Raw genomic sequence first — 57,671 nt, 5'->3', positions numbered from 1 at the left:
CTCCTCCATCTTTTGCTGCCAACGTGCTGCCCCATATCTGCGGCCCTGTAACAGCTTGTTCAACAGGTTTCCCTTCAACAGCGGCAGATGCTCTTTAAGCGTATGCTGAATACGCTGATGGGAGAGAATTTCCTGCCATTCGGACTGGATTTGATTCATTACACGCTGCACGGTCTCCTGAACCTGTTCTTCAGATACAGGTTTCAACAAATAATCAACCGTACCATGCTGAATTGCCTCTTGTGCATAGCTAAAATCCGCGTAGCCGGAAAGCAGGATACACTTGGTCTTTTTCCACTTCTCGCGAACTACTGCGATCAATTCCAAACCCGTCATTCCCGGCATTTGGATATCTGTGATCAGAATATCAACGGTTGTTGTACTCAAAATTGTCAATGCCTCATCAGCAGAATATGCTCTGTGAACGGTCTCAATGCCCATGGATGTCCAATCCATCGTGGTTGATAACCGTTCCACCACATGCATTTCATCATCTACGATCAATAGCTGGTACATCAATGGGCTCCTTCCATTTTAAGATAGATTTAAAGCCCCTATTATCATCGACTGTCATTAATTCCAGCCCGGAATCAGGTCCGAAATAATGCCGCAGCCGCTGGTGCACATTCCACACTCCGCAGCCCATTTGCTCACTCATGGGCTCGTCTAACGTTTGCCGAAGCTCATTCATCTGAGCCTCTGTTACCCCAACCCCATTATCTTCTATGACAATGCGATGTTCAGTGCCGTCTGACTCTCCACTAATCCGAATCAAGCCTTTGCCTGCTTTTCGTTCAAGCCCGTGAATAACGGCGTTTTCCACCAACGGCTGCAGAAGCAGTCTGGGGATGGTCATAGAGAGTATGGCTTCAGGTACTTCTATCTCGTAACAGACCCGTTCCATCCGTAAATTTTGTATGGTTAAATAATTAGTAATAAGCTGCAGCTCCTCACGAATGGTTACCAGCTGTTTCTCTACACGGGTCGTGTAACGATAATAATCTCCCAGATTATTAGCCATAGCTACAACAGACTGCTTATCCTCGAGCATGGCCATGTTGCTTATAAAGTATAAGCAGTTATATAAGAAATGAGGGTTTATTTGCGCTTGCAGCTGTTTCAACGTTGCCTCTCGTGAGCGGAGCTGTTCCGCATACACTTTCTCTATTAATTCCTGAATTTCTTCAGCCATCTCGTTGAAGCGGCGGATTAAGAAGTCGAACTCGTTATTCGGCTGATAGTCAATTCGGGCGGAATATATTCCGCTCTTAAGCAGCAGTACCCCCTGCAGCAGCTTAGCAATCGGCTTCTGTACATGACGGTACAGTAAATAGGCCGCTACCATACCGGCAACGAGCAGCAAACTAATGACTACATAAAAGAAATTGCGGCTTTTGGTGATTGGAAGCAGTGTTTGCTCTAGGGGCACATAGTCAACCAAATACCAGCCAAGAGTATTCGATTTAACGAAGTTTATCAAATATTTATTGGAATCCAGTTCTAGAATACGGTTACCAGACTGCGCTTCAATCGTTTGCTTATCCAATTGTTGTGCAACTGTTGCTGCAAGATGTGATGTCACGCTATGATTATAAATACCCGCCATGCCTGGTACATACAAAAAAGGGTCCCCATTGCCTCCCGCTTTAAAATGATCCAGCATCAGCCGGAGATTTTCTGCGGAAAACCGGACCTCATATAAAGCATGGGCTTGCTCTAATCTTGGTGTTGAAGCAGGCTCGCTAATTTGACGGACGAACGAGTCGAATAACGGCTTGCCACGGCCTTGATCATAAGTCCAATCAGACTTGATCGGCTGTTTCATATAATCATCATTGTAAGTTACGAAAATGTTGGATGACAGTACCTGCTTCTCTTCCGCTAAATAAATATTCAATTCATTCGTCCATTCACTGGATGCGCTTTGATATCCGAGTTTCTCAATAACTCTTGATTGTAAAAGGAGTTTATCTAATTGAGTATTGTATTTCTTACCCACATACTCGCGTATGAATGGATCGTGGCCGACAATAACAGGAAACATAGCTAATTGATCGACGGCCGCATCCACTTGTGAAATAAAAAATTGCTGACGATTCAGCAAATTCCCTTGTATCTCGCTTCGCAGCACATTAATACTGACTTGATGAGAATACATGTACACACAGGCAATAGGGAGTAGGAGAAGAAAGATGATCAGCACCATTTTACGAAACGTGTTCCTTTTAGCTGCCACCATAACCGCACCACTCCATTCCTGCTGTAAACGCACAGCCTGCCCTTGCATTATTACCCTTTCACTGCTCCAGCTGCCAATCCGCTTACGATATAACGTTGTGCCAGCAAAGCTATTATAAGTACCGGCAGTGTTATTATGCAAGCCGCGGCCATTAACGCGCCCCAATTGATTTCTGAATACGACATAAAATTAAATACCGCAATTGGTAAAGTTTTGGTCTTGTCTCCCGCCAGAATGATCGAGAACATAAAGTTGTTCCAAGAGAAAATAAACGACAGCAGCGACGACGTGATGATTCCAGGTCCGGAAATCGGCAAAATAATGCGGATAAAAACCTGTGAACGCGTGCAACCGTCAATTAAGCCAGCTTCTTCTATTTCTGTAGGCAATCCTTCAAAGAATGAAATCATGATCCAGATTATAAAAGGCAGCCCCACGAGCATATGGCTCAGAATTAGCGCCAGATAGGTGTCAACGAGCTTTAGATTGGAAAATAAAATGAACCATGGAATCAAGAAGGTTATCCCCGGTACAATTCTCGCAACCAGAATAACTAAACCGAGACCCTGAAGCCTGTACCTTGCAATTGCATAAGCAGCAGGCAAACCCAACAGCAGAGAACCTACTGTAGAACCGACCGCGACGATAAAGCTGTTCACAATAAAACGCATAAACTCATATTGACCAAAGACGTTTACATAGTTTTTCATCGTTGGTGTAAAGAACAGGAACTGTCCTCTTGACATGATCTGCGCCTGTGTTTTGAAGGAAGCTAGAAGCATCCATATGAATGGAAACGCAAATACCAGAATGACGAGCAGTGTCAAAACTGGGAAAACCCACCTAACCGCACTTTTCTTTTTCATAAGGCTACTGTACCTCCATGCGTTTGCGTACATAAATCAGAGCGAGCGTGAGACCCATAACTATAGCAAAGAAAATCACGAGCAATGAAGATGCCATACCGAGTTTGAAATACTGGAAGCCTAGCACATACCCGTACAAATTCAAGGTCTCAGAAGCTAAATTCGGTCCGCCCTGAGTTGTTGCGTAGATGATATCAAATGTTTTTAATACGTCAATCAAACGAAGCATTACGGCTACAATGATCGTTGGTCTTAACAAAGGCAATGTGATGTTAGTGAATTTCTGCCAGGCTGATGCTCCATCCACATCCGCCGCTTCATAAGGATCGCTCGGCAAAGTCGATAAGCCCGCCATAACGATTAAAGCAATCATTGGCGTCCATTCCCAGACGTCAACGATAATTAAAGACGGAATAACTTGATTAGGCGATGCAAGCCATAATAAGGGTTCGAGACCCATGGTCTTCAACAACGTATTAGCTATACCAATAGTCGGTTCATAGATTAGCATCCATACAAGTCCCATTGCTACAGGTGTCGCCACCATGGGAAGCAGGAAGATCGTTTTCACAATGTTTTTTCCACGAAACTCACGATACAACAGCATAGCTATTGCAATAGCAAGTATTGTCTCCAATACGAGAGCAACAATGGTAAAATAAAATGTATTGAACACTGAGTCCCAGAAGCGCCCTTCACTTAATAAAGCTGTGTAGTTGCTCCATCCTACCCATTTCGGAGGCGTCGTTGCTGACATGCTCCATTCATAAAAGCTAATTCTAAATGTATAGATGATGGGAAATACCATCATGATCAAGACAAATAACAGCGCCGGCATCGTATAGATCCATTTGATGTTGCGGTCAAACCAGCTATGATTCATTTCCTTGGCCTACCTTTCTCTTTTGCAAATCAGTCACTAGATTGAAAAAGGATCGGCTTGAGCACCGATCCTTCTCTTCACCCTTACTTACCTTTTTCTTTATCCATGATCACTTGAAGCTCTGAATTCGCCTTATCAGCAGCTGCTTTAATATCGCCTCCGGTCATGCCTTGCAAGACGATAGCTCCTACCGCATCACGTGCTTCACCTACACCGATCAATACCGGACGGTCATGATCCACTCCGCCTTTGGATGATTCTTTAATTACTTGTACCATTTCTGCCGGGAAACCAGATGTTCCTTCAGCATTATCCCACACGGAAGCGCGCGCACCAGGATTACCAAGCTTTTGAGTCTTCAGAACAACGTCTTTACTTGTTGCCCATTTAATGAATTCCCAAGATGCATCTTTGTTGGCTGTTTTGGAGTTCATAGCAAGGCCCCATGAAGTGATGTTGTACGGCTTCGACCCTGCTTTCCCAGCTGGGAATAAAGCAAAGCCTACATTATCAGCAACTGTCGATTTTTCCTTGTCGGTTACGTTCTTATAAAGTGAATTGGCATCCGTTAGAAACGCTACCTTGCCTTGAGCAAATATACCGAAAGCTTGCGGCCACGACATATTCAATACTCCCGGTGGAGCATAATCTTTAAGTAAAGAGCTGTATGTTGTGAAAGCTTTGATAGCTTCTGGCGTATTAACCGTCGCTTTGTCTCCACTAGTAAAGTCGCCGCCTTCAGAGAACAAGAACGAGGATACTTGTGTTACTAGCGGTGAACGCTGTCCACGAGCAACAAATCCGTACATTTCATTTTTGGGATCATGCAGCTTTTTAACAGCTGCTGTTAGCTCGTCCAATGTTTTAGGTACTGCAATCCCAGCTTTTTGCAATAAATCCTTGCGATAATACAAGATCTCTTGCTCCGTAATAATTGGGATTCCAGCAAGTTTGCCGTCTACTGTTGTGGAACCGATTGCTGATTTAGAGAAGTCATTGAAATCATAGCTTGCATCCTTTTGAGGATACTCATCCAGCGGTGCTACCCAGCCGTTCTTGAAGAAGAGCTTGCCTTCTTGGAGCGGACGATACATAAATACATCCGGTGTCGCTGAGCTTGAAGTGAACTGAACCGTTAGCTTTTGCGTCAGCTGATCCTCGAAGAAGCTTTGCATTTCTACCTTCATACCAGTCTTGGCTTCAAACTCAGGAATCAAAGGTTTGATTGCTTCTCCCCAAGGATGATTGGCCGTTACTACTGTTAATTTCTTACCATCGAAGGGTTTGGCTGCCGCGCCTCCTGCTGCATTACCAGGTTCTGGAGCCTTGGGTGTTGCACTGCTTCCGCAGCCAGCCAGCATACTTGTTGCAAGAACGGTTGCTACTCCAGCAGTCAACCAGCGTTTTTTGTTTAGTATCATTTGTAAGACCCTCCTATTTAGTTGCTTGCGATCGTCTTCTCGATCTGTATGTATAGCTTAATCGATTTTAAAGTCCCCCGAAATAACGCAAATTAAACATGTATAACGAGAACACAATGGATTTATTTTTAAAATATTCTGAGAGTTTATGTAAAAGTTGCGCTAACGTTTATCGAATTTCTTCATAGGGGGTTGCTTATGATTAAATGGTCAAAAATATCGTCCATCCTGGGGATAACCGCAGGCATTATTTCAATGATACTTTGGTGCATATTCAGTTTTGTTAACCCTTATTCCAATCGCTTTGAACCGGATGCGGCCCTTATAACATTCATAATGTTGTGTCTCCCAGCTTGTTTAGCGATCCTTTCTGCGATTCTCCAGCAGAGAGCATTAATGATAGTTTCGTTTATCTGGTCAATACCAGTAAGTCTGTATTTTACCCTTACACCCGGAATATTTGCTCTTTTTGGCGTAAACTCTCTTGCGTATTTAATCACTTTTCTTCTAATGCGAGCTAACAAATAGCTTACTTGCTTCATTCATCACATCACCACAGTTTACAAAAAAGAGAATGATTTGTTATAATTGGGAAATATTCAAACGCAATGATGAGAAGAGTAGGGAAAAACGTTCTTGCACAGAGAGCTCCGGTAGCTGAAAAGGAGCAAAGAGTTTCCTCCCGAACCAAGTCTCTGAGCAGCATGCAGGAACCTCCTTGGGGATTGCGTGACGGGAGCTCCCGTTACAGAGCTAGAGTATAAGCATTGCCTGCAATGCCGTACTTGAAGAGGTTAATATGGCGACATATTAATGAATCTGGGGTGGTACCGCGAAAATTTCGTCCCCAAGACTTGAGGTCTTGGAGGTGAGGTTTTTTTTGTGCTGATTTACCACTTATCACGTTCATTAGGAGGAGTCGACATTGGATTATGAGAAGGAGCATCCAACCGAAAACTTTTTATGTAGGCTTATCTGTGAGGAGCTTGAGGCTAGACCTTTCGGCAGGGACATGTGCACGCGATTTCCACCCGAGCCCAATGGCTATCTTCATATAGGGAGCGCCTACGCCATACACACGAATTATACAATTGCTCAAAGGTTTAATGGCACATTTCATTTACGCTTTGACGATACGAATCCCCTTAAGGAGGATATCGAGTATGTAAATGCGATTATTGAAGATATCAAGTGGCTCGGGTATGATCCGGGAAAACATATCTACTACGGCTCGGATTACTCTGAAGAAATATATAACGCAGCCGTCAAATTGATCAAGCATGGAAAAGCCTATGTGTGTGATTTGGCACCAGAGGAAATAACCGAGCATCGAGGGACTTTGGCTGAACCGGGCAGAAACAGCCCTTATAGAAACCGATCTGTCGAGGAAAATCTGGAGCTTTTTGCAAAAATGAAAAATGGCGTCTATCCTGCCCTCTCAAAGGTTGTTCGCGCCAAAATCGATATGAGCTCGCCCAATTTAAACCTGCGTGATCCTGTCATTTATCGAATTATCCACGCTGAGCATTATAGAACGGGAAATGACTGGTGCGTCTATCCCCTGTACGACTTTGCTCATCCTATTCAAGATGCGATAGAGGACATCACCTATTCTTTATGTTCAATTGAATTCAAAGACCACCGCCCCTTATACGACTGGGTATTAAAGGAGCTTGGGTTCTCTGAGCCGCCGCGGCAAAGAGAGTTTGGTCGGTTGAGCTTAACAGGAGTTGTTACAAGCAAACGGTTTTTGAGACAGCTGGCAGAAGGGGGTTACGTAGACGGCTGGGATGACCCCAGGCTTCCTACACTCAGTGGCTTAAGAAGAAGAGGCTTCACGCCAGAAAGCATACGACGCTTTATCGAGGAGATTGGCAGTATCCGAACCCAAAGCACGGTAGATATCTCGTTACTGGACCATTCCCTTAGACAGGATCTAAAAGCAACAACAATTTGCGTCATGGCTGTTCTACATCCCTTGAAGGTTATCATTACCAACTACCCGGATGTTGACTTTGAGGCGCTAGAGATTGAAAACAACAGCGAAAACGAGGCGTTAGGGAAAAGAAAAGTTAATTTCTCCAAAACTATTTATATCGAGCGGGACGATTTTATGGAATTGCCTACTAAAGGCTTTCACCGACTGAGCCTGAATGCCGAGGTAAGGCTGAAGGGTGCGTATTTCATCAAGTGCGAGGAAGTGATCAAAGACCCGGAAACAGGTGAAATTACGGAGCTTCGCTGCACGTATGATGTGCTCACAAAGAGCGGTAGCGGATTTACGGGTCGTAAAGTGAAAGGGACGATTCATTGGGTCTCTGCGGAACACGCGGTAAAAGCTGACGTTCATCTATATGAGAAGCTGCTGCTGGAGGAGGAGGATATTCCGATTCCGAAGGACGACATCCAGAATTGGACGGATAGGATCAACCCGAAATCGATGGTTATCGTAAAGGACGTTTTGTTGGAGCCTTTTGTCGAAGATTCGCGTATGGCGCAAAAATTCCAATTTTTCCGCCATGGCTACTTTTGCGTAGATACGAAGTTCACTACCGATGATAGGCTCGTTTTTAATCGCATCGTGCCGTTGAAAGATACTTGGAACAAAAAATGAGCCCCTGCTCTATGCAGAACCTATAATTATAGTTTCACTTCAAAATAAAGAAGCTCTCCAGTCTTGGAGAACTCGTTTTATTTTTATCCATACGTTTGCGGGTGGTGTCAGCTAAGCTGGAACTACCCTTTTTTACCAATCGGAACTACCGTTAGTGATATATTCATCTTATAGTCCATGCTCATCTCTCCTCTATATACAATGAAAGACAGCCGAGGCTGCCCTTCATTTCACCGAACTTATTAAACTTTACGAATCATAAAAGAAGAAGCAAAAGCCAACAAGCAGCCGATAAAACCATACAGAAATAAATGTTCAAAGCCTGCATAGAAGCTGCTTGTTTTAGCTAGAATGGCTCCCATAACCGTGACCCCAATAGCCGTTCCAATGTTTGAAGAAAACAACTGAATCGAAGTCGCAACCCCTTTTTGATGAGGCTCGACAAGCTGCTGGGAACCAATTGTAGAAACCGTAAAGATTAAACCGAAGGCTAGACCTTGTATTACCATCGCCAGGAATGCAAACCAGAAGCCTGAACCCTGTTTTAACATAAGCAGAAACAATCCTGACGCCACTAAGAGGATATTCCCTGAAATAATTAATTTCGAATAGCCATAACACATAATCCATTTGCCTGCCGGCACCGATACGGCCATCCACCCGAATGACATTCCAAGCAACGCAACCCCGCTAATAAACAAGGAATACCCTTCCTCTTGTAAAAACAACGGTAAAAAACTGGATGTTCCAAACAAGGAGACACAAGCCAGGAAAGTATTCACCTTCATCCACGCAAATGGCTTATTGCGGAATAAAGTTAGCGGGACAATCGGTGATACATGGTTTTTCTCATATAAGTAAAACCCGAACATTACGGCGACTCCGGCTATACCATAGGAATAAGTGTATTGCTCGACTATCGTTGTAAGCAGCAATAAGCTGACCCCTACCGCGAAAATTAAAGCTCCGAAAACATCCACCTTGGATTTCTTTGGTTCATACACCTCTTTATAAGCAGATAATAAAACGAATGAAACTAGACATATCGGAATGTTAATAAAAAAGATCCAACGCCAATTCGCATACTCAACGAAAAAAGCGCCCAGCATAGGTGCCAATATGGCCGATAATCCCCACATAGCTGTAAAAAGCGCTTGAATCTTGCCTCTCTTCTCCACTGCAAACAAATCACCTGCAATAATGGAAGGGAATGGCATCATCACTCCTGCCCCAATACCTTGAACTGCACGATAAATAACTAACTGCACCATGGAATTAGCGAAGCCGCACAAGATTGACCCAAGTAAAAACAAAATGATTCCCGCACCGAAAATAGTCTTTCTGCCATACAAGTCCGATATTCTACCTGCCACAGGTGCAATGACCGTGGACATGATCATGTATGAGGCGAAGCTCCACGCATACAAGTTAAAATTGCCTAACTCCTTGGCGATAACTGGCATCGTTGTATTAGCTATTGTTGTATCCATCGATGCCACCAGCATAGCCAGTACTATACTGATCATTACCGGCAGCTTACTTTTGGCCGCCACGCGAACTGCTGTTGATGCTTCAACTGCCATTGTAAAATCCTCACCCCTTCTTTGCCATTTCGATTCCTGACATTTACACGCAATAGATCCAGATTATCATAAATCCAGCAAAATGTGCACAAAAAAAAACGTCTGCCCTAAGAAGGAAACAAACGCTTTTAGTACCTTTGGAGTACTATTATTTAGATAACCGCACTTAACCCGCCGTATTTGGAGATCGCCATTAGCAGCTCATTATGGATGGGCAATATAAACTGGGCTGCCCCCATAGTGAATATTCCGCTGCGGTTATGAAGGACAGCGCTACGAACATAGATACGGTAATGTGGACTTCCGGAGGACATTTTAATGACTTCTTCGCCGGAAGAGCGGCGGTTGTGAAAGGTGATCGCTTTAATACTACTGTTGTCAGACGGGACAATACTAATGATATCCTCCAGCTTGATATGATAATTGGCATGGGGCTTTTGATAAATTAATTCCTTAGTAGATACGGTGATACCGAAGTCTCCCTTCTTATGAGAAAGCTTCAGCTCTCCTTGAAACGTCTTAATAGCAATAAAATTTTCATTCATGTTCTATTACCTCCTGAGAGTTTCGTTGTAGCGAAACTAACCTCGTAAGCATTGAATAAGCTTTCCATAGAAGGCTGGCTTCGTAAGCATAAAGCTTGCAGGATGGGGGGTGCTTGTTCAAGAGCATACCATAAACCCTACCTATCCGCCACATTTCCATTCTTCCATTCTAGAGTTCCCACAGCGATTATGCTACAATACTGGAATTGAAGCTTAATAGCAGCTTTCAGCAGGAGGTCCTAATAACAATTATGCTTATTATCGGTATAGCAGGAGGAACCGGATCCGGTAAAACAACCGTAGCTCGGTCCATCATTGAAAAGCTTGGAAATGAACAAATAACTTTTATTTCACAGGACAATTATTATAAAGACCATGCCGATATGGAGTTTAACCAACGTGAGAAGATCAATTATGATCACCCTTTAGCCTTTGACAATGATTTGCTGCTGCAGCAATTAAATGAATTAAAGCAGATGACCACTACTCTATCTCCTACATACGATTTCTCTACTCATTCACGTTCTACCCGTACCCTAGAGCTTCTTCCTAATCCAATCATAATTTTGGAAGGTCTGCACGTTTTATCTGATGAGCCAATTCGAAATATGTTGGATATTAAGGTGTTTGTTGACACGGACCCCGATGTACGAATTTTACGCCGCGTGCTGCGTGACATTCAAGAAAGAGGCCGTTCGGTTCAATCGGTATATGAGCAATATATGTCAACTGTAAAACCGATGCACGAAGCCTTTATTGAGCCTTCCAAAAAATATGCCGACATCATCATCCCCGAAGGCGGACATAATGAAGTCGGCATTAACCTGCTCACGATTCTGACAGAGAAGCATTTACTCGAATCGAACGACTTGCTTCATCCCAGTACAACGACATCCGCGGATCGTTCTTAAGCTTAACGTTACACATTTTGAGTTGATTTTCCGTAAGCTCCAGAAGCTCCCATTGCTTAATGTCTTCAATGGATTGGGACTCTAGAAACGGAAGCATACCTTCTGACGCATCATCCTCGTAATCCCAATATTTAGTACCATAATAAGCGAGCTTATATCCATTAACCATTGTGCAGGTATAAAGCTGGTTCGACTCCTTATTCTTTAATACGAAAGGCAATTGCTTTTCCTCCACTTCCTATAAAAAGGTGAAAAGGTACCATCTCCATCGGAGATGGTACCTTTGTTTCTATTGTAATCAATGATGCTGCTATGCATTTGACCAAATTTTATAGAAACTCATTAACGTGCTTGGCTTTCAGCATGTTCCAGCGGCGTTCTACTTCCGTTTCGAACATTTTGTAAGTCTCCTCATGTTCCGGTTTGGTCATATGCTTAGTTTTGCCCATCGTTACAAGCCAATCGGAGAGAGGAACCTTCTTGCTCTTTTCTTCCGGATTGTACGTTATGTTCGTTACTCCGTGCTCGACTTCATACAGCGGGAAGAAACAGGAGTCGACTGCTGCCCCTACGATATTGGAGCCCTGCTCATCCTCAGATAACCAGTTCAATGGACATGCGATGAGAATTTTCCCAAACACAAGGCCTTCGTTCTGAGCATAATATTGGGCTTTGGCAGCCTTACGAACCAGATCCTGCGGGAACGCTTCAGAGCCTGTAAATACGTAAGGAATATGAGTAGCAGCCATAATTTGCGCTGTGTCCTTATGATGGAACACTTTCCCCCCTTGCTTAGAGCCAACATTAGAGGTAGACGTTCTATGTCCCATCGGAGTTGAGTAAGATAACTGGGCGCCAGTGTTCATGTAACCCTCATTATCGTATTCCAAAATAATCATTTTATGATTACGAAGTGCCGCACCGATCGCCGGCCCCATACCGATATCCATTCCACCGTCACCTGTAATCATGACGAATGTAAAGTCATCCTTAAGATTCAAGGAATCCAGCTCGCCTCTGCGCTTACGCTCCCAGAACATTTCTACAACGCCTGATAATGTTGCTGCACCGTTCTGGAACAGATTGTGGATGTAAGTTGCTTTATGAGCCGAATATGGATAGCCGGTAGTTACAACCATCGCACATCCCGTATGGAACAAGGCAACGATATCGCCTTCAATTCCTTTGAAGAACAGCTCCAGTCCAGAGAAAATACCGCAGCCTGGACATGCTCCGTGTCCCGGTGCAATCCTCTTAGGCTTTTTCGTTAAAGCCCGCAGCGGCGGAACGCGAACGTTCAGCTTACCTGTTTCTTCATCCTTCTTAACGGTGATCAAACCTGTATTCAAATCTTCATATTTCATCGGATTCAGTACACGCTTAGGCTTCTTCTCTGGATCGCCAGGCGTGTGTCCGTAATAATCAAAGGGTACTTCTACTTTTCCCTTTTCAACGGCATCAATTGCAAATTGGAACATCTGGTGACCGTCTTCATTGTAGAAGTCTTTACCGCCAAGTCCATAAATACGACTTATTACCATCGTAGTATGGTTGCCTAATGTGAATAAAGCGGCCTTGATCTCATTAACCATATTACCGCCGTGCCCACCGTAAGAGTCTGCACGATCACAAACCGTAACTGCTTTAATGTTTTTCAAAGCTTCAGCAATCGCTTTTTGTGGGAAAGGACGAATCATATTCGGTGCAATCGACCCTGCTTTGATCCCCTTCTCCCGAAGCTGATCAACAACGTCCTTAATAATCTCTGAAGCAGAGTTCATCAAGAATACAGCAACCTCAGCGTCTTCCATTCTGTATTGATCCAGAATTGGGTAATCGCGGCCAGTTAATTCCGCATACTCCTTACGAATCCGATCGTATACATGCTCTGCATTGTACATCGCCATAGATTGTTGATAACAATTGTTGATGTAATCAGGCTCGTTCATGTAAGGACCCACAGTGATCGGATTGTTTCGATCTAACGTATCGGGGAAGCCCATTGGCGGCTGTGCGCCAACAAAGGCCTGCACATCCTCTCGCTTTGCAAACGTTTGCACTCGACGCTTCTGATGTGACGTGAAGTAACCATCTGAAGCAACCAGTACAGGCAGTCTAACCTCAGGATCTTCAGCCAGCTTAAGCGCCAAAATATTCATATCATACACGGCTTGTGGATCACGGCACATTAAAATCGGCCAACCGGTATTCAAAGCATAGTACAAGTCGGAATGATCACCGTGAATGTCTAAGGGTCCTGATACTGAGCGGCATACCAGATTCATTACCATAGGAAAACGGGTACCGGATTGTACAGGCATTTGCTCCAACATGTACAAGTAACCATTTGCACTAGTTGCATTGAAAACTCGTCCGCCTGCTGTCGAGGCTCCATAACATACGCCTGCAGAGCCATGCTCTCCGTCTGCTGGAATCAACTTGATGTCATGCTGTCCATTAGCTTTCATCAAATCGAGGAATTGTGCGACCTCTGTCGATGGCGAAATCGGGAAATACCCCATTATATGATAATTAATTTGGTGCGCTGCATATGCAGCCATCTCATTACCGGATTCATAAACAATACGTTGCTCCACCGTACCTTGTGAAATCTCTTTATTAATCTCGATTGCCAACTGGAATTCCACCTTTCAGTTTGCTTTTCTTGAGAATTCTGGGCTTCCTACTTTGCGGCTAAGTCGAATCTGTGCGGCACGCGATGTTCATCTGCGTAACCATCTGGTTCTCTTAAACTAGAGAGTGCTTCCGTTGGGCAGGCCTGCACGCACTTGAGACAGCCTTTACAATATTGATAATCGATTCCTTGCAGAAACATTTGCGGACGGCCTTTCTTGTCTGCTTGCTCGTCCCATACGAAGCAGAAGTCAGGACAGACGTTATCACAGGCTGCGCAATGGATACATTTGTCATCCTCGAATTTAGGCATCATCCCTGCTCTTGAGATGCTCAAATCCTTCAGAATACTGTTTCCAGGGTTAACGATTACACCACCCATAGGTTGAGTTGCAAACCCAAGCACGGGCGTATCTTGACGAACGAAGGCTGGCATTTCTTGACCTTCCGGAAGTACAAAGGTTTGAAAGTTAACTTCGTTGTAACCCCTTTCAAAGGTGTTTAATGCAGGCTGTACAGCTTGAGGATACTTTTTCTCCAACGATTTACGAATAACATTCTTCATAATCTCAGGGTCTAGGAATGGACAGAGACGGAACAGAGCGCCCAACATAGCCATGTTAACACGGTTCTTCTCTTCCAGTGAGATTCCAATAGCATCGATAACGGCGATCGTTCCGCCCTTCATCTTAAGCTTCTCCTTCAATTCCTCTGGAGATTTAGTGGAATTGACCAGCACCAGACTATCCTCATAAATTCCACTGACCACATTGACGGTTTTGGATAAAGACTCGTGAAATATACCAACGACATGTGGTCTTTCAACAGGCGATGTATCGCGAATGTTTGTGTTAATATCACAAAAACGGATATGAGCCTTAACGGCTGAGCCCTTCTTCTCGGAACCATATGACGAAAAGCTGACTCCATTTAACCCGGCACCTACAACGCCGGCCTCTGCCAGCATTTTACCGGCTAGATTGGCTCCAAGACCCCCTATGGATTCCAGTCGAATTTCAAAAAAACCGAGCTCATTCTTTTTCGGTAATGTAACCATTGCACAACTCCTTTCGAGAATAGACTGCTGCGAGTAATTGGCGTTCATTTGAAGAAGCCGGTCGTCCTTATGCGGACAACCTAAGCTCAAACAAATAAGAAATTCACCAAATGTATTATTATATTCTGAATTGAGCGACAAATTCCTCTATAGTAAAAATATTTTTTTCTTAAGGAATCCGGAAAAATCCATTTCCAGGTGAAGGTACTATCGGCTCACGATCCGCCAACAACCCATCGCTTTGACCATTTAATGCGATATCTACAAGCCATTGAGTGAAGTTCGCCACTTTCATCGATTGCATTTCTTCTAGTGAGAAGAAGCCCGCTTCATCGACTTCGTAGCCGTCAGGTGTTGGCTCCCCACCCACATATTGCATTTCAAATGCAATGTAAACATTGTGAATAGCGCGGGGTTGATCACGAACAGCCACGATTCCCTTAACTGTGGCATGTACCCCAGCCTCTTCAAGAACTTCACGGACAATGGTCTCTTCTATCGGCTCCAATTGCTCAATATACCCGCCTGGATTAGTCCAATTCCCCTTACCCGGCTCTTGCGCACGTCTCACTAGCAGAACCTTATCATCTTTAACAACAAGAGCACCTACACCGATACTGTAATTGCCCCAATGAACCGAAGTACAATTTGTGCATGCGCGCCGTTCGACGCCGTCCATACTGCGTGTTTCCATCGAATGACCGCAGGACGAACAAAAGTTTACCGACATCTGTCCATTCATCCCTCTCAAGTATTTTATGTTAGCAACTAACAAGTGCTATTTCCAATGATATCCTGTTTGAATCGATCTTTCTAGTACTTTCTTTATCTGTCGAACCAAAAAAAATGCTCCCGGCCATAGAAGGCTAGAAGCATAGCTACATTTTTCTATATACACGCTCTGGACGACCGACATCTCCATAAGACAAATCAGCGTGAAGCTTGCCTTGCGACACTAGATGCTCCAAGTAACGTCTCGCCGTTGAACGACTTACTCCAATCAGCCCAGCAGCCTGCTCTGCGGTTAAGGGGTTTATAATGTTATTCATTGCTTGTATTACTTTATCAAGTGTCAGTTTATCAATCCCTTTGGGCAAATAAGGGTTCGTGGCTTCCTTCTTGCTTGTTCCTTGAAGAAGCAGATCAACCTCGTCCTGATTAACTTGACCTTGTCCCGTATGCAGCCTCTCCAGTGTCCTATGGTATTCCTGGAAACGAAGCAACGTCTCTTGCAAACGATTAAATAACAGCGGCTTCATAATAAAATCGAACACACCCCCGCGAATTGCAGCCCTTACAGCGTCCACTTCCTTCGCGGCAGTAATCATAATCACATCAGGCTGACGATCAAGCTGCCTTATAAGCTGGAGCAGCTCCAGACCATTAGCATCGGGAAAATAAATATCAAGCAGCACCAAATCCGATTCAAGCACTTCGAGAAGTGTTATCGCCTGGGGCCTATCTGTTGCTATTCCAACAACCGTGAAACCTGGAACCTTTTCAACAAATCGGCGGTTTATTTCAGCGATTCGTTCATCATCCTCTATAATTAACACTCGGATCAGCGTATTCATCTCTTTGGTCATCTCATGCATCCTCTTTCGGATCTTTAGACATTTTTGGTAACACCACCGTAAAAACAGTTCCGCCATGTTCACTTGGATGATGAGTTATATAGCCTCCAAGCTTATCAACGGCATGTCGGACAAGTGCCAATCCGATCCCGCGCCGCTCGCCTTTTTTACTTGAGTATCCTTTTTCATAAATACGGGATGCCACCTCTTCGGAAATTCCGCAGCCATTATCCTCACACTCTATAATCAAATCATTCCCTGCGTCAGTTAAAAACAGCTTAACCTTCTTCTCCACAGCTTGCTCGCATTCAATTACGGCTTCCATCGCGTTATCAGTCAAATTCCCGATAATAGTTACAAGCATATCACGATTTAAAGTAGCCGGAACATCTTGAAACGTACTTTCACTGTCGATTTCCAAAATTACCTTTAACTCCTGTGCTCGGTTGTATTTCCCTATTAATAATCCCCCGATAACGGGATCAGGAATTTCACGCATAATGAATTGGATTAAATTTTGATGCACATCCGATTCACGTGTAATCATTTCAATTGCTTCTTGGTATGATTCCAATTGAATTAACCCTGAAATTACATAGAGCTTATTAGAATATTCATGTGTTTGAGCTCGCAGCCCTTCGGCAAACCTTGTGACCTGGGACAACTCTTCTGCAAGCCGGTACAGCTCTGATTTACTTCTAAAGCTGGAAACAGCTCCTATAACCTGTTTATGCTCATCCATAATTGGGACTCGGTTAGCAATAACTTCATGCTCTCCAAAGATCATCTCATGATCAAATTGGGAATTCCCTGTTAGTATCACCTCATGAAGACGAGTCGTCGGCACAACTTCATCAATTAAGCGGCCCGTAATATCTGTATCTTCAGGCAATCCCAGCATGCGCAGGGTTTGCTTATTGGCCATTGTAATAGAACCTTGACTGTTAATTGCGAGAATGCCCTCACGGATCGATTCAAGTATAGCTTGTTTTTCCATATACAGCATCCCGATTTGTTCAGGCTCCAATCCATGAATGGAACGGCGAACGCCTCTTGAAATCATAATTGCACCGCCGCTGCCAATAATTAATGCAGCTATGGAGATCAGCATGACCTCCTCTTCATAATTATCATCCAGCTTCTCAATCTCGTTCATTAAGTATCCAACGGACACGATACCTATTACCTCGTCATTATTCCCCCGAATAGGCGCTTTTCCACGGAGTGACAAACCTAAGGAGCCAATCGCCTCGGATACGATCGATTGTCCCTCTAGCACCGGGCCATTATCGCCCCCTACCATTTCCTTTCCAATTCGGTCCGTTATAGGGTGGGAATATCGAATTCCTTCACGATTGCCAACGACAATATATTCTGCACCAGTTTTCACCCTTACGGTTTCTGCCAAAGGCTGAATGACTTTGGAAGGATCAGAATCCAAGAATGCTTTACTTACCTCAGGCATAGCGGCAAAAGCTTCCGCAACGGCTAAAGCTCGTATACCGGTCTGCTCCTCCAGCGCATTCACGAGCATATATTGAAACACAGCCCACAGTAAGGAGATCACTAGAAACAGCAAAGAACAGATGATCAGAATTAATTTCGTTTGCAAACGCACCGAATATCCCCCCACTTAGATGTTGGTAACATTGTAGCAGAACCCCTAGAACAAGAAAACACCCGTCCCCCCTAGAACATAACGGAGACGGGATTGGAAGAAATAATCAGGCTTCCTCATTAATCAATACTTTTTTCCCTTTCATTTTCAGTATTAATGGAATAGCCAGCCACAGAAGTCCAATAATCAAGAAAATTACGGATATCGGCTTTTGCAGGAAAATCATAAAATCGCCGTTAGATATAGTAAGCGCTCTTCTCATGTTGTTCTCCATCATCGGACCTAGAATAAGTCCCAGAACTAAAGGAGCTAACGGAAAATCGTTTTTAGACAGGAAATAGCCTACAACTCCGCATCCCATAATCATCATCAGATCGAAGGTAGAGTACTGAACCGCATAAACGCCGAATACTGAGAAAACAATAATTAATGGCAGTAAATATTTAGCTGGTGTCTCAATTACTTTCGCAAATACTCTAACCATAGGCATGTTCAGGACAAGCAGCATCAGGTTTCCAACAAACATACTGGCGATTACCCCCCATGCTAATTGCGGGTGATCCTGAAATAACAATGGACCTGGTTGAATATTGTACATAATGAAAGCACCCATCATAATGGCTGTTGTTCCTGATGACGGAATACCGAGTGTCAGAAGCGGGATCATCGCTGAGCCTGCCGCCGCGTTATTTGCTGATTCCGGAGCAGCTACGCCCTCAATAGCTCCTTTACCAAACTTTCCAGGGTTTTTGCTGATTTTTTTCTCAACAATATAGGAGAAGAAGGATGCCAATATAGCACCTGCACCCGGCAAAAGACCGATACAGAACCCGAGCAAGGAGCCTCTTGTTATCGGACCAGCACTATCCTTCAAGTCCTGCTTTGTTGGCATGACCCGGGTAATTTTAGCAACTTCCTCGCCATTTTCATCTTTTTCTAAAATCGTTTTGAACACTTCGCCCAGAGCAAACATCCCAACGGCTACAGTTAAAAATTCCAACCCTTGAAATAATTCTGGAATATCATAAGTAAAACGTGCTGCGCCCGAAACATTATCAATCCCGATCGTTGCCAGCAACAGCCCGAATGCCGTCATCATCAGTGCTTTGGTCATTGACTTGCCAGCCAAACCGCTAATAGCTAACAATCCTAGCAGCATCAAGGAGAAATATTCGGCTGGCCCAAACTTGATTGCAATGGCTGATAAAGGATTAGCAAGAAAAATAAGCCCGATCATAGCCACAATCCCTGCTACGAATGACCCGATTGCAGAGATTGCCAGTGCAGCGCCTGCTCTGCCCTGCTTAGCCATTTGATAACCGTCTAGTGTTGTCACGACTGAAGAGGATTCCCCAGGAGTATTTAAAAGGATCGAAGTCGTTGATCCCCCGTACATCGCACCGTAATAGACACCGGCCAATAAAATAATCGAACTGGTGGCCGATTCCTCCGGACTTAAGCCAGACGTCATCGTTGCAGTGATTGGGATCAGAAGTGCTACCCCACTCATTGGACCGATACCAGGCAGAACCCCTACAACGGTTCCGATTAGAACGCCGAAAAAGACGAACAACAAGTTGTGCCATTGCATCGCTGTGCCTAATCCATGTAACAAATAATCAATAGTACTCATGTTTAACCCCCTACTCTAAGCCTAACCAAGATGGAAATCCTGGGAGCGTACCGTCCATAACATGGACAAAAAGATAGTAAACCCCAAACGAAAATGCTGCTGAAATGATGAGTGAGGACCAAATCTTCCCTCTTTGCATAGTCTGAAAACCAATCATTAGAAATAAAAAGGTAGCAATAACGAATCCAATATCCTCGAGAAAATATGCGTATAATACTGCCGCGGAGAAGATGATGCCAAATCTTTTATAATCCAGCTTTTCTTTTTCCCTTCCGGTATTCTTGTACCGAAATGTCTCATAAATGAGGCGAATGCTCATTAGCGCCAGGAAAATTCCCAGACCTAACGGGAATATATTCGAACCGACATTGCTTCCATAGGAGCTTGCCGTAATCTTTTGGCTTTCAACTACGAACAAGGCTCCAACTGCAAGAAAAACAATTCCGGCATAACGGTCAAAGGTTCTGTTCACAATAATCCTCCCCTACTTAATAAAACGAGGGAGAAGCTTGTTCTCCCTTGTTTTTCATGATGCCAGCACAGTGGGCGGGCCTTCTGTTGTCTTACTTTTGCATACCTAGTGCCGTAAGCATATCTTTAATCAAAACTTCTTGCTGACCAAGGAAAGTATTGAAATCATTCGAATTTTTAAAGTCACTTTCCCAATTATTCGCCTGAAGTTCTTTTTTCCACACATCATTTTCGTTAAGCTTTTTCAAGGTATCATCCCAATATTTCTTGGCATCTGCACTCATTTCCTTTGGACCGAAAATTCCACGCCAAATATTGAATTCTGCGTCCACGCCTTGCTCCTTCATTGTCGGAACGTCTTTCAAGCTGCCTCCTAGACGCTGAGCGGAAGCTACTGCCAACACTTTAATTTTGCCGGCTTTTACATATTGGTCCAATGAAGAAGCATCGGTTCCGATAACATCCACATTACCACCTAGCAGCGCTGTTAGCGCTTCACCACCACCATCGTAGGAAACGTATTTTACTTTTTTCGGATCGATGCCGAATTTGTACGCAGGTAGAATGGCCACCAAGTGATCCATGGAGCCTGGTGCTGAACCTCCTGCAATCGTTAATTTGGTAGGGTCAGCCTTCAAGTCGTTCAACAAAGATTTCAGATCGTTATATTTGGAATTCGCTGACACAGCAATAGCTCCGAAATCTTTCGTCAGCTGGGCTAGCGGCGTTGAATTTTTATATCCGTAAGGGCTGTTGGCTTCTTTTTTCAAATTGTTGATTAATATGGGTGGCGAGCTTACAAACAATTTATAATCATCTTTTTTACCACTCGCGTACTCAGCAAGAAACACAGCTCCTCCTCCACCAGGTTTGTTCTCAACTGTAATCGGTTTATTGACTGCCTTAGTTTCTGTTAAAACCTTGGCGATCGTTCTGGCAGTTAAATCCCAGCCTCCGCCTGCTCCTGATGGAGCGACTATGGAGAGCGGCTTCTCAGGATACTTGGATGCGCTTGCAGCTGGGGTTTCAGTCGGTTTAGGTGCAGCGGCATCTTTAGTCTGGGGTGCATTACTTGCACAGGCCGTAAGGCTCACAGCTAATAGACCGGTAAGTGCTACTTTCAGAGATTGACGAGTTAATAATTGGATCATAAAAAGACCTCCTAGATTTTTATATAGTTGTGTATGCGCTTACATCATCTCGGGCAAAATCATTGTAGCATCAAACCGTTTTTATCGAATAGCTTATATCCATAAGTTGAATACTGCGCATAAACCTCATTTTGTTCATATAATTCACGGAAATTATGATGCATACAGGACGAACTAGGCATGATTTTGATTGATCAAAATGAGATTTAAATGCTGCCAAAAAAAAACAGCCCGGAAAGCGAAGTAGACGCTTCGCTCCAGGCTGATATATCCTAGCTTATATTTGGTTATGCTTCCGTCTTCAATGGTGTTATAGCAGCATCAGCTTGTTGAGTTGGAACCGCTACTTTCTTTTCGTCGCCACGATTAATGAGACCCTTAACTAGCTTATCCAGATCAATACCGCTTACGCTTTTCAGCATTTCGGGAGCTGTTGCCATTAAAGACGTCACGTAGTTGCTTAAGCGCGCAGCACCTTCACCATGTCCTGTATCGACTACTGTAAGCTTATCGATTGACTTAAGCGGTTCAGCCACTTTACCCGCCAATTCAGGCAGCATCTTGACGATGATATCCAGCACCGCGGCTTCGCCGAACTTCTCGAATGCCTCGGCAAGCTTCTGCTTCGCCTCCGCTTCCGCCAAGCCGCGAAGTCGGATGACATCCGCCTCGGCCGTACCTTTGGCTCGCTCCGCATCCGCCTCAGCTAACCCGTTGAGGCGCTTCTGCTCGGCCATTGCCTTCGCTTCCGCCTCTATGCGGTACTGCAGCGCGTCCGCTTCGCGCAGACGCTTCGCTTTATCCGCCTCCGCCGCTTGCTCTACGGCGTAACGATCCGCGTCCGCTTTCTTCTTGACCTCGGAGTCATATTGCTTCTCCCGGCGAAGAATCTCCTTCGCCTCCAGGTCAATCTCTCGCTCCTTGCGGACGATCTCGACCTTCATCTGCTCCTCGACCACGCTCTGCTTGGAGCGCGCCTCTTGAATGTGATAGGCTTGGTCCGCTTCCGCTTTAGCCTGATCCTGCTCCCTCTTGAAGGAGGCAATCTTCAGCTCCTTGTCCTTGCCCGCTTCCGCGATATTCGTATCGCGCAGCAGCTCAGCCTTCTGCCCGTCTTCCTCGGCCTGCGCTTTCTGAACTCGTGCGTCACGCACTGCTTGCGCTTCCGCTATCTCCGCGTCTCGCTTGACTGCAGCGATACGCGGCTTACCGAGCGCATCCAGATAGCCGTGCTTATCGCGCAAATCCTTAATGGTGAATGAGACAATTTGCAGCCCCATCTTCTTAAGATCCTTCGCTGCAACTCCCTGTACCTCCTGCGCGAATTTATCGCGGTTACGGTACACTTCCTCGACGGTCATTGAGCCAAGGATAGCGCGCAGATGTCCTTCCAACACCTCTTGGGCCTCTCCCTTTAATGCTTCAGTTGGCTTGCCCATAAACTGCTCGGCTGCAGTTGCAACATCCTCCACGGAACCGCCAATTTTTATAATGGCCACCCCATCGGCCATCACTGGAACTCCTTGTTCGGTATAAACCTCAGGTGTAGATACATCCAGCTTATGGGATAGTAAAGACAGAAATTGCGATTGCTGGAAAATAGGCAGAATGAATGCGCCGCCACCACGAACAATCTTAATACTTCTGCCCGACTCATCTGTCATTACATTCCTTGAGCCCAGGAACGCTCCCGTTACAATCATCGCTTCATCGGGACTAACTGTTCTGTAGCGTGCCCAAAAAGCCAACCCCAATACAATAATAACTCCTACAACAATAGCTGGAATAAACAAAGCATCTGGCATTCAGCATGTCTCCTTTATTAGTTAGTTAGTAAACTTCCAGGTGAGCATTAATAATAATTTGTGTTCAAAAAGAAGACTTTTCAGCACCGATTAGAGCTGTTTATCTAAACAAGCCACGTAGAGTGTCCCATCAATGACTTCGACAGTAACGACTTTAGCACCTGTTTGGATCTCTACCTGTTCAAAGCTGGCTGCGATATGGTTTGTATTTCCCGCCCCCATCTTAACCAACACTTCCCCATAGCCCTGAGCTGGTATTGGCACAGAAACTTCGGCAATCTTCCCAACCAGATCCTTCATGGAGTAGGCAACTGAATTTTCACTATTTTCCATCGGCTTGACATACAGGAAATAGACGAGAATTGCGACAATCAGGGAACAAAGAACAGCAGTTATCAACACAGCAAATGTTCCCAGTGACGTATAGCGTGTCAACAAAATACCTGCGCCTCCGCAAACCGTAATTGCACTCAGCAGAACCATTGGCTGAAAAGCATGCAGATGTTCACCTGACAGGAAATCAAGCACGCCATCAAGAGCATTGCTCAGCAAATCACCGAAAATAACAGTAACAACTGCAAACAGCACACCTGTGATAAGTAATCCCCAATACAGCTCCAGCATAGCGCTCCTCCGTCTAGAATTCATTGTGATCCTACTTACCTATACGCTTTATAAAGCAACAAAGTTGCAAATGATTTCCTTTTTTTCTGTATTCCGTGAACTGTGGACACTAAAAAAACTGCCGGACATAAGACGGCAGCTCGCTTTTTTAAGCTATTTTATTAGTTATTTTATTCGGTTCAATTGTATGTATTTAGCTATGTTAATTAAACGATAGTTTATTTTTGTTTCAAGGCGAGCATTTGATAGACTTCACGAGAGTCGCCTTTTAATTGCTTTTGCATACTCTTCATTTGCGAGGAACCGTCCCCGTCTAAAAAGACACCGTCTACTACATTTCCGCGGCCAACCATCTCTACAACAGCCTTCCGAAATTGCTCTGCAGTACTTGGAGTATCTGTAACTATAAGCCATATCGTTTGCTTGTTATCATATACGACGCCTGAACGCAGCCGCTTCTCATCGAATGCCGGCATGTCCTCCGAAATGGCCTGCACCTCCCAATGGGAATCATCCTGCAGCGACATACTAATTCCGCCTTGAGCCCAATAATGCTGCTTATCTGTCACCTTCAGCTCATGGGCATCTTGTACAACTTGTACCGTAAATCGCCTTGTAATCTCATCCCATACCAACGTTCCTTTGGGCACATCAATATTGTACCAGCCTGAACCGTAATCCTCCTGTTGACCCTTGAGCGGCTGATCATTAACAACAGCAATACTCAATAAATCTCCATTCCAAAAAAATCCCCCATTGATTCCAGTTTCATCTGTGAGAGTTACGTTGCTGGTTATCGGTTTTAAGGCAATATTTTGCGGGACAGTTTGCAGGGCATGAAGCTTGACTCCGATTGACGCTTTCATTTCATGGTACGTGTAATACTTAGGATAATAGTACGGTGATGAGGGCGGTAGAGCAGTTAGAAACACAGCGATCAAATTACCTATTAAAAATCCTACTAACAGGAGCTGCAGACGCGGTTTTGCTATCCATTTAATAGCGTTCATATAGTTGAACATAGTTCGTCCCGTCATTGCAGGACCTCCTTTTTTTATTAAATCTTAATTTCCGAGCCTAGTAGTATTTCTATGAATCATAACAGAAAATCATGAATAGGGTTTAAATAAAGATAGAATAAAAGATGCTCAACATTTACTTAAGCTGTAAAACCAATATAGTATTTATTTGATTTTCCTATCATAAAAAATTCCATATACAGGGTTTTTTTATAAAAAAATTAGGTTGTTTTAAGGATTATACGCTATGATAGAAGTAATATAAGTGTTAAAAGGGGGAAATTAGTTTGAGTATGAACCAAACATCAGCCTTGGATAAAATGATTTTTTTATATAAATTTATTAGAACTCCCAAAACCATAGGCAGCGTGACCCCAAGCTCCCGGTTTCTTGCAAAGAAAATGGTTGAAGCCATCTCCTGGCAGGATACCTGTAGCGTAGCTGAGCTCGGTGCTGGAACCGGTGTCATAACTCAAGCAATTAATAATGCGGCTGTTAAGGGCACTCGAGTGCTTTTGTTCGAAAAAGATAGCCATCTTAAAGAACAATTAGCACAGCAATATCCCGAGTATTCTACTTACACAGAAGCAAGGGCCTTGAGCAGCTCCGTCCAACAGCATGGTCTTGAGCATTTGGATTGTGTTATAAGCGGCCTTCCTTTCGCTAATTTTCCTCAGCAGCTTCGCGATGAAATAATGGAACAGGTTGTAGCATCACTTAAACCCAATGGATTGTTTATTGCTTTTCAATACACCTTACAAATGAAGAAGCAGTTAAGTCGCCACTTCGACATCCAAACTATCCAATTTGTGCTGCTTAATGTCCCTCCAGCGTTTGTATATGTATGCCGGAAGAAGGACCCGAAAGAAAGCCTGCAGTCTTAATGATCCTTTTATTATGGGAAAGTGGAATCCCCGGTATGAATCGGTTACTATTATTAAGGAGCTTAGACTCTCTAATGTAATCGATGAATGAGGTGTTTCTTTTGGAGGAAGTAATTATAATCGGAGCTGGGCCCTGTGGATTGTCCGCAGCCATTGAGCTTGAACAGCTGGGAATTCATCCGTTAATCATTGAAAAGCAATGTGTGGCTTATTCGATATATTTGTATCCAACCTATATGCAGTTTTTCAGCACACCAGAGCTACTTGAGATAGGGGGCATCCCCTTCTCAACACCTAACGAGAAACCTTCACGCTTGGAAGCTTTGCATTACTATCGGAATGCTGCAATTCGCAGCAAGCTTCGAATCAAGCCCTATCATACGGTCGACCGTATTCAGCAGAAAGCAGACCTAAGTTTCGAGCTGAGCCTATCGGATCAATTCGGACAGGCTTCCGTTGCTTATGCACGCCATGTAGTCGTAGCCACAGGTTATTTCGATCATCCCAATCTGCTCGGCATTCCTGGTGAAGACCTGCCAAAGGTCACGCATTATTATCGCGAAGCACATCCCTATAGCGGTACAAAGACGACTATTATAGGCGGCAACAACTCCGCCATCGATGCGGCTATGGATTTGCTCAGAGCAGGCGCTGAAGTGACAGTGGTTTATCGTGGAGAAACTTATTCACCTAACATTAAGCCGTGGGTTTTACCCGTTTTTGAAGCTATGGTGAATAAAGGTCGGATCACTATGCTGTTCAATTCCCAAGTGGTCCGAATCGGACAGCAGAACGTCACAATTCTGCATGAAGGCATAAAAAGGGAGCTGGATAATGACTTTGTCCTCGCTTTAACGGGGTTCCGTCCTGATCGGACGATGCTGCTGGAAGCTGGCGCTCAAATGAACGAAGCTTCTACAGCGCCTATTCACAACCCGGAAACGATGGAAACCACCATTCCTCGTCTTTATATTGCTGGAGTGGCTGCATCAGGTAGCAATGCAAACGAGGTTTTCATAGAAACCGGACGACTGCATGGCGGTATGATTGCACGTCATATTACCAAGACCTCGGAATAAGTCTTGAACAAATAAACACGCTAGAGCCGGGAACCTCCCGATTCTAGCGTGTTTTGGTTAAAATATTAATTCTTTTTCCCGATGCGTCAACCGTCTTCCTGCAATATCTACAACCAATCTTCCTCCAGAAAGCCCCCATATCCTCGAGCCAAATTTTTCAGCTAATTCAACTTGGTGAAGGCTGCAAAATATAATAACCTTGTCCTTTTCACAAATGGACTTCAAATCCTCTAGAACGCGCATGGCTGCTTCCGGATCAAGACCCGATACAGGCTCATCGGCAAAGATAACTTTGGCCCCGCGTATTAACGCTTTCGCAACGGCTACACGCTGCTTCTCCCCGCCGCTCAGCTTCTCAATCGGCTCATGAGCTTTCTCCAGCAAACCCACCTTATCCAAATAATCCATAGCCGTCATATGGTCATCGCTCGAAGTTGTGCCTGACAGAATACGCCACCACGCTTTATGGAAGAACAATCCGCTTAACACATTTTTCAATGCAGATTTACGCGGGTTCAAATTCGGCTTTTCCTCAAGAAATGCCCAGTCCTTCCGATACTTGAACTGCTCAAGACCGCCTATTCCAGAAATATCTTTGCCATCGTATATGTACTGGCCTTCATCCCATTTATCCTTTAATGACAGACAGCGAAACAACGTTGTTTTGCCGCTGCCACTCCCTCCTATCAATGCGATAAGCTCGCCTTCGTCCGCTTGAAAGCTTAGCCGGGATAATATCTGATGATCCGGCGGAAATGATTTCGATAAATTACGTACTATAATCATCTGTCGCTTCTTCCTCTCCAGCCTTAATCGGTCACTATTTTTCATTATATAACATCTTGGCTCCACAAAAAACCAAAATAAGTAAAGGAACCGAAAATCCATACATAAAAACCATCGAATAACACAAAGTAAGCCTATCAAAGCACATCAATCTCATACGTATAAACGCACTCGATGGTTTCTAAGTAAATCAGAATCACTGCAAGCTATGTACTGACGCTTATTGAGAACCGGTGGAAAGAATCCCCTAATAGCAAATAGCGGAAGTACCTGTTCCTTTATCACCAGAGTATCACAAAAAACAGAGAGATAAAGGAAGTGCTACTTCCTTTATCTCTCTGTTTTTGTGCATTGGGCTGTTACTTTCCTCAAATAAAGGATGCCCGATTTCCTCTATTACCTTAATAAGCAAACCTCAGATTGAATAAAGGAACTTTCAGTTCCGTTCGACTCATCTAAATACTCCAAAAAAAGAGAGAAACCTAAGAAGGCTTCTCTCTCTTTCATACCAACCTTATAGACATCTTTATTACTTGTCCTCAAGCGGGTAGAAAATCACATCCACAGGGAAAGCCGACCCAGCCGCAGGGGTAAACTCAATATCCAAGGATGGTTCCGTCCCATCCGTCCGTGCCAATATGGTGTAACCTTCATAATCCATCATGACGCCGGATGGCGGTGTTTGAATAATTCGTCCATTCACTTCTACGGGTCCTCTGAAAACTCCACCTCGCGGCAGCAGCAGTACCGACATTTTACGTGGACGATCCACATGAATTTTATATACCACTCCATAATTACCTAAGTTTAGGGAGTCTTGCTTTGTAAAAAAGTCTTTGCCTGTAACAAACATATCGCTTGTGCCATCTCCGATAGCCAAGCTGGACGGCTTAACAAACGACTTGGTATCGACGTTCCAGCTAACATCCGAGCCACTGAAGGTCCCTCTTACATTGCCTGTATACTCCAATTGTTTATACGTTCCTATTGAATCCAGCCCAGCCCCTGCATCCATCGCCACAAAGGAGAAATAAACTTCACCATCTGTTTCCACATCGTAGATGACATTCATTCCTTGGTCCGGGAAAAATTCTGGCATCTTTTTATAAAATACAGTTTGTCCTGGCTCTACTACCATTGTTTCCGGAGCCATCTCACTCTGCAAAAATTCTATCGAGGCTTCATTCCCGATCAGATTGGCATAAATGGATGGATATACCTCGCCTTGTCGCGTGGTTGTAATTCGTACAGGTGCATTCGGATTCGCGTTACGAGCAACGATGGCAAACTGTACCTTCTCCTTCATACCGTTCACGTGATCCGCGTACAGCCTTGCTTTTCCGTTTACTTTTTCTTGATATAGAAAGCCCTTCTTTTCAAATGTTTCGGGGCTGTCACTAACAATCAAGGGTCTTTCTAAAGAGAGGCTTGTAACATTGGGCAGCTGAGGAATACCTCGCAAATATTTACGAAGAGTCGCTTCCTCATCCTTTACGAACGTACCTACCGGCTCATAGTACACTTTATGCTCAAAAGGATCTAGAAACGGCTCATTAATGATCTCCACATTGTGTGAAAAAACGCTGCTTTCTGTCCCTTTGCTGTCCATAACTTTCAACGATACCTTGAACAGACCTGGCTCGAAAATCGTATCGGCCTTACCTGTCCAGTCCACCTTCGTTATTGCATCACCATCGGGATCGTAGCTAAGATTTGTGTAATAGATCGGTTCTCCTAAGCGATACTGCTCTTTGTTTACCGAAAATTTAGCTACTGGCTTCGTATTCGGCATTGTGTCGTTATAAAAACCTGTGGAGCCCGGTACAGATATATATAGGAGTTCTACTCGCTGAAGCTCTTTATTAACCGTTGTTTTAAAATCAACATAACGCTTCAACCAATCCAAGCCGATGTACAAACGATCATTTTGGATAAAAGCAGCTTGGCTATAATCATCCTCAGTTCCATTAATAGTTAGTTTTTTTTCTGATAACTGAAAGGACAGAAATGCTGCTGGCGCTGTAATCTGAACACTTCCGCTATCGGAATCCCATATAACAGAAATCCCTAATGTATCGGGCAATATCGCTGCCGGGATATAAGCTTTGCTCTTTAGTTCAATAACCGGAGCTTCTAGAATCAACTTACTACCATTGATGTAAGCTTCCGATTTACCATAATATAGAAGTAACGATTTACTTTGTGGAACTGCAGCTGCTGCTCCAGTGGTAAGGGATAACAACCCAATCAGCAAAGCTGATATACCTATAGTCAGTTTTTTGGACAAAAACATATGCGCTCATATACTCCTTTAAGTTGGGATAAAAACAAATCACTTGATTTTGTTTAACGGTATCATAACCAGATCAAGTGGTACACTGCTGCCATCGGTGGCCATAAGCTCGATATCGATCTTATTCTCTTTGGCCTGAGTTCTATGCAATAGTATAATGTCGTTTGATATTAATCCGCCGGCAGGAACAAGAATAGGGCTCCCATTGACACGAATGGCTCCTTGGAAAAATCCCGATCGTGGGCGCAGGGCAACTGTCGTTTTATCACTCACATTCACCTGAACCTTATAACGAATGCTTCCCAATCCTTGGACATTGACATCCTTCTTTGTCCTTGCATCAATGCCTCTAATCGGCGGTTCTACAGCAGGATCCCCGATCCCTATTGCAGTGGGAACTTTTAAGTCTCTGGCATCTACCTGCCAAGAAACCTCAGCTACCGGGTAAGAGCGACTGCCAGTACTTATTTGACCGCTGTTAGAGTAAGCTCCAAGATTATATAGAGATTCCCCTGGCTCCATCATTACGTAAGAAACGGTCACTTCTCCATCGGTTTCTATATCATAAATCCCGTGATAACCTTGTCCCGGTGCCGTCTCCGAGCTGATCTTATAGAACACGGCACCTCCCCGCTCAATCGACATTTCATCATTTATAGAACCGCTGACAAGGAATTCTTCTGCCGTCTTTTGTGCTAGAAGAGGTGTATAGATGGAGGCTTGCGCTTCCGCTTTTCGGGTCGTAGTGATATGGACCGGTTTATCCATGCTTTCATTTCTCAGAACAATACCGTATTGAACGGGCTTGTCCCTACCATTGACATACTGTAAAGACAATCGAGCACGCTGCTTAAAAGAGTCCTGGTATAGGAAGCCTTTTTGTTCAACAGGCTTAGCGCTGCCTCCAATAATGAGTTTTCTGTCTTCAGGCTGGCGAACTACAACAGGAGGCTTCGAATCAGCAGCAGTTTGCACACCCTTCAGCCAATTGGTCTTCAGTTCTACCAACGTACCAGCCGGCTTAAAATAAAACGGATAATCCTCTTCACTGACAAATGGTTCATTCAAAATAGTTACAGTTTTGGAGAACGGCTCGCTGCGGTTTCCATGACCGTCACTAACCTGCAGAGTCACCGTATAGATTCCAGGTTGGAAAAATGCTTCCTGCTTGCCTACCCAATCGTATTCAGGCAATCCTTCCGCATCCGGGTCATAACTCAAATCAATATATTCTACCGGCTCCCCAAGTCGGTATGATGATTTGCCAAATGCAAATACCGCGGCTGGTTTAGAATTCGGCTGTGAATCATCCTTATGAAACAGCGATTCCGAATATGGTGCATACGGTTTTCCAATATAATTCATTACCACACTTTTGGATTCTTCCTTATACTGGTAAGGTATATCTGCATATTGGCCAAGCCAGGACAATTGAATCATTAGCCTGTCGTTTCGTATTACTGCCACCGAGTCAAAAGGAATAGTGTTTCCATTCACTTTGATTATGTTATGGGGAACATCGAATTCTATAAAGGCCTTAGGAGCAAGCAGTTTAATCTTTTCTTCCTTGCTGTCCCACTCCAATGAAAAATTCAATGTATCTGCAAGCCACTTCGCAGGAATGTAAAAACGGTTATTGATGATTGATGGCGGCTCGTCCAATTTAATTTGTACCCCATTTAAGGATGCTTGAGCATTATCAGCAATCAATTTGAGCTGCGTAGTAGTAACGGATACGGCCTCCGATGACACAGGCATAATCAGACAGGCTGCCAGTGTTGTGCTCAATAGGATAGCTGGCTTCATGGAAGCGCTAAGTAATCGATACATATTGTGACGTCTCCTTTATGTATATAATTAATGAGATAAATAATTAATATGGCGAATATAATGTGCTTACCTCTATGAAATAGTACCATGCCATAAATCGACAAGTCTACTCAAACACGACAAAAACCGCCATATGAGTATGGCGGTGCACTGGATTAACACTATTGTTGATTCGTTTGCTTAGGAATATGATTCAAGTTGGCTGCTCGATCTGCCGCTTTACAGCATGCATAACAGCTTCTTCTTCTGTGAATTTATTTTCTTTATAATCAGAACTTTTTTTAGAATCTGGTTTTGTGACATCCATAGTTCTCATCACCTCCCCTGTTTCTTAGTATTTCAGGAAATAATTCTATTATTTGGTATATGTCACAAAAAATTATAAATTTAAATCGACAAATTGCTACATTTTTCATAATGCATTCGTATTATAATTGCTGGATGCCGTTGAATCTGTATATTGAATGGAGATGTACAATTATGGGTAATTTATCGAAGGAAAATATAGAACTTCAATTACACATGGAGCGGATGCAAAATCAGTTATATAAATTAGTTGAGCAGAAGGGCAGCTTCTTAGCTCCAGAAGTTATAGAGCTAAGCCAAGAAATTGATAGCTTAGTTATTACCATGCAGCGTATGTTAATCAAGTACACAAATATATAGTTTCACAGAAGGAGTCCTCCTAATGTGCGTTCCCTGGCTCGCTTCCGCAATCTACGGAAAAGTCACTCAAATTAACCATTAATTTACTGCTTTAGCCCTTGCAATACATTACATGATGTGTTATATTTAAATCAAGCAATATCAAGGTTTTTCACAACTTACGCCCCTCACTCGTAGCTAAAATCCCCTATCTTGGTGCAGCAGAATGATCATGTAAAGGAGCGATACGATATGACTTACGAGACACAGAAGCAACAGGGAAAGACTATTTCAGTCGAATTGACGTTAAATGAGGCGCTTGCTTTAACAGGTGTGCGTTTCCGTGAAAATCATCAGCTTGAAGTTGACGCCATGAGCAAAATTAAGCGTTCTCTCGAAGAACAAATTATACATGAAGGAAACCGCAAAACGATTCAGTAAGATACCTGAACACAACCGCTACCGCTCAAAATTGAGCAGCAGCGGTTTTTTTGTATATAATAAGATTAATTGTTGTTTTCAACATATCCACTAGCTATTTTAATGCCGAAACTCTTAGGAGGTCCACCCAACTTGAAACAGAACATAGCGTCCACCATAGATGAGCATTCAGAGGCCTTAATAGGTCTATCCCGATATATTGGTGAAAATCCGGAGCTTGGTCATGAGGAATGGCTAGCGTCAGCCAGACTCAAGGAGGAGCTTAGTAACCATGGCTTTAGCATTCAGAGTCCTGTCTTAGACTTACCCACTGCTTTTATAGCAACCTATAAAAGTGCTAAACCTGGCCCTATTACAGCCTTTATATGCGAATATGATGCACTGCCCGATCTAGGTCATGCGTGTGGACATCATTTAATTTGTACGATGGGGTTGGCTGCTGCAATAGGTCTTAAATCCGTAATTGACGAGATTGGCGGAACCATTCGAATCTATGGGACCCCTGCTGAAGAAACCAAAGGAGCCAAAGTGCCCATGTCGGCAGCTGGTTTATTCGATGATGTTGATTTTGCCCTTATGGCCCATCCATTCTATGCTTATGAAAAATCAGGACAGTCGCTAGCGATGGACGCGATTCAATTTGAGTATTTCGGTAAAGCGGCCCATGCTGCTGCAAGTCCCTATGAAGGCGTAAATGCACTGGATGCCGTACTACTCTTGTTCCAATCGATCAATCATTTGCGCCAGCAGCTGCAAAGCCATGTTCGTATTCACGGTATTATTACAGAGGGCGGTACAGCCGCTAATATTATACCCGAATATGCAGTTGCCCAATTTTATATTCGTTCTGCCAATCGGCCCTACACGAATGAAACGGTTCAAAAAGTAATGTGCTGTGCTGAAGGAGCTGCGTTGCAAACCGGCTGCACCCTTAAAGCTTCCAATTACGAATATTCTTATGACGAGCTTCTAAGCAACGAGCATTTATCTGACCAATTCACTCGAAATCTACTGGCAATGGGCATTAATGAAGATCAAATTCAAATTGGCAAAGACCACGGCTCGCTTGACCTCGGTAATGTATCAAGAAGATGTCCGACGATCCATCCTTTTATCAAGGTTACTGACGAGAAACATCTGCTTCACACCAAGGAATTCCGCGACTTAGCTATGACGGATCGTGCATTCCAAGGTATGCTGCTCGGAGCCAAGGTGCTCGCCAACACGGCTTATGACGTAATTGTAAATCCGAATTTGTTAAGTGCCATAAAAGATGAATTTGCACAATCAACTTAACTGAAACTCTACTAAAAATATCTTGACTCTCGCTCGTCCAATAATTTACAATGCTTTTAATAATAAATCGACGATGATGAAGTGTAAGTAATCGTTGTTCCCGGGATTCAGAGAGACGGTGGTTGGTGTAAACCGTTTTCCGGCCGACGTATGAATGGACTTCGGAGTTGCTTTGCTGAATGGTAAGTAGGTAAAGCCGGGATCTCTCGCCGTTAATAAAGAGAGCTGTATCGAGAGCAGCTTCATTCTGTCTTTCCGTACTTATAAGTGCATCTCTTTGATTTGAGATGAATTAAGGTGGTACCACGATAACCTCGTCCTTTGCGACGGGGTTTTTTTGTATTTTTTAAGGAGGTGATGTCCATGGAAGATGGCTGGTGGTGGTGCTGTTATTACGATTACGATCGCTTTATCAAATTTATATTTAACAGGAGGCAATCTCATGAAACCAAAACTTTTATCAGGAGATCGAATTACCGGCAAGCTTCACCTTGGACATTACGCTGGGAGCTTAAAAAAACGTGTTGAACTGCAGCATAGCTATGATTGCTATGTCTTATTAGCTGATGTGCAAGCTTTGACCACACACTATGAAAATCCAGAAATTGTAAGTGAAAACTTGCGAAATGTAGCTATGGATTATTTGGCATGCGGCATCGATCCGAGTCTTTCTACCCTGTTCATTCAATCCATGATTCCTGAAATTGCAGAGTTAACTGTGTACTTCTCGATGTTTGTGACAGTCAATTCTCTAAGGCATAATCCGACCATCAAATCAGAAGCGGCTGAGCGAGGCTATAAACAAATGTATTACGGCTTTCTAGGTTATCCTGTAAGTCAAGCAGCAGATATAGCTATTTGCAAAGCAGAGCTTATCCCAGTGGGTGAAGATCAATTGCCGCACATCGAACAGACGCGTAAAATCATAAGGCGCTTCCATCAGCTATATGCTCCAATTTTCCCCGAGCCTCAGGCATTAATAAGTGAAACTCCTAGGCTTATGGGATTGGACGGAAATTCTAAAATGAGTAAAGGCTTAAACAACGCAATATTACTGGATTCAACCCGCGATGAGGTGAACGATAACATCCAAAGGGCCAAAACTGACCCTGCGCGTATCCAAAAGCATGATCCGGGTCACCCTGAGATTTGCACCGTCTTCTCCTACTACCAAGCATTTTCTCCCGAGCTTACTAACGAAATTTATTCGAGCTGTACCCAAGGCAAGATCGGCTGCAAGGATTGTAAAAAGACGATCGCAAACCAAATCAATGTGTTGCTTGAGCCTATGCGGGAGAGACGCGACATCTACAGCCGCAATGCTAAACAAGTAGACGAAATCCTAATTGCGGGCACAGAGCATGCTAGAACAACAGCTAAAGAAACTATGCAGGAAGTTCGGGATGCGATGAAAATCAATTATTTCGCTTAAACATTGTAAGTTCAACCAATTTAAGGTATTCTATAGAAAAATAAAAGAAATTGTCAAAAAGGAGTGAGAGTCGATGAAACTCGTAAGCATACCTGCAAGGCCAATCGAATGTTCTCTTCTCTCCCCTATTCATATTTTTATGAAAGAACTAAGGCACTTTGTGCTTTAGTTCTTTTTTTATAATATCAGAATGTATAAGTTTTCAGCGGAGCTGAACCATTCTGATATTGCAAGAAAAGCTACTGCTAAGACACGAATGTATCTTCATCGAAGGGCTTCGAATAGAAGCTTTTCTTATAATATCAGAATGTATAAGTTTTCAACGGAGCTGAACCATTCTGATATTGCAAGAAAAGCTACTGCTAAGACACGCATGTATCTTCATCGAAGGGCTTCGAATAGAAGCTTTTCTCATATAAATATAACAACTGGGAGGCTTGGTGTAACTATGATTCAATATAAGCGGATTCTGATTAAGCTCAGCGGCGGAGCTGTGGCTGGCAGTAATGAATTCGGATTTGAACCTGCACGCTTGGAGCATATCGCTAAGGAAGTGCTGTCCGTTATTGAGATGGGAATCGAAGTTTCAATTGTTATAGGCGGAGGGAATATTTTCAGAGGAAACATGGCAGATTATTGGGGCATTGAACGAGCTGAAGCGGATAATATTGGCACCTTGGCAACCGTTATTAACAGTTTAATGCTCAGAGGGGTCCTTAAGCAAAAAACAGGCAAAGAAGTCCGTGTTATGTCCTCTATCCCTGTAAGCGCAGTAGCGGAGCCCTACATACGTTTGCGCGCTATTCATCATTTGGAAAAGGGATACATCGTTATTTTTGCAGGCGGCAACGGACAGCCTTATGTAACAACGGATTATCCCTCTGTTCAGAGGGCCCTTGAAGTCAATTGCGATGCAATACTCGTAGCCAAGCAAGGAGTAGATGGAGTCATGGATGGCGATCCAAGAACAAATCCCAATGCCAACACCTATGTTTCTCTCCCCTATAATGAAGTGTTGAATAAAAATCTTAAAGTCATGGATCAATCGGCCTTTATTCTAGCAAGAGATTTTAAATTACCGGTATTTGTCTTTAATTTTGACAAGACGGGTGCTATGAAAGCTATTTGTGAAGGTCTTGCTGAAGGAACCGCAATATTTGATGAGGCTCCTATCCAAATGGCCGCTAAAGGAACCAACAATAATGCTTCTAAACGAATAACGTCTATACAATAATCCCAAGTAAATCGGTTGTATATTATACAAGCAAATTGTGAACCTTACAATCATTGACAATGTTTGACCGGATCACCGGAAGCATTGACTTTCAACTGATAGTCAGCAGAGGTGGTTAGCTTCCATGGAAACAGGCAAAACCGGAGCCCTTGTCTCCTTATCATCCGTTCCTTTAATAATGACTTTAGGAAATTCAATGCTAATACCGATTCTTCCTTCACTCGCCGATAAGCTCCAGGTAAGCTCTTTTCAAATCAGCCTGATCATTACGGTGTACTCCTTGGTGGCCATTGTTCTTATCCCCATTGCCGGCTACCTATCCGATCGTTTTGGGCGCAAAAAAGTTATGATACCAAGCTTAATACTCGCAGGAGCTGGCGGAGCCATATGTGGGATGGCTTCTTTCTTCTCAGGTAATGGATATAATCTAATTATTTGGGGCCGCATTCTTCAAGGAATAGGCGCTGCAGGTGCTGCTCCAATCGTTCTCCCTTTAGTCGGTGACATGTTCAAAGAGGAAAGTGATATTAGTGCGGGTTTAGGCATTATCGAAACAGCTAACACATTTGGCAAGGTTCTTAGCCCTATTCTAGGATCACTTCTGGCGATAATCAGCTGGTATGCCCCCTTCTACGCAATCCCTGTGCTATGTCTAATATCGATACTCTTAGTTGGCCTTCTGGTAAAAGTACCGAAAAGCGATGACTCGAAGACAACATTGAAGTTCCCCCAATTTTGGAAATCCATTCGAGAGCTATTCAAGGAAAAAGGTCGCTGGCTTACTGCGGTATTTGCAATTGGCGGAATTTGTATGTTTGTCGTGTTCTCAGCTTTATTTTATTTGTCCAATTTATTGGAGGATCAATACGGGATAAAAGGGGTTTACAAAGGCTGTTTGCTGGCTATCCCACTAGCTGCTCTTTGTTTAGCCTCTTATATAACCGGAAAGATCATTGGGGAAAACAAACCTTTAATGAAATGGATTACTCTCGGAAGTCTTGTATTATTAAGCGGGGCTTTATTCATCTGTGGATGGATGAACCCGTCCTCCTTGCTGTTATTGCTGCTTTTATTAAGCTTGGCTGGGATTGGCGTGGGTGCTGCTCTACCCAGCATGGATGCATTGATCACGGAAGGTATTGAAAAAGAACAGCGCGGCAGCATCACTTCTATCTACAGCAGCATGCGATTTATTGGCGTTGCAGCGGGCCCCCCTGCAGCCTCTGTTCTTATGGATATTTCTAGTCGTTCTCTGTTCTATTCTGTCAGCTGCACTGGAGTTCTTGCCGCTCTGCTTGCTCTTATAGCCATTCGGCCCGGCAAACAAAAATCGATAGCATAAGAAAAGCGCCATGCGTCGCGCACGTGAAGTCCTTCGAATACGATCTACGTTTGTGCTCGGGGAGTGTGAATGGGTAGGAGATCCCGAGCACCGTTAGCACCTCATTTGCTAGCACTCTCAGCTTGCTAAACTCTATGTCCGCCAGTGATGCCAAGCTCCGTGCCTGTAACTTGAGTCGATTCATCAGACAATAGATAAATGACACCATAAGCCATGTCTTCAGCCGTCTGCATGCGACCGCTTGGAATTTCAACTTTAGCCTGTTCATGTAATTGCGCTTCAGTGACACCCATTCGCTCATGCAGCTCGATTTCCCCTTCGGACGCCACCCAACCGACAGTGATCCAATTCGAACGGATACCCTCCTCAGCATAGTTCGCAGCGACATGACGATTCAGCGTAAGCATCGCGCCTTTGGAGCAAGAGTAAGCTGCCAAATCCTTTTGGCCCTTATAACCGTTAGTTGAGCCTATTTGAACAATGGACCCTCCTCCAGTGCGCAGCATAGAAGCGATGGCATATTTCGTGCAGAAAAAGGCTCCCTTTATGTTCACGTCAAAAACTGTATCGAATAATTCCTCTGTCGTTTCTAGCATGCTGCCACGAGGAAAAACTCCCGCATTATTGACAAGCCCATCGATTCTGCCAAAATGGTCTACTGTTTTTTCAATTAACCGTTTACAAGCCTCTTCACTGCTAACGTCCGCTTTTATAAAAAGCGCATCGGTGATGTATTCTTCTTTGATATTTTGCGCGACCTGCAAGCCATCCTTTTCATTTCTGCCATTTCTGCCACTTATGATCACTTTTGCACCTTCACCTGCGCACATGTACGCAATGCCTTTACCAATTCCTTGGGTTGCTCCCGTGACGACAACAACTTTCCCCGCAAGCCTAGTACCCATGAGATAGCTGCTCCTTTCTTCGTTAATTTTTCAACAATTAGCTCAGGTACTCGGAAACTTTCTCTTTTAGGAAAATCACTGATTCACGCAAATCGCCAAGACCATTCACTCCATCCTCAATGGAAATCCAACCATGGAAATGAATACTTTGAAGCTCCTGAAAAATGATATTGTAATTATTAATGCCTTTCCCGATAACTCCGTGAGCTAATGCCTCTGAATATCCTTGTAAGGAATAATTCTTGAGATCATCCAACGTGTAGCCTTCTTTCAAATAGCGGTCGCTCGCATGCATCGTAAGTAGTCGGTGCTTGACTTCACTCAGCAGCTTCAACGGATCTTCACCTGCAAAAATTGCATTCGACGGATCATAGTTGATTCCGAACCAAGGAGAAGAAATCTGATCGATAATTTCCAAATAAATGTCCGTCTGTTGAGCGAACTCAGGAAAAGTCCAAAATCCATCCTTATAATGATTCTCCATAACCAGATGTACTTTCTTCTCCTCCGCATAAGGAAGCAGTTGTTTAATGCATTCTACGGTCCAACGAATTCCATCTGTTCTTGACACTTCAGGGCGATTTTGCCCGGACAGTACCCGGCTGCTGCGGAATTCATCCGGCCCCAAATAAGCCATGACATCGATCATCTTCTTCATTTTCACCACTTCTTGCTCACGAAAAGATGGATCGGGATGCGTAAAATCGGGTGAAGCACACATCATCGGAATTTCCAAGCCTTGCTGCTGCGCCGCCTCCTTCACCTTTTGTAAATATGCTTCATCTGTTTGCTTCAAAAAAAGCGGATACAATTCCAAACCATCTGCATTTAGTGTGCCAGCCATTTCAATCCATTCAAATAAAGACATTCTTCCATCGGCAAGTTCATCCATGTATCCTTTTGGGAATACGGATATTTGGGCACCGCTTTTAGTACTCATCGTATTTACCCCTTTCTAGTTGTTCTTTACTTTAGCTACCAGGTCCTGAAGAAGCGCTTTCAATTCGGACTTGTCTGTGCTTGGTCGAAACTCTTTCTTATCTATTACCAGAGGTGCCCCAACAACAACGAGTGGTGCCCCATGCTTCGGCATTTCAGCCGCTTGCGCAACAGTAAGACCTCCTACAGCTTGAACGGGGATGGATACAGCTTGTATGACTTCATGAAGATGATCAAACGGATTTCGTTCCGGATCTTCTCCTCTTTCATCAAATCCGGTATGCACGATAATATAATCGACACCATTGGCTTCGAGCATTTTGGCGCATTCCACTTTATCAGGAGCCGCCATAATATCGCCCATCACTTGAATATTAAAGTCGCGTGCGGCTTTTACTACTGCGCGAATCGTGGCCGGATGGGCCACTCCCATAACAACAACATGAGTCGCTCCTGCTTTGGCCATCATCTCTGCTTCCAGATAACCTCCATCCATCGTCTTTAAATCTGCCACAATCGGATGATGGGGAAATGCTTCGCGGAGTGCCACAACAGCATGCAATCCTTCGCCAAGAAGCAGCGGGGTTCCCGCTTCAATCCAGTCAATACCTGCTTCTACTGCGATTTCCGCCATTTCAAGAGCTTCCTTGATATTCGTCAAGTCTAATGAAATTTGTACGATTGGCTTCATGAGTTTGTCTCCCATCGATATAAGTATTGTTTTATAGATTAGGCAAAATAATGGACTTGGCATGCACCAGAGAATCCATCTCATCAAAAGCAGCTTTCCAATCCTTAATATCATAAGTTTTCGTCATGGGCAGTGGATCGATCTCTCCCTTACCCATCATTAACAAAACTTTTTCCCACATGGGATAATTATGGCTGAAGGAACCCTGCAGGCGTGCCGCTTTTTGAATTAATGGATCCAATGTAAAACCAACTGGGGCAGGCCCCCAGCCAATCTTTGTAATTTGTCCTCCTGGCCGGATAACTTCGATACTTTGCTTCAATGTAATCGATATACCTACCGCATCCAGTACCAGATCCGGTCCAAATCCGTCCCCATGAGACATGATCTCTTCAACTACATTTTGTTCATCAGCTATAATAAGCGTATCCGCACCAAATTGCTTGGCAATTTCCAAACGGGCTTTATCCTTGCTTGTTCCTACAATCGTGAGTCTGCCTGGAGAAAACATTTTGGCCAATTGCACACACATCAAACCGATCGGACCTGGGCCAAATACAACCACATAATCACCTGGACGAATTTGGGAGTGATGGGCAACTGCGTTATAAGCTACACAGGTAGGTTCCGTCATCGCTGCCTTTTCGAAAGAGACGTTATCCGGCACTTTGTGAACGATAGCTTCACGTGTTTTTACATACTCAGCCATAGCCCCATTTTCTAGCACACCAAAACCTCTGCGATCCGGACAAAGATTATATAAGCCGGTACGGCAATAAATACAAGTTTCACATATGTAGGAGGGAGTTTCGCTAACGACCCGATCTCCAATTTTAAAAAGGGATACTGCGGAGCCTACATCGGCCACAATCCCAGAATATTCATGCCCTAACGTCACCGGCCGGTTGACAGGAAACCCCTGGATGTCGTGATACATATGGAGATCACTGCCGCAAACACCTGCTGCTTTAACTTGAATTAGCACATCATTAGGTCCCAGATTAGAAGGTATTGGAACATCCCGAATTTCAACTGCCCCTGATCCTGCTGAATAATTAACAACTGCCTTCAAGAAAAATTCCTCCCAAATAAATAAATTATTGAAATGAATAGGAACCAAACAGGCGAGCACTTTTTCAATGTTTTAAACGAACTTCTCTGTCAAAATATGATTATGAAACGTTTCATTTCTTTATGCAAAATTACAAGCATTCTCTCACTTGTCTATTGCTGCAGCGGTAGAATCCCTAACTAACAATTTCGGAGTAAGAAATAAGTGTGTGCGGCTTATATGCTCTGTGGAGGTCAATCGCTTCAATACAAGCTCAGCGGCTTTGCTACCTATCATCAATGGAGACTGCGAAACAACAGTTACCGAGGGTATGATTAAATTCCATGAATATTCCAAATCTCCAAAGCCCACTACGGAAACATCTTGCGGAATCCGAATATCCAAGTCCCTACAAGCTCGAAGAATTCCAGCCGTTATATTGTTGTTTGCAGAAATAATCGCAGTTGGCGGCTGATCCAAAGCAAAGAAATATTTAACAGCTTCATAGCCGCTTACATACGTAAAACTCCCTTCCAAAAGCAGTTCAGGAGCTAAACTAAGCCGATATTTTTCAAAAGCATTAACTACTCCTTGATAGCGCATCTTCCCATGAATAGCTTCCGGATCGCCGCCCACATACCCAATCCTTCGATGGCCAAGTTCATACAAATGCTCTACAAGCAGCTCCATCCCCAATAAATTATCATCGGCTACAGTATCTACGGGAAGAGACAACACAGGTCTATCAACAAGAACAACAGGCACATTCCCCCGCAATAGACTGTATAATTCTTGGTTTGCCTTACCCGTCGTACACAGAATTAGACCATCAACCCGCTTTTCCTGCAGCATCTTGAGATTTTCACGTTCAATCTCTGGATTTTCCATGGTTGAGCTTATTAGAAGATGGTAGCCTTGTTTATACGAAACCTCTTCAATGCCCCGGGCAAGCATCATTTGAAATGGATTGGTTATATCCGCTAATAAAACAGCAATTGTATAACTGGAGGAGCTCCTCAAACTGCGTGCAATTCCGTTGGCACGGTAATCTAGCTCACTGACTGCTTTCATAACTTTTTCACGGTTCTTCGGATTCACATTTCCCTGATCATTGATTACCTTAGAAGCCGTTCCTACTGAGACCCCAGCTGCCTTAGCCACATCCTTGATTGTAATATTCACGCCTTAGATCACCCTTATATATACAATGATGGTCAATTTATGAAACGTTTCATTTTTTAAGGTAGCATTTAACCCCCATAAAAACTGGCAGGTCTTCCATTGATACCAGGCTTGATACAAAATACACCCCCCGCATGTGGCTGATCCTTCAATTGCTCCTCGCTTAATCCAACTCTGGCCGTTGTTATGTAGAGTTCATCCAAATTCTCTCCTCCAAAAGTGCATGAGCTAGTCTGAGCTGCCGGAACCGGGATAGAGGCGATTTTTTCAGCCGTCTCCGGATTCCAACAAGAAACCTGCCACCCATCCCAATGTGCAATCCATAGCATACCTTGGGAATCTACGGTCATACCATCGGGAAATCCCTCTCCCTCCGGGATCGTCACCGCAACTCGGGGATTTGTGATCTCCCCTCTTTCTAAGGAGTAATCATAAGCCATGACTTTTTTCGTTGGCGAGTCGATATAGTACAAAGTCTGGTTGTCAGGACTCCACCCCAAACCGTTGGATACGGTTACGCCTTCCACCATCCTACGAACTGTTCCATCTGTCTCCAAACAATACAGCGATCCACTCGGGCTCTTTTCCTTCATGTCCATGGTTCCGGCCCAGAAGCGACCTGCTTCATCACATTTCCCATCGTTAAAACGATTGCCTGGCATGTCCTTCTCCGGATCAATCCGTTTTGTCAGTTGCTCTGTTTCCAAGTCTAGAGTATGAAATCCGTTTTCAAGGGCTATAACTAGTCCTCCCTCAACTCTTGGCACTGCTGAGCCTATCTTTTGCTCTATTGTTATCGTCCGAACTTCTCCACTGGCCGGCTCAAAGGTATGTATGCGCTTTCCTATAATGTCGACCCAAATCAGTTTCTTACTGTGATGATCCCACGTTGGCCCTTCCCCAAGTATTGAGTTGACGTCACATAACAGCATTACTTCCGAACTTGCTTGTTCCATGCTCAATTCCTCCTAGATTCGATTTATTCACCTTACAAGTATTAACAATTTTACAATACCATGAAATTTAGTAGCACTTCAAGAAATAAAAACCAGTAGTGGGATTAGTGTCCAATAATTGATGCTTCATAAGAAAACTAAAAATAGAAATAAAAAAGAAGCAGTTCCCTTCATTTGGGTACTCAGCTTCTTTTAGTGTTAACCTATTTTCTATACTGTTACTCATCTGTCAAATCCTGAACATCCTGCGCTTCGCCGATAAAAATTTTATGCTCATACAAGAATTGATACGTTTTTCCATTCACTCATGTTTATTCCACCTCCTTGATCCTTCCTTTTATTTATCGCAGCTTAACTCCACCTTTATCCGTTAAAGTTATCTCGCCATTTCAACATTTTTTTCTCAAAGTATCGAACAACAGAATCCGATCCCTTACCTACGAAAGCAAATATCGCAATGCCAACAAATACAATAGACGTCTGTGAAAATTGTCTGGCATCCAGAATAAGATAGCCCACCCCTTCGCTGGATCCCATAAGCTCTGCAACAACCAACCCAAGCCAAGCAACACCTATAGAAAGCCGCAAACCCAACAATACATTAGGCAAAGCTGCAGGTAAAACTAGCTTTGTAATTTGCTTAAATCTGCTGAACTCCAGAACACGGGCCACATCAAACAGCTTCGAATCAACACCTCGAATACCCAGAAATGTATTTACATAGAGAGGGAAAAATGCTCCTTTGGCAATCAAAAGGATTTTGGAAAATTCACCAAAGCCGAACCATAATATAAATAAGGGTGTAATAGCCAAATGAGGAATGGTCCGCAGCATTTGTATACTGGGATCTACACTATCTTCAAAGCGTCGAAACAAACCAACCAGTACTCCAAATAATAATCCTAGTCCTCCTCCTAAAAGAAAGCCTACAGCCGCACGAAACAGACTAATCTGTAAGTGCTTATACAATTCCCCGCTGATAAGAAGCTCTATGAAGGATTTTGTAATCTCAACGGGTGTGGGTAGAATGGTCTTAGTAACCAGACCGGTTGATCCGATAATTTGCCATAGGAGCAGAACCGACAAAGGAAGTATACTACCGCGGATGATGGTTCTCATCCTCTCCCGCTGCTTTGATTTCCCCGGCTCTTCCGGAACGGAAATTGCCGGTTGGGTCTCCTTGGCAATTGCAACAGGCCGCCCTTGTAGCACTTCAGAATTATTCATTTATTCTCCTCCCTATCAAGCGTTAGCTTCTATGAAATCAATATGTTGTGAACTATTAGTCCGTTCAGACAATCTGCGTTTAATCTCCGGCAGCAACAATCGTCCGGTGGTTTCAGCTTCCTCCAGATTCGGATAACCAGACAATACGAAGGAGGAAATGCCTGCTTCAATATATTCAAGCAATCGATCAGATAGCTGCTCCGGTGTGCCTACTAGAAGCATACTGCCGCCGCCGCGCACAAGCGATATACCCGCCCAGAGGTTCGGCCCGAGAATATAATCATTCTCTTTGGACTGCTCGCGAAGCTCGTTCTGTCTCTTCTGGTTTGTAGCATCGGTTTGTGTAAACCGCTGTCCTGATTGCTCTATCGCCTTGCGATCTATTTTACTAATAATATCCCATGCTTCACGCCAAGCTTCCTCTTCAGTTTCTCGTATGAGTACCTGGGCTCGCAAGCCATATTTCAGCTCTCGATCGATACCCTTCTCCGCTTTCAAATTAACCCGCAGCTGTTCCATTTCAGCGATCTGTTCCTTAATCCAATCAAGCGGTTCGGTCCACATCAGATATACATCAGCCGTCTCTACAGCAGTTTTCTTACCTGCAGGTGAGCTGCCACCAAAATATAGAGGGGGATGCGGGTTTTGCACAGGTGCAGGAAGACTGGCGCCGCCTTCAATCTCATAATATTTGCCTTTAAAATGAACCGGCTCTGACTCCTGATAATTTTGACTTCCGGCCAGGTATCGTTCACTACTCTGTTTGGAACCGTTCCATACGCCTTTAACAATTTGAAGAAATTCCAACGTTCTTTCATAACGGTCGTCATGGGCATTTGCCAATGGATCTCCAGTTGCCTTTAAGTCTTGAGGAGACCCTCCTGTAACTACATTGATTAATGCGCGACCATTGGAGATGTAATCTAATGAAGCGGCCATTCTTGCCGCCAGGACAGGTGCTATTAATCCGGGGCGCATTGCTACGAGCGGCTTTAATATCTTGGTATGGGTCGCAATCGCTGAACCAACAATCCACGAATCAATGCATGACCCCCCTGTTGGAATCAAGGCAAATGTAAACCCAGCGTTCTCCGCTGTTTGCGCCACTTGAATCATATATTCAGAAGTTGACTCACGCTCAGGCTTTACACCAATGTACTTGCCATCACCTGTTGTAGGAATAAACCAACCAAACTCAACACTAGCGTCAATACTGTTACCCATGCTAATCGCCCCTTCACTCCATATTTAATCTCATAAGTTTACTCGCAATTAGAAGTTGAAAACTGTGCTAAGTTATATGAATAAAATCATACAGCTGTTTAGTCAGCCCACCTTTTCCGAATCGCAACATACTTCCGGTACGTTCTTTCCCATTCTTTTTATGGAAATCATTCAAAAATGCAATCGTCAATACACGTCGGCCAACGATATCATGATATCCAAATTCGTATAGCCATTGATCAATGGTGTTGTAGATTCCTCGGTTTAATCCAAATGCTTGATAACAATAATTGACGAACTGAATATCAGGCAAATGCTGCACCTCTGATTCTGATCTTGATTCAGTTAGTATCAGCTCCACGTTATTATTGGGAATCATTTGCATCAGCTCCTTATTATAAAAAAAAGAAGGTCCTATTAAGCAAGAGTGAGCTCCAGCTTTACAGAACCTCCGTTTGAACGGTCAGTTTTAATAAATAGTCCTTGAATGGACGAGGTGCGCTTAATCCCCGACCTTCCTTATGTAAGTGCAATGCCTTGGGATAAGCTGCTTAGTTTATTTCTTTCGGCACGCCATGACACTTCTTGAATAAACGTCTCTGCTACTTGTGTCAGCCTATGCCCAATTTCGTCATTAAGCAGGAAGCTGCCGTCCTCTAAACGTTGTACCTGTGTATCCAAAACAAAAGCTCCAGGTAATATATGATGCGCACCCAATGCCGAAAGTACAGGCTTAAATGCATGATCTATCGCTAATAAATGGGCTATCGTTCCTCCTATCGCAAGAGGCAGAACGACTTTACCTTCTAGTCCTTTTTGAGGAATCAGATCTAGGAAGGTTTTGAGAACACCTGTGTATGAAGCTTTATAAATGGGTGATGCAACTACAACAGCATCTGCTTCCGCTATAACTCTATTAGCTTCAACAATAGCAAGGCTGTCAAAGCGAGAATAGACTAAATCCTCTGGAGCCAGGTTTCTGACTTGAATCCATTCAACATCCAAACCCGCTTGAACGATCGCTTGCTGAATAAAATCCAACACCCCCTCAAGTCTTGAAGAAGCCGAGGGACTCCCTGAAATAATAGCAATACGAGCCATTCATACATCACTCCTTTTGGATTATTAAAATTATTACTTTGATTTCACTTGCTTGCCATCCAAAGAGTCACGATCACGCAAAGCAACTTCAGATTCAAACCGCTTGCGTTCCGTCCGTTCAATCTGCACAATTCTTCCGTCATGAACTACAATTTGTACAGTCCCGTATTCTAATCCATTCACCGAGCTAAGAATTCTCTTTGTCCAAATTTCGTCGACTTCTAATGGTCTGGCCATATTGATCCCTCCGCACGATTTATATTTCTCTTTCATTCAATATTTCCTATGTGTATACTCGGATTAATACCCAAAAAAATTTCATACCTTCACATTGTCCCAGCTTTTCTCTATAAACACCTAAATCGTCCAATCATGCCAATCGCTCTTTTGCTTTTCCAATGAATTCAGCCAGTTTTTGGTAGTAACAATTAATTGTTGATAAGATTGACTTGTTGAATAAGTATGATCCGCTTGGAAAATGATTTCTTTGTCGCACTGCCCTTGTGATCTCATCCAAAACAGCTTTTGATACAAGAAGCAATAGTCGACTGGAATCACTTCATCATTCGTACCATGCACCAGCAGCACATCTCCATTAAATCTTCTTGTTTGCTCAAAAGGCTGATGTCTCGGCAAGGATTCGAAAAAAGACGGCTTAAACGAATAGCCTAAGTAATCGGCGCTTCCATATTGAACAGCATCTTCATACAGTTTCTTACCCGTAATTTTAACAATATCATTAAATGGATGGGCAACAGCCGACCAAAGCACCAAGGTTTTGACTCTTTTGTCCCGTGCTGCAGTGAGAATGGCTACCGCACCGCCCAAGCTATGACCCAGTAAAATTACACGAGCCGGATCTACACAATCTATTCCTAACGCATAGTCGATTACGCTTCTCGTTTGATCTATCAACGTATCAACTCCACCTGAACCGTAGTCACCTGAGCTCTCACCGCAGCCTGCAAAATCGAAACGAAGGACCATATACCCTTGATCACTAAATTCACGTGCGGATTTAACAAACAGACGGTCCACTCCAATTCTATTCCCTACAAACCCATGCGCTATAATAATGATAGGGTTTTTGTTACCAGTGGATGCGGGATAATGAAGAGTCGCCGCAAGTTCGTTGTCATCGCTTTTTATCGTAATCTGGTGTTCCATAGCAACTCTTCCTTTCTGTGAGGCTTTGCTTAAGCAAAGCTTGCATCCTAAGCCATGGACTGATCATTGCTAGAGCAAGCCTGCCTTTAAAGCCTGGATTAAATGTGTACGGGTAAGGGATCAATTTTCAATCCGTTTTCAATGGTGCGGTGGTCCTGACCGTTAAATAAGTACACACGATGGATTAACACATGAACGGGATCGGACAGCTTTAACGTTTCCATTTCCAATGAACGGTATGCGTACAAAATTTGTCCATTTACCTCAACCTCTACCTGCCAATTCGTACCGCGAAAATAGATGTTCTTCACAGTACCAATTTCTGTTGCGGAAAGGTGACTGATTTCATTCTTATAGCCAATCTCCACAAATTCAGGACGAATGATTGCTTTTGAATTAAAATGCTCGGTATGTTCAAAACCTCTAAATTCTGCAATACGATCAATCTGATTCGATTCTCCAATAAAGCTTGCTACAAAAGGCGTCTGAGGATGCTGGTAAATTTCTATCGGCGATCCCTTCTGCTCAAGAAATCCTTGATTAATGATCATAATTTCATCGGCTACTTCTACTGCTTCCTCTTGATCATGTGTAACAAAAATGGTAGTGATACCTACGCGGTTTATCATATCCTTCAACCAGGTACGCAGCTCCTTACGGACCTTGGCATCGATAGCGGCAAATGGTTCATCCAGCAGCAGCAGCTGCGGCTCAGGAGCAATCGCTCTGGCAAAAGCTACCCGTTGACGCTGACCACCGGAAAGTTGATGCGGCAGTCTTTTCTCCAAACCTTTCAAGCCTGTAAGCTCAATCAATTCGCTTACGCGTGATTTAATCTCCTGCTTGGTACGGTTTTGAACCGTCAACCCGAAGGCGATATTATCATAAACACTCATATGCCTAAACAGCGCATAGTTCTGGAATACGAATCCGATTCCACGCTGCTGTGGCGGTAAATGATTCACTTTATTCCCATGAAACAATATATCTCCCGAGTCCGCATCCTCCAACCCCGCCAACATGCGCAATATGGTTGTTTTGCCTCCGCCACTCGGTCCAAGCAAGCCGATAAGCTTGCCTTTTTCAATCTCAAAGCTCACATCCTTGGTAGCTTGAAAGCTGCCAAAGCTTTTCATCAAGTGTTTGGCTATAATATGCATGCTCCCTTACTCCCCTTCCAGCTGGTGCTGCTGTCTTTCATGCTTCCACTCAATAAGACTCTTTATAATCAGCGTAACTACAGCCAGTAAAACCAAGAGAGAAGCAATGGCAAATGCACCTGCAAAATTATATTCGTTATATAAAATCTGAATGTGCAGCGGCATCGTATTCGTTGAGCCCCTAATGTGCCCGGATACAACCGATACAGCTCCAAACTCGCCCATCGCTCTCGCATTACATAGAATGATGCCGTATAATAAACCCCATTTAATATTAGGCAAAGTAACCTTCCAGAAAATTCTCCAGCCTTTGGCTCCTAGAGTAACGGCCGCTTCCTCTTCTTGAACCCCTTGAGCCTGCATTAATGGCAAAAGCTCTCTGGCAACAAAAGGGAATGTAACAAACACAGTAGCCAGCACGATTCCCGGTAAAGCAAAAATTATTTTGATATCATGCTCACCAAGCCAAGGACCGAACCAACCTCTTGCCCCAAACAACAGAACATAGACAAGACCGGATATAACGGGAGATACGGCAAAAGGCAGATCAATTAACGTGATAAGCAGGTTTTTTCCTTTAAACTTGAATTTGGTTATCGCCCATGCCGCACAAACACCAAACACCACATTCAATGGGACAGCAATTGCCGCAGTTAACAAGGTAAGCCTAATTGCAGAAGCAGCATCCGGTTCGACTAACGCCTTGAAATAGACTTCAGCGCCTTTCCTGAATGCCTCCACAAATATGGAAACTAACGGCAGTACCAACAATAGCCCCAGAAAAAGTAAAGCAATACTTATTAAAATCCATTTCACTACCGTCGGTTCAGTAATATGCTTGGGTCTATCTACCGCTACCGAACCTGCTTTCACGGTCGCCACATATCCGGCCATTGGGAATCCTCCTAAGAGTTTCGCTTTAGCGAAACTTACTACCAAGCATAAGCTTATACAGATGTATTAAATCGGTTAGCACGCCACTGTAGATAATTGATAACTAGCAGCATGAGAAATGAAATCACAAGCATGACAAGCGCAATCGCTGTAGCACCGGCATAATCATATTGCTCAAGCTTTGTCATTATAAGCAGTGGAGCAATCTCTGTTTTCATTGGCATATTGCCCGAAATGAATACAACGGAACCATACTCACCTACCGCTCTCGCAAATGCAAGCGTAAAGCCTGTTAACAGCGCTGGCAGCAGCTGCGGAAAAATCACTCGAATGAAGGTTCGCAAGCGTTGAGCGCCGAGACTGACTGCCGCCTCCTCGATCTCTTTCTCCAGCTCCTGCACGACCGGTTGCAGCGTTCGCACTACAAACGGAATACCAATAAAGGTCAAGGCGAGCATAATACCGAGTGGAGTATAGGCAACCTTGATCCCGAGTGGTTCAAGGAAGCTGCCTATCCATCCATTCTTCGAATATATCGTTGTCAAGGCGATACCTGCAACTGCTGTTGGAAGCGCAAAAGGAAGATCCACAAGCGCATCAATAAAGCGTCTACCCGGAAACGTGTATCTCGCCAGAACCCATGCCACGATAAACCCAAACACTGTATTTACTAATGCTGCACCGAGCGCCGTACCAAAGCTGATTTTATACGACGCAATTACACGGGCATCGGTGATTGTATGCCAGAATTGAGCCCATGTTAGACCGGAGGTTTTAATAAAAATGGCGGATAACGGAAACAAGACAATTAAGCTGAGATACAATACAGTAAAGCCCATTGTCAAACCAAATCCGGGTAATATACTACGCTCTTTCCACGCCTTTGCCATGGATTTCTCTCCTCTGACTCTTAAGGTTTATAAATTTGATCGAATACTCCGCCGTCACTGAAATGAGTTTTTTGCGTTTTAGTCCAACCGCCGAAATCATCAATAGTAAACAGGTTTACTTTACCAAATTGATTTTCATATTTTTTAGCTACCGATTCCAAACGCGGACGGTAATAGTTTTTCGCAGCAATCGTTTGACCTTCTTCTGTATATAAGTACTCCAGATAAGCTTGCGCCACTTCACGTGTACCTTTTTTGTCGACAACCTTATCAACAATAGCAACCGATGGTTCAGCCAATACACTTAGGGATGGAGTTACAATTTCGTATTTGTCTTTACCGAATTCATTGATAGACAGGTAGGCTTCATTCTCCCATGCAATAAGAACATCACCGATACCACGCTGTACAAATGTTGTGGTTGAATCGCGGGCACCTGAATCAAGCACTGGCACATTTTTGAAAAGCTTAGCGACAAACTCTTTCGACTTTGCTTCATCTTTTCCAAACTTCTGATCCGCATAGCCCCAAGCCGCTATGTAGTTCCAACGAGCTCCGCCTGATGTTTTGGGATTCGGAGTGATTACCTCTACGCCTGGTTTAATTAAATCATCCCAATCTTTGATGCCTTTCGGATTTCCTTTTTTAACTAGAAAAACAATAGTTGATGTGTAAGGTGTACTATTTTGCTTTAATTTCTTTTGCCAATCCTTTTGAATTAATCCCGCTTGTTCAATCGCATCAATGTCATAGGCAAGAGCTAAGGTAGCAACATCTGCTTCCAAACCATCAATGATTGAACGTCCTTGTTTGCCGGAACCACCATGAGATGCTTTGATAGTTACCGTTTGACCTGTTTTATCTTTCCAGTAGGCTGAAAATGCTTTATTGTATTCTTGGTACAATTCACGTGTAGGATCGTAAGAAACATTAAGTAGTTCTACAGGAGGCTTCGCAGCTGCAGTCGCAGGCTTCGCAGAATCAGGCGACGCTCCTGGAGTTGTACCCGATGCAGTCGGTGCTGTTGTTCCGCCACCGCACGCAGATAAACCAAGTAAGGATAAACTAACAAGACTAAGCACGGACCACTTTTTCCAATTCAATAGGTTTGTATTTGACATCTAATATTTCTCCCCTCAAATATACGGATCTCATTATAACTAGTACTCGCATCCGATAATCAGGATGTTAATCCTGGCTGATCTCCGGTGGTCCGGTTGATTTACTTTTATTCCGATGTGTTTACTATGTTTTATAAACAGTATATTATCATCGCCTCTGAAAGGTGTCAATCGTTTTTTTGTAATAACTTGTTATTTCTTCACTTCTTTATGATCGATAAATTATCGCCATTAACTCTTGTTGAAGTGACACCCGAGAGGTTAAGAATCACTGTCAGATATGCCCCGTATACGATCTGCGAGAATGAAGTTGAAGTAAGTGTTCCTCTAATTTATGGTAAACACAAATAACAGAGGGATAACGGAACAGTTGGTTCCTTTATTCCTCTGTTTAAGTGCTTAGTACTCATATTCGCCTAAAATAAAGGAATTCCGACTTCCTCTATCGCATTAAATTGGAGCCGCCAGATTGAAATAAAGGAAGTCCCGCTTCCGTGTAACTCTTTCAGCGCTCATAGCAGCTTCGCTGTTATTTAAAATTCTTAACAAGAAAAGTGCGATGAAGAACTTAAACAATTTATGTGTATATAAAAAGCCTCCTTATGGAGGCTCGATACTTATTAACAATATGTTATTCTAATTGCTTGCAGGATGAGGCTGCTTCGAGCAATCGCTGCAATAACCAAAAATCTCGAACCGGTGATTCATAATTTCAAAATCTTCCGGCAGATGGGGCACATGCTTCATTGGACAAAATTCAAAGGTAATCGTTTTTTCGCATTGAATACAGATCATATGATGATGATGATGAGATTGACAACGTGCGCGGAACTTAAGTCCATCATTCAAATAAAACTGCTCAAGCACACCCATTTCACTTAGTAGACGCAAGTTCCGGTATACCGTATCAAAGCTGACTCCCGGATATTTGGGGCGCATCGAATCATAAACATCTTTGGGTGATAAGTACCCTTCGGCTTCTGCAAACAGGGTTGCCAAGCTTTTGCGCTGGTCGGTTATTCTCCATCCTTTGGATGCCATGGCTTTGACCATATCTTGGACTGTTTCTTGAACACTGTGCTCATGATTATGACTATGATTTTCCATCATTTTATCCCTCAATTTACCATTCTTTAGTTTAATAATGCCCTAACTAGGTAGGAGAGTCAATCTTTTTGCTCTCCAGCGGCTTGCTCCAGAGTCTCTAACTCCAATGCTAGTTCTTGTTTGGAGAAATGTTCGCCAATAAACACAGCCACATTAGGAAGCTCCTCTTTAGGTGTGATTTTAACAAAATCCATCTCTCGGTAAGCATATTGAAACATAAATGGACTGGACGTATCTGAAAAGCGCAATATGCCTTTGGCCCGATATACATTAGAAGGAAGCCTTCCCACAAGCGCTTCAAACTGCTCGCTATCAATGGGTCCTTTAAAATAATGCGTATAAACCATAACATGATCGTGAGAATGGTGCGTTACGCCGGCTTCCTTGCCGTTTAAATGACCCTCGCCTTCATGCTCATGCAGGTGGCTAGGATCCGTACAACTCTCATCATGCGAATGTTCATGCGTACAAGACGAGTTGAGGCCCTTGGAGCTGGAAAGGCTAACATTATCACCTGTCTCCCCCTCAAGCCGGTCAAACAGTGTCAAATCGATATGACAGCGTATAGTCGCAGTAATCGGAGCCACAGCGTTCCATTCGCGGATCACTCTTTCCAGTTCGCCTAAATCAGCCGGAGCTATTAAGTCGGTTTTATTCAGAACAAGATGAGTAGCGCAGCGAATCTGCTCCTGCATTAGACGGTATGTTTTACCCACACCTTTGCGGTGCTGCTCCAGAAGCTGAGCCGCATCTACAACGGTAATTACCGATTTGAGCTCAAGCTCAGTTAGCAACGAAGCATCAGTGACCCCATCTAACATTTCCATTGGGTTCGCAGCACCCGTACACTCAACAAAAATGACATCCGGAGTATTCTCCTGGATTAATTCTCTCAATTCCAAGCCCAAGTCGCCGCGAATCGTACAGCAAATACAGCCGCTTAGCATTTCTGTCATAGGCACGCCTTCTTCTACCAGCATTCCATCCAGATTCACATCACCAAGCTCATTCATAAGTACTGCCGGCTTTTTGCCGCTTTGTTTGTAGTAATCCAGCGCTTGTGTTAGCAACGTTGTTTTACCGCTACCCAAAAAACCGGATAAAATATGCACAGGTACAGCTTGTTTCATTGGTGACCTCTCCTTAGAGTTTTGCTTTAGCAAAACGTTCTACGTAAGCATTCATTCGTTTAAATCGAAAGCCGAAAATGTAAGGTATATGTAGAAAATTGTAGCCCTGTGTTGAGCAAATGTCAATTTATAAGTAATTATTACAATTATACCCCTAATTACTACAACAGTCTTCTATTTTGGTACAATACAACATAAAAGCATAGGGATGGCCACAATTAAACCATTAATGCGGTTTAGTAACGAACTATTGTAGGAGGATACCATGAACCGTCTGCTAGGACCCTCGATTCAGATCGACCCGACCTTTCCTTATTATCTGAACCGCTCTGAGCAAAGCATTGCTGATGAGCTGGAGCTGTCAGGGTATCGGGTAATCCATTACTTTGTGACCGATGAGACAAAAATCAATCAGAAGCTGCTTGAAAAGCTGCGGGATAGAGGAATGGCTGTATGGGCTATGGTGCTTGGCAATGGTTCGTACACGACAGGACATTTACCGAAGGATTGGCCGGATTGGCAGATGACGCTGCTAAAGCCTGTAAACGATGGCTACTTCCGTTTCTCTCCATTCAGCTATAGATACACTGCTTGGAAGAAGCAGGCTCTAGCGGAGCTTGTACGGAAGTATCCCTTTGATGGATTGGAAGTGGCAGAACCGTATTTCCCAGAGTGGAACGGCCTTTCCAATGGTGTTTATGGAGATGTGGGTCCCTATGCCAAAGCAGCCTTCAAGCAGCAATATGGCTCTGAAACACCTGATTTCAAGCACCGCTCCAGCCCTAATTATTACAAAAACAACCCCATCCTGTACCGTCTTTGGATTGAATTCAGGGTGTCGGCCTTGAACCGATTCTTGTTTGAGCTAATCAATGGTCCAGGTGGTGTGCGGGAGGCTCGCCCTGACATCAGAATTGCCACCTGGTCACTAGGTATTCATGCTGGAGCTGACTCTGTAGAAAAGCTCCGGGAATTTCAAGGGCTTGATGCTGCAGCAATGATCTCAACTGTGAGGCCAGACCTTCACATTATTCAAACCCATTGGCCCGATTGGATGCGAACGTTTCTCAAAGCGGATTATTGCAAGCATTATGAGCCGTTTATGGCTAAAATCAGGGCGATACATCCGAATATTCCGATTGGAGTTCAGGCGGATATTGGCTCACTTCAACGAATGAGGCGCAGCCGAACATGGTTAAATGATTTTGCCTCTACGTCAGTCAAGCTAGGTTATTCGACTTGGACTGCGTATGAATATCACTTGGGCAAATATATGTACGATGAGCCTCCTCTCCCACTGTGCGCAAAACGTACTGGACCTGAGAGCATAACGATTTATTTTCAAAAGCGCGTTGAGGTTCCAGAATCCTTAAAAGCTTTTCAAATAATGAACAATGGAAAGCCTGACGACACACTCCCTGTAAAAGTAATGAGGGTTGATGGAAGCAACATACGGCTGTATAGCAATCATTTTCCATCGGACAGGTTTCAGCTTTCTATTGCTAATGTTGAGGATACACCGCAATTATGGTTATTTCCAAGTAAACGAGCAAATAAAGTAGCCCTACCTTGTTACATTGAGATAGATGCTGTTGAGGATAATTGACTAAGTACCTGGCAGCATCTGCTTGTCTAGCTGCTCTAGCACGAATGGCCACGCATGTTCGTGTCCGTTCCTCGATTCTTCATCCGGGAACCCTGCGTGCGTAAGGTGCAGTAATGTCCCGTTGCTGTGTGGCTCTAGTTCAACAGTGACTACCGTTTCAGCTCCCTTGGTTCCGCCTTCTCCTGTAACCCACGTTATTTCGATGAGACGATCTGGTTCAAGCCTAAGAAAGCGTCCATAATGAGGATGTCGTTGAGCCTCACTATGCGACTCGGGCTTGAAAACAGTCTCAAAGAAGAATACGGTGTTGACTTCACCTTGCATAATCACTGATCCGGGAGCTGCAAACCATCGGTCGAACTGCTTCGTCCACGCTTGGTAAAGTACATCCGGCGGTGCATCCATCTGTCTTTCTACTTTCAAGTTTAAAGGTCTTGATGTAAGGTCAGGAAAGCATATAGGAGTTGTCATCTAATCATCAGTCCTTCCAGTTTTGTGTGGCAATCTATTCTTATTACATTATTTCTTTCTAAATAAACAGGAATACGTTCAGGCATAAGCCTAATTCGTATACCTGTTTATTTGGGAAGAACCCAGAGCTACTATTGAAATCAACGTAAACTTTTTTTAAATTGATAATAAAGAAAACAGCCCACACAGAAGCCACAAATAGCTATGAATGCAGCCACAGCTACCATAGCGGCAGCGATGTATCCGGCAACAGCAGAATGAAACACCCAAAAGCAAAGCAAGGAAATAGTTAAAAGTATAACAGCGATGGAATTGTTAAACCGCAACAATTCTGCTGATTCCGTCTGGGCGCCTGCTACACGAGAAGCTAACAACGGAGAAGCTGCTCTTACAATTAAGTTAGCTCGAATCCCCTTCCATAATCCAATTACTTGAATGGCCCATATAGCAGCGATAAACACTGGTTGCTGCAACAAAAGGGCTAATACTACAAAAAGGACAATACCAGCTTGATTTGCACGAACATACGGTATAGGAATTTCACGCATTTCCATTAACCTCCTTTCTCATTAGAAACCCTGCATAATAATTCGAAACCTTCTGGATACCCGATAATCCAATCCATAATTTCAATACTCAAGCCTGCTCAAGCGCGACCTTCCCTGTGCTCTTATCCATTAAGATAAGCCGCCCCTGCACCATGCCGCCTCCATCATCGGTCAAGGACATTGTATCACTGCTTCCCTGCTCTACCAGCTGACGAGCGTCCCGCTCCGACAGCGCTGCGCCAAAGCTGTCCTTCCAGATCACAAAGCCGCAGCCGGCTTTGTATTCCGTGCAGCCATAGCCGCGCTTGCCGGCAATGATGCGGCCCGCGCAGCCCTCCCGCGGGCAGGCCGCGATGCCGGCGCGCGGAGCTGCGCTCGGCGCGGGCTCGCG

The 57,671-nt window shown here is 43.8% G+C and carries 55 protein-coding genes and 2 other annotated features (1 of these 57 running past the window's edge); of the genes, 11 read left to right on the top strand and 44 right to left on the bottom strand.

The window, feature by feature from the left end:
• The 6 genes from GC093_RS13470 to GC093_RS13445 form a co-directional block, all read right to left on the bottom strand.
• Window positions 1-516: the 5' portion of a response regulator transcription factor gene (locus GC093_RS13470; protein WP_171652393.1), read on the bottom strand. The gene continues 1,260 nt to the left of window position 1, outside the view; the window shows 516 of its 1,776 coding nt (coding positions 1-516); its start codon is at window positions 514-516; the stop codon falls past the left edge of the window.
• Complete coding sequence (locus tag GC093_RS13465; protein WP_216624622.1) at window positions 491-2,404, bottom strand: sensor histidine kinase; 1,914 nt, start codon at window positions 2,402-2,404, stop codon at window positions 491-493. The genes GC093_RS13470 and GC093_RS13465 overlap by 26 nt, the downstream gene beginning before the upstream one ends.
• Complete coding sequence (locus tag GC093_RS13460) at window positions 2,290-3,105, bottom strand: carbohydrate ABC transporter permease (RefSeq protein ID WP_171652391.1); 816 nt, start codon at window positions 3,103-3,105, stop codon at window positions 2,290-2,292. The genes GC093_RS13465 and GC093_RS13460 overlap by 115 nt, the downstream gene beginning before the upstream one ends.
• A 4-nt stretch (window positions 3,106-3,109) precedes the next feature.
• Complete coding sequence (locus GC093_RS13455; RefSeq protein ID WP_171652390.1) at window positions 3,110-3,988, bottom strand: carbohydrate ABC transporter permease; 879 nt, start codon at window positions 3,986-3,988, stop codon at window positions 3,110-3,112.
• 83 nt (window positions 3,989-4,071) lie between these two features.
• Entirely contained in the window at window positions 4,072-5,409 is a 1,338-nt protein-coding gene (locus tag GC093_RS13450) for an ABC transporter substrate-binding protein (protein ID WP_171652389.1), read from the bottom strand.
• 290 nt (window positions 5,410-5,699) lie between these two features.
• Window positions 5,700-5,951, bottom strand: coding sequence for a hypothetical protein (locus tag GC093_RS13445; RefSeq protein WP_171652388.1), 252 nt, complete (start codon window positions 5,949-5,951; stop codon window positions 5,700-5,702).
• Between the two features lie 57 nt (window positions 5,952-6,008).
• Window positions 6,009-6,261, top strand: a binding site (T-box leader).
• Window positions 6,262-6,334: 73 nt separating this feature from the next.
• On the opposite strand from GC093_RS13445, the gene GC093_RS13440 reads away from it, so the two are divergent.
• Window positions 6,335-8,023 carry a glutamine--tRNA ligase/YqeY domain fusion protein gene (locus tag GC093_RS13440; RefSeq protein WP_171652387.1) on the top strand — a complete coding sequence of 563 codons (1,689 nt, stop codon included), beginning with the start codon at window positions 6,335-6,337 and terminating at the stop codon, window positions 8,021-8,023.
• Window positions 8,024-8,265: 242 nt separating this feature from the next.
• On the opposite strand, the gene GC093_RS13435 is transcribed toward GC093_RS13440, so the two are convergent.
• Both GC093_RS13435 and GC093_RS13430 read right to left on the bottom strand, forming a co-directional pair.
• Entirely contained in the window at window positions 8,266-9,606 is a 1,341-nt protein-coding gene (locus GC093_RS13435; RefSeq protein WP_171652386.1) for an MFS transporter, read from the bottom strand.
• Between the two features lie 152 nt (window positions 9,607-9,758).
• Complete coding sequence (locus GC093_RS13430) at window positions 9,759-10,151, bottom strand: hypothetical protein (protein ID WP_171652385.1); 393 nt, start codon at window positions 10,149-10,151, stop codon at window positions 9,759-9,761.
• A 251-nt stretch (window positions 10,152-10,402) separates the two neighbouring features.
• Between GC093_RS13430 and udk the strand changes: the two genes are divergently transcribed.
• Window positions 10,403-11,062 carry a uridine kinase gene (udk, locus tag GC093_RS13425; RefSeq protein ID WP_171652384.1) on the top strand — a complete coding sequence of 220 codons (660 nt, stop codon included), beginning with the start codon at window positions 10,403-10,405 and terminating at the stop codon, window positions 11,060-11,062.
• Here udk and GC093_RS13420 read toward each other — a convergent pair.
• From GC093_RS13420 to GC093_RS13365, 12 genes are all read right to left on the bottom strand, one after another.
• Window positions 10,980-11,282, bottom strand: a complete 303-nt coding sequence (locus GC093_RS13420) for a hypothetical protein (protein WP_171652383.1) — start codon at window positions 11,280-11,282, stop codon at window positions 10,980-10,982. The genes udk and GC093_RS13420 overlap by 83 nt on opposite strands.
• A 109-nt stretch (window positions 11,283-11,391) precedes the next feature.
• A complete protein-coding gene (locus tag GC093_RS13415) occupies window positions 11,392-13,698 on the bottom strand; it encodes a thiamine pyrophosphate-dependent enzyme (RefSeq protein ID WP_171652382.1) in 2,307 nt (768 codons plus the stop codon).
• Between the two features lie 47 nt (window positions 13,699-13,745).
• Complete coding sequence (locus GC093_RS13410; RefSeq protein ID WP_171652381.1) at window positions 13,746-14,753, bottom strand: 2-oxoacid:acceptor oxidoreductase family protein; 1,008 nt, start codon at window positions 14,751-14,753, stop codon at window positions 13,746-13,748.
• Between the two features lie 169 nt (window positions 14,754-14,922).
• A complete protein-coding gene (locus GC093_RS13405; protein WP_171652380.1) occupies window positions 14,923-15,483 on the bottom strand; it encodes an NUDIX hydrolase in 561 nt (186 codons plus the stop codon).
• 148 nt (window positions 15,484-15,631) lie between these two features.
• On the bottom strand, window positions 15,632-16,339 hold the full coding sequence (locus tag GC093_RS13400) for a response regulator (RefSeq protein WP_171652379.1): 708 nt from the start codon (window positions 16,337-16,339) through the stop codon (window positions 15,632-15,634).
• Between the two features lies 1 nt (window position 16,340).
• Window positions 16,341-17,945 carry an ATP-binding protein gene (locus tag GC093_RS13395; protein WP_171652378.1) on the bottom strand — a complete coding sequence of 535 codons (1,605 nt, stop codon included), beginning with the start codon at window positions 17,943-17,945 and terminating at the stop codon, window positions 16,341-16,343.
• A 106-nt stretch (window positions 17,946-18,051) separates the two neighbouring features.
• Window positions 18,052-19,578 carry a tripartite tricarboxylate transporter permease gene (locus tag GC093_RS13390; RefSeq protein ID WP_171652377.1) on the bottom strand — a complete coding sequence of 509 codons (1,527 nt, stop codon included), beginning with the start codon at window positions 19,576-19,578 and terminating at the stop codon, window positions 18,052-18,054.
• Window positions 19,579-19,588: 10 nt separating this feature from the next.
• Window positions 19,589-20,050, bottom strand: a complete 462-nt coding sequence (locus GC093_RS13385) for a tripartite tricarboxylate transporter TctB family protein (protein WP_171652376.1) — start codon at window positions 20,048-20,050, stop codon at window positions 19,589-19,591.
• A gap of 91 nt (window positions 20,051-20,141) precedes the next feature.
• On the bottom strand, window positions 20,142-21,200 hold the full coding sequence (locus tag GC093_RS13380) for a tripartite tricarboxylate transporter substrate binding protein (RefSeq protein WP_171652375.1): 1,059 nt from the start codon (window positions 21,198-21,200) through the stop codon (window positions 20,142-20,144).
• A gap of 287 nt (window positions 21,201-21,487) precedes the next feature.
• Window positions 21,488-23,005: a flotillin lipid rafts scaffold protein FloT gene (gene floT / locus GC093_RS13375; RefSeq protein WP_281365237.1), complete on the bottom strand. Its 1,518-nt coding sequence runs from the start codon at window positions 23,003-23,005 to the stop codon at window positions 21,488-21,490.
• Window positions 23,006-23,095: 90 nt separating this feature from the next.
• Window positions 23,096-23,629, bottom strand: a complete 534-nt coding sequence (locus GC093_RS13370) for an NfeD family membrane protein (RefSeq protein WP_171652374.1) — start codon at window positions 23,627-23,629, stop codon at window positions 23,096-23,098.
• Between the two features lie 218 nt (window positions 23,630-23,847).
• Entirely contained in the window at window positions 23,848-24,666 is an 819-nt protein-coding gene (locus tag GC093_RS13365; protein WP_246314276.1) for a phosphodiester glycosidase family protein, read from the bottom strand.
• A 275-nt stretch (window positions 24,667-24,941) separates the two neighbouring features.
• On the opposite strand from GC093_RS13365, the gene GC093_RS13360 reads away from it, so the two are divergent.
• Together GC093_RS13360 and GC093_RS13355 are read left to right on the top strand one after the other, a co-directional pair.
• Entirely contained in the window at window positions 24,942-25,532 is a 591-nt protein-coding gene (locus GC093_RS13360; RefSeq protein ID WP_171652643.1) for a class I SAM-dependent methyltransferase, read from the top strand.
• A 101-nt stretch (window positions 25,533-25,633) separates the two neighbouring features.
• Window positions 25,634-26,611, top strand: coding sequence for a YpdA family putative bacillithiol disulfide reductase (locus GC093_RS13355; RefSeq protein WP_171652373.1), 978 nt, complete (start codon window positions 25,634-25,636; stop codon window positions 26,609-26,611).
• A 57-nt stretch (window positions 26,612-26,668) separates the two neighbouring features.
• Here GC093_RS13355 and GC093_RS13350 read toward each other — a convergent pair whose 3' ends face one another.
• The 3 genes from GC093_RS13350 to GC093_RS13340 all read right to left on the bottom strand — a co-directional run bounded on the left by GC093_RS13350 (window position 26,669) and on the right by GC093_RS13340 (window position 31,520).
• The gene (locus tag GC093_RS13350) at window positions 26,669-27,397 is read right to left on the bottom strand and encodes a phosphonate ABC transporter ATP-binding protein (protein WP_171652372.1); all 729 of its coding nucleotides are present in this window, start codon (window positions 27,395-27,397) and stop codon (window positions 26,669-26,671) included.
• 529 nt (window positions 27,398-27,926) lie between these two features.
• The gene (locus GC093_RS13345) at window positions 27,927-29,690 is read right to left on the bottom strand and encodes a stalk domain-containing protein (RefSeq protein ID WP_171652371.1); all 1,764 of its coding nucleotides are present in this window, start codon (window positions 29,688-29,690) and stop codon (window positions 27,927-27,929) included.
• Window positions 29,691-29,729: 39 nt separating this feature from the next.
• Window positions 29,730-31,520 (bottom strand): copper amine oxidase N-terminal domain-containing protein, encoded by a 1,791-nt coding sequence (locus tag GC093_RS13340; protein WP_171652370.1) that lies wholly within the window; start codon window positions 31,518-31,520, stop codon window positions 29,730-29,732.
• 480 nt (window positions 31,521-32,000) lie between these two features.
• On the opposite strand from GC093_RS13340, the gene GC093_RS13335 reads away from it, so the two are divergent.
• The 6 genes from GC093_RS13335 (at window position 32,001) to GC093_RS13310 (ending at window position 37,910) form a co-directional block, all read left to right on the top strand.
• On the top strand, window positions 32,001-32,186 hold the full coding sequence (locus GC093_RS13335) for an aspartyl-phosphate phosphatase Spo0E family protein (protein WP_171652369.1): 186 nt from the start codon (window positions 32,001-32,003) through the stop codon (window positions 32,184-32,186).
• Between the two features lie 231 nt (window positions 32,187-32,417).
• Window positions 32,418-32,606: a hypothetical protein gene (locus GC093_RS13330; RefSeq protein ID WP_171652368.1), complete on the top strand. Its 189-nt coding sequence runs from the start codon at window positions 32,418-32,420 to the stop codon at window positions 32,604-32,606.
• A 102-nt stretch (window positions 32,607-32,708) separates the two neighbouring features.
• Complete coding sequence (locus tag GC093_RS13325; RefSeq protein WP_171652367.1) at window positions 32,709-33,902, top strand: M20 family metallopeptidase; 1,194 nt, start codon at window positions 32,709-32,711, stop codon at window positions 33,900-33,902.
• Window positions 33,903-33,966: 64 nt separating this feature from the next.
• Window positions 33,967-34,227 (top strand) — a binding site (T-box leader).
• 117 nt (window positions 34,228-34,344) lie between these two features.
• The gene (gene trpS, locus GC093_RS13320) at window positions 34,345-35,334 is read left to right on the top strand and encodes a tryptophan--tRNA ligase (protein ID WP_171652366.1); all 990 of its coding nucleotides are present in this window, start codon (window positions 34,345-34,347) and stop codon (window positions 35,332-35,334) included.
• 448 nt (window positions 35,335-35,782) lie between these two features.
• Window positions 35,783-36,568: a UMP kinase gene (gene pyrH, locus GC093_RS13315; RefSeq protein WP_171652365.1), complete on the top strand. Its 786-nt coding sequence runs from the start codon at window positions 35,783-35,785 to the stop codon at window positions 36,566-36,568.
• A 124-nt stretch (window positions 36,569-36,692) separates the two neighbouring features.
• The gene (locus GC093_RS13310; protein ID WP_246314264.1) at window positions 36,693-37,910 is read left to right on the top strand and encodes an MFS transporter; all 1,218 of its coding nucleotides are present in this window, start codon (window positions 36,693-36,695) and stop codon (window positions 37,908-37,910) included.
• Between the two features lie 125 nt (window positions 37,911-38,035).
• Here the strand turns inward: GC093_RS13310 and GC093_RS13305 are convergent, their stop codons facing one another.
• From GC093_RS13305 to GC093_RS13220, 18 genes are all read right to left on the bottom strand, one after another.
• Window positions 38,036-38,815, bottom strand: coding sequence for an SDR family NAD(P)-dependent oxidoreductase (locus tag GC093_RS13305; protein WP_171652364.1), 780 nt, complete (start codon window positions 38,813-38,815; stop codon window positions 38,036-38,038).
• Window positions 38,816-38,852: 37 nt separating this feature from the next.
• Window positions 38,853-39,755, bottom strand: coding sequence for a sugar phosphate isomerase/epimerase family protein (locus GC093_RS13300; protein ID WP_171652363.1), 903 nt, complete (start codon window positions 39,753-39,755; stop codon window positions 38,853-38,855).
• Window positions 39,756-39,770: 15 nt separating this feature from the next.
• A complete protein-coding gene (locus GC093_RS13295) occupies window positions 39,771-40,445 on the bottom strand; it encodes an orotidine 5'-phosphate decarboxylase / HUMPS family protein (protein WP_171652362.1) in 675 nt (224 codons plus the stop codon).
• Window positions 40,446-40,476: 31 nt separating this feature from the next.
• Window positions 40,477-41,517: a zinc-binding dehydrogenase gene (locus tag GC093_RS13290; RefSeq protein WP_171652361.1), complete on the bottom strand. Its 1,041-nt coding sequence runs from the start codon at window positions 41,515-41,517 to the stop codon at window positions 40,477-40,479.
• 144 nt (window positions 41,518-41,661) lie between these two features.
• Window positions 41,662-42,678, bottom strand: a complete 1,017-nt coding sequence (locus tag GC093_RS13285; protein ID WP_171652360.1) for a LacI family DNA-binding transcriptional regulator — start codon at window positions 42,676-42,678, stop codon at window positions 41,662-41,664.
• A gap of 68 nt (window positions 42,679-42,746) precedes the next feature.
• Window positions 42,747-43,634 carry an SMP-30/gluconolactonase/LRE family protein gene (locus tag GC093_RS13280; RefSeq protein WP_171652359.1) on the bottom strand — a complete coding sequence of 296 codons (888 nt, stop codon included), beginning with the start codon at window positions 43,632-43,634 and terminating at the stop codon, window positions 42,747-42,749.
• Between the two features lie 363 nt (window positions 43,635-43,997).
• Complete coding sequence (locus tag GC093_RS13275) at window positions 43,998-44,861, bottom strand: ABC transporter permease (protein ID WP_171652358.1); 864 nt, start codon at window positions 44,859-44,861, stop codon at window positions 43,998-44,000.
• A gap of 15 nt (window positions 44,862-44,876) precedes the next feature.
• The gene (locus tag GC093_RS13270) at window positions 44,877-46,085 is read right to left on the bottom strand and encodes an LLM class flavin-dependent oxidoreductase (RefSeq protein ID WP_171652357.1); all 1,209 of its coding nucleotides are present in this window, start codon (window positions 46,083-46,085) and stop codon (window positions 44,877-44,879) included.
• Between the two features lie 67 nt (window positions 46,086-46,152).
• Window positions 46,153-46,464: an RNA-binding protein gene (locus tag GC093_RS13265; protein ID WP_171652356.1), complete on the bottom strand. Its 312-nt coding sequence runs from the start codon at window positions 46,462-46,464 to the stop codon at window positions 46,153-46,155.
• 140 nt (window positions 46,465-46,604) lie between these two features.
• The gene (gene ssuE, locus GC093_RS13260; protein ID WP_171652355.1) at window positions 46,605-47,186 is read right to left on the bottom strand and encodes an NADPH-dependent FMN reductase; all 582 of its coding nucleotides are present in this window, start codon (window positions 47,184-47,186) and stop codon (window positions 46,605-46,607) included.
• Window positions 47,187-47,219: 33 nt separating this feature from the next.
• Window positions 47,220-47,423: a YezD family protein gene (locus GC093_RS13255; RefSeq protein ID WP_171652354.1), complete on the bottom strand. Its 204-nt coding sequence runs from the start codon at window positions 47,421-47,423 to the stop codon at window positions 47,220-47,222.
• 120 nt (window positions 47,424-47,543) lie between these two features.
• Window positions 47,544-48,353 (bottom strand): alpha/beta hydrolase, encoded by an 810-nt coding sequence (locus GC093_RS13250; protein WP_171652353.1) that lies wholly within the window; start codon window positions 48,351-48,353, stop codon window positions 47,544-47,546.
• Window positions 48,354-48,451: 98 nt separating this feature from the next.
• On the bottom strand, window positions 48,452-49,513 hold the full coding sequence (locus GC093_RS13245) for a sulfate/molybdate ABC transporter ATP-binding protein (RefSeq protein WP_171652352.1): 1,062 nt from the start codon (window positions 49,511-49,513) through the stop codon (window positions 48,452-48,454).
• Between the two features lie 6 nt (window positions 49,514-49,519).
• Entirely contained in the window at window positions 49,520-50,407 is an 888-nt protein-coding gene (gene cysW / locus GC093_RS13240) for a sulfate ABC transporter permease subunit CysW (protein ID WP_171652351.1), read from the bottom strand.
• A 53-nt stretch (window positions 50,408-50,460) separates the two neighbouring features.
• The gene (gene cysT / locus GC093_RS13235) at window positions 50,461-51,297 is read right to left on the bottom strand and encodes a sulfate ABC transporter permease subunit CysT (RefSeq protein WP_171652350.1); all 837 of its coding nucleotides are present in this window, start codon (window positions 51,295-51,297) and stop codon (window positions 50,461-50,463) included.
• A gap of 20 nt (window positions 51,298-51,317) precedes the next feature.
• A complete protein-coding gene (locus tag GC093_RS13230; protein ID WP_171652349.1) occupies window positions 51,318-52,418 on the bottom strand; it encodes a sulfate ABC transporter substrate-binding protein in 1,101 nt (366 codons plus the stop codon).
• Between the two features lie 636 nt (window positions 52,419-53,054).
• Window positions 53,055-53,525 (bottom strand): Fur family transcriptional regulator, encoded by a 471-nt coding sequence (locus GC093_RS13225; protein ID WP_171652641.1) that lies wholly within the window; start codon window positions 53,523-53,525, stop codon window positions 53,055-53,057.
• 59 nt (window positions 53,526-53,584) lie between these two features.
• Window positions 53,585-54,655, bottom strand: a complete 1,071-nt coding sequence (locus GC093_RS13220) for a CobW family GTP-binding protein (protein WP_171652348.1) — start codon at window positions 54,653-54,655, stop codon at window positions 53,585-53,587.
• A gap of 265 nt (window positions 54,656-54,920) precedes the next feature.
• On the opposite strand from GC093_RS13220, the gene GC093_RS13215 reads away from it, so the two are divergent.
• On the top strand, window positions 54,921-56,261 hold the full coding sequence (locus GC093_RS13215; RefSeq protein ID WP_171652347.1) for an N-acyl-D-glucosamine 2-epimerase: 1,341 nt from the start codon (window positions 54,921-54,923) through the stop codon (window positions 56,259-56,261).
• Here the strand turns inward: GC093_RS13215 and GC093_RS13210 are convergent, their stop codons facing one another.
• The 3 genes from GC093_RS13210 to GC093_RS13200 all read right to left on the bottom strand — a co-directional run bounded on the left by GC093_RS13210 (window position 56,262) and on the right by GC093_RS13200 (window position 57,542).
• Window positions 56,262-56,732, bottom strand: coding sequence for an SRPBCC family protein (locus GC093_RS13210; protein ID WP_171652346.1), 471 nt, complete (start codon window positions 56,730-56,732; stop codon window positions 56,262-56,264).
• 140 nt (window positions 56,733-56,872) lie between these two features.
• Window positions 56,873-57,280, bottom strand: coding sequence for a DUF4395 domain-containing protein (locus GC093_RS13205; protein ID WP_171652345.1), 408 nt, complete (start codon window positions 57,278-57,280; stop codon window positions 56,873-56,875).
• 88 nt (window positions 57,281-57,368) lie between these two features.
• Window positions 57,369-57,542: a hypothetical protein gene (locus GC093_RS13200; protein WP_171652344.1), complete on the bottom strand. Its 174-nt coding sequence runs from the start codon at window positions 57,540-57,542 to the stop codon at window positions 57,369-57,371.
• Window positions 57,543-57,671: the final 129 nt, after the last annotated feature.

The organism is Paenibacillus foliorum (assembly GCF_013141765.1).
Lineage (GTDB): Bacteria > Bacillota > Bacilli > Paenibacillales > NBRC-103111 > Paenibacillus_S > Paenibacillus_S foliorum.
The sequence above is the reverse complement of the archived record's forward strand: the minus strand, read 5'-3'. Positions and strand labels throughout refer to the sequence as shown.

What these genes read in the sequence shown, in the direction of transcription:
- GC093_RS13460 (WP_171652391.1), bottom strand. Translation starts at nt 3,105, where the DNA reads ATGAAAAAGAAAAGTGCGGTTAGGTGGGTTTTCCCAGTTTTGACACTG.
- GC093_RS13455 (WP_171652390.1), bottom strand. Translation starts at nt 3,988, where the DNA reads ATGAATCATAGCTGGTTTGACCGCAACATCAAATGGATCTATACGATG.
- GC093_RS13450 (WP_171652389.1), bottom strand. Translation starts at nt 5,409, where the DNA reads ATGATACTAAACAAAAAACGCTGGTTGACTGCTGGAGTAGCAACCGTT.
- GC093_RS13445 (WP_171652388.1), bottom strand. Translation starts at nt 5,951, where the DNA reads ATGAAGCAAGTAAGCTATTTGTTAGCTCGCATTAGAAGAAAAGTGATT.
- GC093_RS13435 (WP_171652386.1), bottom strand. Translation starts at nt 9,606, where the DNA reads ATGGCAGTTGAAGCATCAACAGCAGTTCGCGTGGCGGCCAAAAGTAAG.
- GC093_RS13430 (WP_171652385.1), bottom strand. Translation starts at nt 10,151, where the DNA reads ATGAATGAAAATTTTATTGCTATTAAGACGTTTCAAGGAGAGCTGAAG.
- udk (WP_171652384.1), top strand. Translation starts at nt 10,403, where the DNA reads ATGCTTATTATCGGTATAGCAGGAGGAACCGGATCCGGTAAAACAACC.
- GC093_RS13410 (WP_171652381.1), bottom strand. Translation starts at nt 14,753, where the DNA reads ATGGTTACATTACCGAAAAAGAATGAGCTCGGTTTTTTTGAAATTCGA.
- GC093_RS13405 (WP_171652380.1), bottom strand. Translation starts at nt 15,483, where the DNA reads ATGTCGGTAAACTTTTGTTCGTCCTGCGGTCATTCGATGGAAACACGC.
- GC093_RS13400 (WP_171652379.1), bottom strand. Translation starts at nt 16,339, where the DNA reads ATGACCAAAGAGATGAATACGCTGATCCGAGTGTTAATTATAGAGGAT.
- GC093_RS13390 (WP_171652377.1), bottom strand. Translation starts at nt 19,578, where the DNA reads ATGAGTACTATTGATTATTTGTTACATGGATTAGGCACAGCGATGCAA.
- GC093_RS13380 (WP_171652375.1), bottom strand. Translation starts at nt 21,200, where the DNA reads ATGATCCAATTATTAACTCGTCAATCTCTGAAAGTAGCACTTACCGGT.
- floT (WP_281365237.1), bottom strand. Translation starts at nt 23,005, where the DNA reads ATGCCAGATGCTTTGTTTATTCCAGCTATTGTTGTAGGAGTTATTATT.
- GC093_RS13370 (WP_171652374.1), bottom strand. Translation starts at nt 23,629, where the DNA reads ATGCTGGAGCTGTATTGGGGATTACTTATCACAGGTGTGCTGTTTGCA.
- GC093_RS13365 (WP_246314276.1), bottom strand. Translation starts at nt 24,666, where the DNA reads ATGACGGGACGAACTATGTTCAACTATATGAACGCTATTAAATGGATA.
- GC093_RS13360 (WP_171652643.1), top strand. Translation starts at nt 24,942, where the DNA reads ATGAACCAAACATCAGCCTTGGATAAAATGATTTTTTTATATAAATTT.
- GC093_RS13350 (WP_171652372.1), bottom strand. Translation starts at nt 27,397, where the DNA reads ATGATTATAGTACGTAATTTATCGAAATCATTTCCGCCGGATCATCAG.
- GC093_RS13345 (WP_171652371.1), bottom strand. Translation starts at nt 29,690, where the DNA reads ATGTTTTTGTCCAAAAAACTGACTATAGGTATATCAGCTTTGCTGATT.
- GC093_RS13340 (WP_171652370.1), bottom strand. Translation starts at nt 31,520, where the DNA reads ATGTATCGATTACTTAGCGCTTCCATGAAGCCAGCTATCCTATTGAGC.
- GC093_RS13335 (WP_171652369.1), top strand. Translation starts at nt 32,001, where the DNA reads ATGGGTAATTTATCGAAGGAAAATATAGAACTTCAATTACACATGGAG.
- GC093_RS13330 (WP_171652368.1), top strand. Translation starts at nt 32,418, where the DNA reads ATGACTTACGAGACACAGAAGCAACAGGGAAAGACTATTTCAGTCGAA.
- GC093_RS13325 (WP_171652367.1), top strand. Translation starts at nt 32,709, where the DNA reads ATGCCGAAACTCTTAGGAGGTCCACCCAACTTGAAACAGAACATAGCG.
- trpS (WP_171652366.1), top strand. Translation starts at nt 34,345, where the DNA reads ATGAAACCAAAACTTTTATCAGGAGATCGAATTACCGGCAAGCTTCAC.
- pyrH (WP_171652365.1), top strand. Translation starts at nt 35,783, where the DNA reads ATGATTCAATATAAGCGGATTCTGATTAAGCTCAGCGGCGGAGCTGTG.
- GC093_RS13310 (WP_246314264.1), top strand. Translation starts at nt 36,693, where the DNA reads ATGGAAACAGGCAAAACCGGAGCCCTTGTCTCCTTATCATCCGTTCCT.
- GC093_RS13305 (WP_171652364.1), bottom strand. Translation starts at nt 38,815, where the DNA reads ATGGGTACTAGGCTTGCGGGGAAAGTTGTTGTCGTCACGGGAGCAACC.
- GC093_RS13300 (WP_171652363.1), bottom strand. Translation starts at nt 39,755, where the DNA reads ATGAGTACTAAAAGCGGTGCCCAAATATCCGTATTCCCAAAAGGATAC.
- GC093_RS13295 (WP_171652362.1), bottom strand. Translation starts at nt 40,445, where the DNA reads ATGAAGCCAATCGTACAAATTTCATTAGACTTGACGAATATCAAGGAA.
- GC093_RS13280 (WP_171652359.1), bottom strand. Translation starts at nt 43,634, where the DNA reads ATGGAACAAGCAAGTTCGGAAGTAATGCTGTTATGTGACGTCAACTCA.
- GC093_RS13275 (WP_171652358.1), bottom strand. Translation starts at nt 44,861, where the DNA reads ATGAATAATTCTGAAGTGCTACAAGGGCGGCCTGTTGCAATTGCCAAG.
- GC093_RS13270 (WP_171652357.1), bottom strand. Translation starts at nt 46,085, where the DNA reads ATGGGTAACAGTATTGACGCTAGTGTTGAGTTTGGTTGGTTTATTCCT.
- GC093_RS13265 (WP_171652356.1), bottom strand. Translation starts at nt 46,464, where the DNA reads ATGATTCCCAATAATAACGTGGAGCTGATACTAACTGAATCAAGATCA.
- ssuE (WP_171652355.1), bottom strand. Translation starts at nt 47,186, where the DNA reads ATGGCTCGTATTGCTATTATTTCAGGGAGTCCCTCGGCTTCTTCAAGA.
- GC093_RS13255 (WP_171652354.1), bottom strand. Translation starts at nt 47,423, where the DNA reads ATGGCCAGACCATTAGAAGTCGACGAAATTTGGACAAAGAGAATTCTT.
- GC093_RS13250 (WP_171652353.1), bottom strand. Translation starts at nt 48,353, where the DNA reads ATGGAACACCAGATTACGATAAAAAGCGATGACAACGAACTTGCGGCG.
- GC093_RS13245 (WP_171652352.1), bottom strand. Translation starts at nt 49,513, where the DNA reads ATGCATATTATAGCCAAACACTTGATGAAAAGCTTTGGCAGCTTTCAA.
- cysW (WP_171652351.1), bottom strand. Translation starts at nt 50,407, where the DNA reads ATGGCCGGATATGTGGCGACCGTGAAAGCAGGTTCGGTAGCGGTAGAT.
- cysT (WP_171652350.1), bottom strand. Translation starts at nt 51,297, where the DNA reads ATGGCAAAGGCGTGGAAAGAGCGTAGTATATTACCCGGATTTGGTTTG.
- GC093_RS13230 (WP_171652349.1), bottom strand. Translation starts at nt 52,418, where the DNA reads ATGTCAAATACAAACCTATTGAATTGGAAAAAGTGGTCCGTGCTTAGT.
- GC093_RS13225 (WP_171652641.1), bottom strand. Translation starts at nt 53,525, where the DNA reads ATGGAAAATCATAGTCATAATCATGAGCACAGTGTTCAAGAAACAGTC.
- GC093_RS13220 (WP_171652348.1), bottom strand. Translation starts at nt 54,655, where the DNA reads ATGAAACAAGCTGTACCTGTGCATATTTTATCCGGTTTTTTGGGTAGC.
- GC093_RS13215 (WP_171652347.1), top strand. Translation starts at nt 54,921, where the DNA reads ATGAACCGTCTGCTAGGACCCTCGATTCAGATCGACCCGACCTTTCCT.
- GC093_RS13210 (WP_171652346.1), bottom strand. Translation starts at nt 56,732, where the DNA reads ATGACAACTCCTATATGCTTTCCTGACCTTACATCAAGACCTTTAAAC.
- GC093_RS13205 (WP_171652345.1), bottom strand. Translation starts at nt 57,280, where the DNA reads ATGCGTGAAATTCCTATACCGTATGTTCGTGCAAATCAAGCTGGTATT.